The sequence below is a fragment of the Leeia speluncae genome (assembly GCF_020564625.1).
GTDB classification, from domain to species: Bacteria; Pseudomonadota; Gammaproteobacteria; order Burkholderiales; family Leeiaceae; genus Leeia; species Leeia speluncae.
Genome location: NZ_JAJBZT010000003.1, coordinates 1 through 57,671, shown reverse-complemented (window position 1 = coordinate 57,671; position 57,671 = coordinate 1). Strand labels below are relative to the sequence as shown.

At 45.3% G+C, this 57,671-nt stretch carries 47 protein-coding genes, 9 tRNA genes and 1 other RNA gene (1 of these 57 running past the window's edge); 37 read left to right on the top strand and 20 right to left on the bottom strand.

Features of this window, described 5'->3' with window-relative positions:
* Positions 1 to 853 carry the 3' portion of a TIGR00341 family protein gene (locus LIN78_RS06225; protein WP_227179620.1) on the top strand. Its footprint begins 527 nt before the window's first position, so 853 of the gene's 1,380 nt are visible here — the last part of the coding sequence; its start codon lies off the left edge, out of view; its stop codon occupies positions 851 to 853.
* 114 nt (positions 854 to 967) lie between these two features.
* On the opposite strand, the gene ssrA is transcribed toward LIN78_RS06225, so the two are convergent.
* The 3 genes from ssrA to LIN78_RS06210 form a co-directional block, all read right to left on the bottom strand.
* Positions 968 to 1,335: a transfer-messenger RNA gene (gene ssrA, locus LIN78_RS06220) on the bottom strand.
* Positions 1,336 to 1,392: 57 nt separating this feature from the next.
* Positions 1,393 to 2,748, bottom strand: coding sequence for a GGDEF domain-containing protein (locus tag LIN78_RS06215; protein ID WP_227179618.1), 1,356 nt, complete (start codon positions 2,746 to 2,748; stop codon positions 1,393 to 1,395).
* 65 nt (positions 2,749 to 2,813) lie between these two features.
* A complete protein-coding gene (locus LIN78_RS06210; RefSeq protein WP_227179616.1) occupies positions 2,814 to 3,149 on the bottom strand; it encodes a YegP family protein in 336 nt (111 codons plus the stop codon).
* A gap of 236 nt (positions 3,150 to 3,385) precedes the next feature.
* Between LIN78_RS06210 and LIN78_RS06205 the strand changes: the two genes are divergently transcribed.
* The gene (locus tag LIN78_RS06205; RefSeq protein ID WP_227179610.1) at positions 3,386 to 3,841 is read left to right on the top strand and encodes a hypothetical protein; all 456 of its coding nucleotides are present in this window, start codon (positions 3,386 to 3,388) and stop codon (positions 3,839 to 3,841) included.
* A 178-nt stretch (positions 3,842 to 4,019) separates the two neighbouring features.
* The gene (locus tag LIN78_RS06200) at positions 4,020 to 4,280 is read left to right on the top strand and encodes a hypothetical protein (RefSeq protein WP_227179607.1); all 261 of its coding nucleotides are present in this window, start codon (positions 4,020 to 4,022) and stop codon (positions 4,278 to 4,280) included.
* 71 nt (positions 4,281 to 4,351) lie between these two features.
* On the opposite strand, the gene LIN78_RS06195 is transcribed toward LIN78_RS06200, so the two are convergent.
* The 7 genes from LIN78_RS06195 to LIN78_RS06165 all read right to left on the bottom strand — a co-directional run bounded on the left by LIN78_RS06195 (position 4,352) and on the right by LIN78_RS06165 (position 10,356).
* Positions 4,352 to 5,068 carry an aspartate/glutamate racemase family protein gene (locus LIN78_RS06195; protein ID WP_227179605.1) on the bottom strand — a complete coding sequence of 239 codons (717 nt, stop codon included), beginning with the start codon at positions 5,066 to 5,068 and terminating at the stop codon, positions 4,352 to 4,354.
* A gap of 3 nt (positions 5,069 to 5,071) precedes the next feature.
* Positions 5,072 to 5,740 carry an HAD family hydrolase gene (locus LIN78_RS06190; RefSeq protein WP_227179603.1) on the bottom strand — a complete coding sequence of 223 codons (669 nt, stop codon included), beginning with the start codon at positions 5,738 to 5,740 and terminating at the stop codon, positions 5,072 to 5,074.
* A complete protein-coding gene (gene ubiG, locus LIN78_RS06185) occupies positions 5,740 to 6,468 on the bottom strand; it encodes a bifunctional 2-polyprenyl-6-hydroxyphenol methylase/3-demethylubiquinol 3-O-methyltransferase UbiG (RefSeq protein WP_227179601.1) in 729 nt (242 codons plus the stop codon). Before ubiG ends, LIN78_RS06190 begins: the two co-directional genes overlap by 1 nt.
* A 76-nt stretch (positions 6,469 to 6,544) precedes the next feature.
* Positions 6,545 to 7,864 carry a TRZ/ATZ family hydrolase gene (locus LIN78_RS06180; protein ID WP_227179599.1) on the bottom strand — a complete coding sequence of 440 codons (1,320 nt, stop codon included), beginning with the start codon at positions 7,862 to 7,864 and terminating at the stop codon, positions 6,545 to 6,547.
* Between the two features lie 199 nt (positions 7,865 to 8,063).
* A complete protein-coding gene (rraA, locus tag LIN78_RS06175) occupies positions 8,064 to 8,543 on the bottom strand; it encodes a ribonuclease E activity regulator RraA (RefSeq protein WP_227179597.1) in 480 nt (159 codons plus the stop codon).
* 48 nt (positions 8,544 to 8,591) lie between these two features.
* The gene (locus LIN78_RS06170; protein ID WP_227179595.1) at positions 8,592 to 9,311 is read right to left on the bottom strand and encodes a type 1 glutamine amidotransferase; all 720 of its coding nucleotides are present in this window, start codon (positions 9,309 to 9,311) and stop codon (positions 8,592 to 8,594) included.
* Between the two features lie 139 nt (positions 9,312 to 9,450).
* Positions 9,451 to 10,356, bottom strand: a complete 906-nt coding sequence (locus LIN78_RS06165; RefSeq protein ID WP_227179593.1) for a LysR family transcriptional regulator — start codon at positions 10,354 to 10,356, stop codon at positions 9,451 to 9,453.
* 128 nt (positions 10,357 to 10,484) lie between these two features.
* Between LIN78_RS06165 and LIN78_RS06160 the strand changes: the two genes are divergently transcribed.
* Positions 10,485 to 11,900 (top strand): aldehyde dehydrogenase family protein, encoded by a 1,416-nt coding sequence (locus tag LIN78_RS06160; RefSeq protein WP_227179591.1) that lies wholly within the window; start codon positions 10,485 to 10,487, stop codon positions 11,898 to 11,900.
* A gap of 81 nt (positions 11,901 to 11,981) precedes the next feature.
* Here LIN78_RS06160 and LIN78_RS06155 read toward each other — a convergent pair whose 3' ends face one another.
* Genes LIN78_RS06155 through LIN78_RS06145 form a run of 3 tightly spaced genes read right to left on the bottom strand, consistent with a single transcriptional unit; the run spans position 11,982 to position 15,831 of the window.
* A complete protein-coding gene (locus LIN78_RS06155; RefSeq protein ID WP_227179589.1) occupies positions 11,982 to 13,940 on the bottom strand; it encodes a transglutaminase TgpA family protein in 1,959 nt (652 codons plus the stop codon).
* A gap of 5 nt (positions 13,941 to 13,945) precedes the next feature.
* Positions 13,946 to 14,896, bottom strand: a complete 951-nt coding sequence (locus LIN78_RS06150) for a DUF58 domain-containing protein (protein WP_227179587.1) — start codon at positions 14,894 to 14,896, stop codon at positions 13,946 to 13,948.
* Positions 14,896 to 15,831, bottom strand: coding sequence for an AAA family ATPase (locus LIN78_RS06145; RefSeq protein ID WP_227179585.1), 936 nt, complete (start codon positions 15,829 to 15,831; stop codon positions 14,896 to 14,898). Before LIN78_RS06145 ends, LIN78_RS06150 begins: the two co-directional genes overlap by 1 nt.
* A gap of 71 nt (positions 15,832 to 15,902) precedes the next feature.
* Between LIN78_RS06145 and LIN78_RS06140 the strand changes: the two genes are divergently transcribed.
* Both LIN78_RS06140 and LIN78_RS06135 read left to right on the top strand, forming a co-directional pair.
* Positions 15,903 to 16,235, top strand: coding sequence for a hypothetical protein (locus LIN78_RS06140; RefSeq protein WP_227179583.1), 333 nt, complete (start codon positions 15,903 to 15,905; stop codon positions 16,233 to 16,235).
* A 154-nt stretch (positions 16,236 to 16,389) separates the two neighbouring features.
* A complete protein-coding gene (locus LIN78_RS06135; protein ID WP_227179581.1) occupies positions 16,390 to 16,728 on the top strand; it encodes a P-II family nitrogen regulator in 339 nt (112 codons plus the stop codon).
* A gap of 100 nt (positions 16,729 to 16,828) precedes the next feature.
* On the opposite strand, the gene LIN78_RS06130 is transcribed toward LIN78_RS06135, so the two are convergent.
* Complete coding sequence (locus tag LIN78_RS06130; protein ID WP_227179579.1) at positions 16,829 to 17,806, bottom strand: recombination-associated protein RdgC; 978 nt, start codon at positions 17,804 to 17,806, stop codon at positions 16,829 to 16,831.
* An 88-nt stretch (positions 17,807 to 17,894) separates the two neighbouring features.
* On the opposite strand from LIN78_RS06130, the gene uvrC reads away from it, so the two are divergent.
* The 11 genes from uvrC to LIN78_RS06075 all read left to right on the top strand — a co-directional run bounded on the left by uvrC (position 17,895) and on the right by LIN78_RS06075 (position 27,903).
* On the top strand, positions 17,895 to 19,733 hold the full coding sequence (gene uvrC / locus LIN78_RS06125) for an excinuclease ABC subunit UvrC (protein ID WP_227179577.1): 1,839 nt from the start codon (positions 17,895 to 17,897) through the stop codon (positions 19,731 to 19,733).
* 155 nt (positions 19,734 to 19,888) lie between these two features.
* Positions 19,889 to 20,473: a CDP-diacylglycerol--glycerol-3-phosphate 3-phosphatidyltransferase gene (gene pgsA, locus LIN78_RS06120; RefSeq protein WP_227179575.1), complete on the top strand. Its 585-nt coding sequence runs from the start codon at positions 19,889 to 19,891 to the stop codon at positions 20,471 to 20,473.
* 95 nt (positions 20,474 to 20,568) lie between these two features.
* Positions 20,569 to 20,644 (top strand) — tRNA-Gly (locus LIN78_RS06115).
* A 65-nt stretch (positions 20,645 to 20,709) separates the two neighbouring features.
* Positions 20,710 to 20,785, top strand: a tRNA-Gly gene (locus LIN78_RS06110).
* A gap of 85 nt (positions 20,786 to 20,870) precedes the next feature.
* Positions 20,871 to 20,944: transfer RNA gene (locus LIN78_RS06105), tRNA-Cys, on the top strand.
* Between the two features lie 148 nt (positions 20,945 to 21,092).
* Entirely contained in the window at positions 21,093 to 22,574 is a 1,482-nt protein-coding gene (locus LIN78_RS06100; protein ID WP_227179574.1) for a DNA-3-methyladenine glycosylase 2 family protein, read from the top strand.
* Positions 22,574 to 23,074 (top strand): methylated-DNA--[protein]-cysteine S-methyltransferase, encoded by a 501-nt coding sequence (locus tag LIN78_RS06095; protein WP_227179573.1) that lies wholly within the window; start codon positions 22,574 to 22,576, stop codon positions 23,072 to 23,074. The genes LIN78_RS06100 and LIN78_RS06095 overlap by 1 nt, the downstream gene beginning before the upstream one ends.
* 15 nt (positions 23,075 to 23,089) lie before the next feature.
* Positions 23,090 to 23,977, top strand: coding sequence for a DMT family transporter (locus tag LIN78_RS06090; RefSeq protein WP_227179571.1), 888 nt, complete (start codon positions 23,090 to 23,092; stop codon positions 23,975 to 23,977).
* Complete coding sequence (locus tag LIN78_RS06085) at positions 23,977 to 25,218, top strand: DUF3142 domain-containing protein (protein ID WP_227179568.1); 1,242 nt, start codon at positions 23,977 to 23,979, stop codon at positions 25,216 to 25,218. Before LIN78_RS06090 ends, LIN78_RS06085 begins: the two co-directional genes overlap by 1 nt.
* A complete protein-coding gene (locus LIN78_RS06080) occupies positions 25,205 to 27,418 on the top strand; it encodes a hypothetical protein (RefSeq protein ID WP_227179566.1) in 2,214 nt (737 codons plus the stop codon). The genes LIN78_RS06085 and LIN78_RS06080 overlap by 14 nt, the downstream gene beginning before the upstream one ends.
* Positions 27,415 to 27,903, top strand: a complete 489-nt coding sequence (locus tag LIN78_RS06075; protein WP_227179564.1) for a hypothetical protein — start codon at positions 27,415 to 27,417, stop codon at positions 27,901 to 27,903. The genes LIN78_RS06080 and LIN78_RS06075 overlap by 4 nt, the downstream gene beginning before the upstream one ends.
* Before the next feature lie 32 nt (positions 27,904 to 27,935).
* On the opposite strand, the gene LIN78_RS06070 is transcribed toward LIN78_RS06075, so the two are convergent.
* The gene (locus tag LIN78_RS06070; protein ID WP_227179562.1) at positions 27,936 to 28,412 is read right to left on the bottom strand and encodes an acyl-CoA thioesterase; all 477 of its coding nucleotides are present in this window, start codon (positions 28,410 to 28,412) and stop codon (positions 27,936 to 27,938) included.
* 301 nt (positions 28,413 to 28,713) lie between these two features.
* Here LIN78_RS06070 and LIN78_RS06065 point away from each other — a divergent pair, with 301 nt between their 5' ends.
* Entirely contained in the window at positions 28,714 to 29,808 is a 1,095-nt protein-coding gene (locus LIN78_RS06065; RefSeq protein WP_227179559.1) for an extracellular solute-binding protein, read from the top strand.
* A 56-nt stretch (positions 29,809 to 29,864) separates the two neighbouring features.
* On the opposite strand, the gene LIN78_RS06060 is transcribed toward LIN78_RS06065, so the two are convergent.
* The gene (locus LIN78_RS06060; protein ID WP_227179556.1) at positions 29,865 to 30,782 is read right to left on the bottom strand and encodes a LysR family transcriptional regulator; all 918 of its coding nucleotides are present in this window, start codon (positions 30,780 to 30,782) and stop codon (positions 29,865 to 29,867) included.
* 146 nt (positions 30,783 to 30,928) lie between these two features.
* Here LIN78_RS06060 and aguB point away from each other — a divergent pair, with 146 nt between their 5' ends.
* From aguB to LIN78_RS05990, 14 genes are all read left to right on the top strand, one after another.
* Positions 30,929 to 31,840, top strand: a complete 912-nt coding sequence (gene aguB, locus LIN78_RS06055; protein ID WP_227179554.1) for an N-carbamoylputrescine amidase — start codon at positions 30,929 to 30,931, stop codon at positions 31,838 to 31,840.
* Between the two features lie 150 nt (positions 31,841 to 31,990).
* Positions 31,991 to 33,472: a multicopper oxidase family protein gene (locus LIN78_RS06050; RefSeq protein WP_227179552.1), complete on the top strand. Its 1,482-nt coding sequence runs from the start codon at positions 31,991 to 31,993 to the stop codon at positions 33,470 to 33,472.
* 233 nt (positions 33,473 to 33,705) lie between these two features.
* Positions 33,706 to 35,016 carry a trigger factor gene (gene tig, locus LIN78_RS06045; protein ID WP_227179550.1) on the top strand — a complete coding sequence of 437 codons (1,311 nt, stop codon included), beginning with the start codon at positions 33,706 to 33,708 and terminating at the stop codon, positions 35,014 to 35,016.
* Positions 35,009 to 35,647: an ATP-dependent Clp endopeptidase proteolytic subunit ClpP gene (gene clpP / locus LIN78_RS06040; protein ID WP_284700246.1), complete on the top strand. Its 639-nt coding sequence runs from the start codon at positions 35,009 to 35,011 to the stop codon at positions 35,645 to 35,647. The genes tig and clpP overlap by 8 nt, the downstream gene beginning before the upstream one ends.
* A 135-nt stretch (positions 35,648 to 35,782) precedes the next feature.
* The gene (clpX, locus tag LIN78_RS06035) at positions 35,783 to 37,048 is read left to right on the top strand and encodes an ATP-dependent Clp protease ATP-binding subunit ClpX (RefSeq protein WP_227179548.1); all 1,266 of its coding nucleotides are present in this window, start codon (positions 35,783 to 35,785) and stop codon (positions 37,046 to 37,048) included.
* A gap of 308 nt (positions 37,049 to 37,356) precedes the next feature.
* On the top strand, positions 37,357 to 39,777 hold the full coding sequence (gene lon, locus LIN78_RS06030; protein ID WP_227179546.1) for an endopeptidase La: 2,421 nt from the start codon (positions 37,357 to 37,359) through the stop codon (positions 39,775 to 39,777).
* Positions 39,778 to 39,990: 213 nt separating this feature from the next.
* On the top strand, positions 39,991 to 40,263 hold the full coding sequence (locus LIN78_RS06025; RefSeq protein WP_227179544.1) for an HU family DNA-binding protein: 273 nt from the start codon (positions 39,991 to 39,993) through the stop codon (positions 40,261 to 40,263).
* A gap of 49 nt (positions 40,264 to 40,312) precedes the next feature.
* Positions 40,313 to 40,388, top strand: a tRNA-Val gene (locus tag LIN78_RS06020).
* A gap of 92 nt (positions 40,389 to 40,480) precedes the next feature.
* A tRNA-Asp gene (locus LIN78_RS06015) sits at positions 40,481 to 40,557 on the top strand.
* Positions 40,558 to 40,588: 31 nt separating this feature from the next.
* Positions 40,589 to 40,664 (top strand) — tRNA-Val (locus tag LIN78_RS06010).
* Between the two features lie 34 nt (positions 40,665 to 40,698).
* Positions 40,699 to 40,775 (top strand) — tRNA-Asp (locus LIN78_RS06005).
* 39 nt (positions 40,776 to 40,814) lie between these two features.
* Positions 40,815 to 40,891 (top strand) — tRNA-Asp (locus LIN78_RS06000).
* Positions 40,892 to 40,933: 42 nt separating this feature from the next.
* Positions 40,934 to 41,009 (top strand) — tRNA-Val (locus LIN78_RS05995).
* Between the two features lie 221 nt (positions 41,010 to 41,230).
* Positions 41,231 to 43,063 (top strand): SurA N-terminal domain-containing protein, encoded by a 1,833-nt coding sequence (locus tag LIN78_RS05990; RefSeq protein ID WP_227179542.1) that lies wholly within the window; start codon positions 41,231 to 41,233, stop codon positions 43,061 to 43,063.
* A 179-nt stretch (positions 43,064 to 43,242) separates the two neighbouring features.
* Here LIN78_RS05990 and LIN78_RS05985 read toward each other — a convergent pair whose 3' ends face one another.
* Complete coding sequence (locus LIN78_RS05985; protein ID WP_227179540.1) at positions 43,243 to 44,034, bottom strand: enoyl-ACP reductase FabI; 792 nt, start codon at positions 44,032 to 44,034, stop codon at positions 43,243 to 43,245.
* A 159-nt stretch (positions 44,035 to 44,193) separates the two neighbouring features.
* Entirely contained in the window at positions 44,194 to 47,076 is a 2,883-nt protein-coding gene (locus LIN78_RS05980) for a diguanylate cyclase domain-containing protein (protein ID WP_227179538.1), read from the bottom strand.
* A 243-nt stretch (positions 47,077 to 47,319) separates the two neighbouring features.
* On the opposite strand from LIN78_RS05980, the gene LIN78_RS05975 reads away from it, so the two are divergent.
* A complete protein-coding gene (locus tag LIN78_RS05975) occupies positions 47,320 to 50,754 on the top strand; it encodes a bifunctional diguanylate cyclase/phosphodiesterase (RefSeq protein ID WP_227179536.1) in 3,435 nt (1,144 codons plus the stop codon).
* 76 nt (positions 50,755 to 50,830) lie between these two features.
* Here LIN78_RS05975 and metG read toward each other — a convergent pair whose 3' ends face one another.
* Positions 50,831 to 52,906 carry a methionine--tRNA ligase gene (gene metG / locus LIN78_RS05970; RefSeq protein WP_227179534.1) on the bottom strand — a complete coding sequence of 692 codons (2,076 nt, stop codon included), beginning with the start codon at positions 52,904 to 52,906 and terminating at the stop codon, positions 50,831 to 50,833.
* 186 nt (positions 52,907 to 53,092) lie between these two features.
* Between metG and apbC the strand changes: the two genes are divergently transcribed.
* From apbC to fdhA, 3 genes are all read left to right on the top strand, one after another.
* Entirely contained in the window at positions 53,093 to 54,169 is a 1,077-nt protein-coding gene (gene apbC, locus LIN78_RS05965) for an iron-sulfur cluster carrier protein ApbC (RefSeq protein WP_227179531.1), read from the top strand.
* A gap of 53 nt (positions 54,170 to 54,222) precedes the next feature.
* A complete protein-coding gene (gene dcd / locus LIN78_RS05960; protein ID WP_227179529.1) occupies positions 54,223 to 54,795 on the top strand; it encodes a dCTP deaminase in 573 nt (190 codons plus the stop codon).
* Between the two features lie 294 nt (positions 54,796 to 55,089).
* Entirely contained in the window at positions 55,090 to 56,283 is a 1,194-nt protein-coding gene (gene fdhA / locus LIN78_RS05955; protein WP_227179527.1) for a formaldehyde dehydrogenase, glutathione-independent, read from the top strand.
* A 71-nt stretch (positions 56,284 to 56,354) separates the two neighbouring features.
* On the opposite strand, the gene LIN78_RS05950 is transcribed toward fdhA, so the two are convergent.
* Positions 56,355 to 57,104 carry a substrate-binding periplasmic protein gene (locus tag LIN78_RS05950; protein WP_227179524.1) on the bottom strand — a complete coding sequence of 250 codons (750 nt, stop codon included), beginning with the start codon at positions 57,102 to 57,104 and terminating at the stop codon, positions 56,355 to 56,357.
* 369 nt (positions 57,105 to 57,473) lie between these two features.
* Here LIN78_RS05950 and LIN78_RS05945 point away from each other — a divergent pair.
* A partial coding sequence (locus LIN78_RS05945; RefSeq protein ID WP_227179522.1) for an FAD-dependent oxidoreductase occupies positions 57,474 to 57,671 on the top strand: 198 nt, incomplete at its 3' end.

Sequence of the window (57,671 nt, the reverse complement as noted above, 5' to 3'; positions counted from 1 at the left end):
CGCCTTGATGCCGCCAGTCTGTACTGCGGGCTTTGGGCTGGCGACAGGGCAGTGGCGTTTTTTTGGTGGCGCTATGTATTTATATGCCATTAACTGTGTGTTTATTTCACTGGCAACCGTCGTAGGCATTCGCGCCTTGCGCCTTAAAAAGCACGGCTTCGCCAACCCCAAAGCCGAACATCAAGTGAAATTAGCACTGCTCACCATCGCACTTGTAACATCGGTGCCTAGTGGCTATTTGGCATTAGATTTAGTCAGACAAGAAGTATTTCGTGCTAAAGCGCAAAGCTTTATTAATCAAGAGTTTGTTTTTGCCAATGCACAAGTCGTCGATTCCAAAATCGATCCAGATAAACGAGAGATTGACCTCTCGTTACTTGGCGAGCCAATTCCTGCTGAAACGCTTAAAAATATCGAGGCGAAATTAGCAGCTGCCAGCTTAGAAGGTACCAAAATTATCCTTCACCAAGCCGGAGAAAATCGTGTTGATGTGACTGCGCTTAAATCGAGTTTACTGTCTGATTTACTAAAAGAAAGCCAAGAGACCATTAAGCTAAGAGATTCTCAAGTCGAAAAACTACGTGCGGAATTGGCTCTTAGGGATAGGTTACTAGGCCAAGCAACAGACGTAACGAAAGAGCTAAAGTTACTCTTTCCAGAAGTGCAACAAGTGATGTTTACGGAAGGGGTAATTGTCGATGCGAACGGGGATAAATCAAAAACGATCTTCTTGAAAGTGACCGCGGATAATAACTTGACCACCCCCGTCAAAACACGCGTATCAGACTGGTTAAAAGCCAGATTGAAGTCAGACGAAGTTATGATTCAATTTGAAAAATCTGAAAATAGCTGATCTAAAAAGCCGGTGGAAACTGTTTTTTTTCAATTCTAAAAGACGTAAAAAAAGCCAGAAACCTTGATTTTACTAGGTTTACTGGCTTTCTTTAGACTTCGTAAGAAGTGAAACTGGTGGAGGCGGCGGGAATTGAACCCGCGTCCGCAAGCCCTCTACAGCAAGTTCTACATGCTTAGCCAAATTTATTTGAGTTTAACCGCAGCTATGCCAACCGGCAGGCCTTGCTACAGCGAGTAACCTTAAGTTTAGTGTCAATATAAGTTACCCATACCAACACGATCTGACGTAAATGACGCTGCTGTGGGTTGCCCCACTCTGACCCGTCAGAGAATCAGTGCAACGGCCGAACGCAGGTTATTAAGCTGCTAGGGCGTAAGTTTCGTCGTTTGCGACTAATTTAGTTCAGCGTTTTACGGGGTTCTGAGATCCCGGCATGCCCTCGTCTGCTTTGCAACCCACGTCGAAACCAAGTCGCCCCCAGATGAAGAAATTACATTCTATCACGATTCTCTGTGGGGTGATACGTCAAGCAATGCTTAGCTGGCTACAACGCAACGGTTGCGTCCGGCTTCTTTCGCTTCATACAAGGCCGCATCCGCTCTGCTAATTAACCGTTGATAATCTGGGTGGCCATCATACTGTGCAAGTCCAACCGATACCGATAAATGTACTGGCAATGGGTCTGCTAGTGATATTGGCGTGTGGGCAATTTTATGTCTCAGTTTTTCGGCAATGGCCAAGGCCTGATGTGGTGTGATTTCAGTAAGTAATACTAAAAACTCTTCACCGCCATATCGGAAGACAAAGTCTCCGGCTCTTACTTGGCTAATCAAGGTAGTGGCTACGTGCTGGATGACCTTATCACCCATGTCATGTCCATGAAGGTCATTGATCTGTTTGAAGTGATCAATATCTATCATTAAGACTGCAAACTCATCTTTTCTTTTGCGATGCAGTTCGATTTCATGCCTTAAAATAGTCGAAAGAAAGCGTCGATTAAATAACTGGGTCATTGCATCTTTACCCACTTCTAAGCCAATGAAGCGGTCAAAGATGGTGGAAAGCAAATAAGTAATCTGCTCTATGTCGCTAACTAACTGCCGTATTGTTTGCGTTTGGTTTTGTGTATGCTCTTCATTCGAACCGATTAGTGATGGTAATGTCTCGTTATCAATTTTGGCGATGAGCAAATCGATCTTTTTCGATTCATTGGTTTGGTCAAATAACAGGCTTGCTTTGTGATGTAACCATAACCCAAAAGCAGATTCAGATAACTTGGTGACATGGTTTAAGGTTTGATTGGTGGTTAGTGCGCGGAAAAGTTTGTTTTCCCACTCCAGTAACGCACTTACTTGCCGCTCTTTCTCTAATGATAGATTTTGCCCTGCGGCGACAATCTTATACGCTTCATCAATCCGTGCATTTTTTGTATGAGATGCGATAAACGCATGGCTCATTTCTTCTAATGCAATATCTAGCAAGGTTTCTATCCGTAAGACCGCCGCTAGGATCAAAGAGGTTGACGCGTCTGTTTTGAGTAGTTCGTCGTGTATTTTGTGTTTAAGTAAGCGGAAACCTTGGGTTACGAGCCCGATTGGAATTTCTATGCGCGCATGCACCTCTCCAACATGGCGCTGAATGGCCAGCATTTTGTTGAGAGAGTCTTCATCTGCAACGGAAAAGACTTTTTCTAACCATACTTGCAAACCTGGTTTTAAATGTGCCTGAATCACTTCGGGGGATAAGAAGTGTGCGGCTTCCGTATTATCCAGCATGTGGTTATAGAATGAAGCAGCAAAATTCTCTTTGTGCTGTTCAATAATGGCTTTGGTTATCGTGATGGCTTCTTGGCAAAAAATAATTTCAGCACGATAAAAGGTGGGCGTTTGCATGTTTTATCTTTTGATGTAAAAACGCCTGCCAAGTCTGGCAGGCGTTGATGTTTGAATGAGTGGATTTACGCTTCAAGCTCTACCACATCAGCATCAGGGGCGTTTTTATTAACGGATGCAATGCCATTTTCCATTGCACTTGTTCCTGAATACATTTCACTTCGCCCAATTTCTTGTCCATTCCCTGCTTTTAATACAAAGTAGGGTTCACCATTTTTGGATTCGCGCGCTTCAAATTTGTCTAAATCTGCCGCGTTCTTTTTTACGGACTCGATGCCATTAAGGGCTGCTGCTTTGCTGTTATAAATTTCACTCGTCAGAATAACTTGTCCATTCCCCGCTTTCAGGTTGAACATAAAGCCATCATTTTTGGTGGGTTTGAGTTCGAATTTTCCAGCCATTTTACACTCCATGTAGTTAAGCCGATTAGATTCAGAAAAGCAGGGCATGTGTAGTGGTGAGTTTGTTGCCCATGAAAATGCCATACTATACCAAAGCACTAAGAATAGGGAATATGACCAAAAAGTTGATTGAAAAATGTCTCTAAATTGCGCATGATTAATTTATGCCAATTGTATAATTATTTTACAATCTATGCTATTTTGATTATGATATTGTACTTTTTTGGATGGTGGAAATGAAAAGGTTGATATTGGGTATCGTTACTTGCCTTGCTTTAATTGGGCAAGTACAGGCGCTGACAATCGATGCACGTGTGGGCAATCTGAATGATCCAAAAGTTTGTGCAAATATTCGACGCGCCGATGCAGAGGCTAGATTACATATTACAGATTCTGAAACCGTTTTTAATAATCTGTATGAACAACGCCCTAAAAAGAATAGGTTGCCAAAAGGCATTAGTCAGACTGGCAACACGCTAGTCATTACCGCCCCGAACCTACCCCCTTTAAAGTTTAAAGGGGCTTACTTTCCGCCGGGGAAAAATGGAGGGGAGTCAGATGAAGAGTATTACGTTTACGTACACGCGTTTGAAAAATACCATTTGATTGCAGTGGAGTATGCACATGATAGTTATGACTATGTCTTGGTTGACAAGACAACACTCAAGCTCTTCATGGTAGACAGGTCGTAACCAGTGCGCCTGATTCAGGCTCTGAGACGCTCCTGTTAAAACCTCAACGGAACATCCTGTTGAAAAAATTCTGATTGCTAGCTTGTTATTGTCTTGCGCGGCTAATGTTTTTGCTCTTTCTCCGCGAGATGGAAGCTATACATGTAGCGAGTGTAATGGCCTGCTAAAAGTGAAAAAGGTGAAGGAAAACACCTATAAAATTTGGTTGGGTGCGGGAATGGGAAGTTGCGGGGGAGATGTAAGCATCAACAATAAAACACTCACATTAGATACTTCAGGCACCGCCAAATATCCTTGGAAAAATGGAGCGAAACGTTGTGAAACGACAATCCAGTTTACAAACAAAGGGGCTGAGGTGAGTGATTCTTGTGCTGTAGAAGGCTCTACTTGTGATACAGATGGCTCGTACACCTTCGATCCATTTCTCTCTAGTCACTAAATAGCTATCGGCTCTTTTACTGTCCCTATCTACAGATTCGTTAAATTGCGGTGAGCATTGTTACTGCTAATTTAGCGAATCAGATGGGGTTTTTCTTCTGAAAGCATCCAAGAAAGCGCTGCGGTGGCGTGTAGCTTGGTGGTATCAAATAGCGGCAGAATCGAATCTTCGTTTTCTAGTAGTAAACCTAATTCGGTACATCCCAGAATAATCCCCTCTACACCCATTGCTGCTAACTGCTGCACAATCCGCTTGCAGCGTTGGCGTGATGTATCGCTAATCATACCCTGACAAAGTTCTTGGAAAATAATCCGATGTAGGTCTTCTCTGGCTGCTGTATCAGGTACTAGACATTCAATTTGATAGTGTTGGGCGAGGTGCTCTACATAGAATGGTTTTTCCATCGTAAAGCGTGTGCCCAGCAAACCGACTTTTTGAATGCCCGCTGTTTGTAGCGCTTTGGCGGTGGGGTCGACAATATGTAAAAAGGGAAGTGGGGTGGCGGCAATAATTTGCTCTGCCACTAAGTGCATGGTGTTGGTACAAAGAATAATGCCGTCTGCCCCAGCATTGGCTAGACCCGCGGCGGCATTGGCGAGCAATTGCCCTGCGCCTTGCCAATCTTCAGATTGCTGCAAACTAGCTACTTCCGCAAAGTCAACGCTATGAAGAATTAGTTTGGCGGAGTGGAGCCCGCCCAAACGGTCTCGTACACCCTCGTTTAGATAGCGGTAATAAGGTAAGGTAGATTCCCAACTCATGCCGCCTATCATACCGAGGGTTTTCATGACTTAGCCTTGTGGAATATGGGTGATTAACTGCGCTGGTTGATCAATCGTAATATCTGCACCCCATTCTGTTGGTGTGTCAGTACTCGAAATATAACCATAATTTGCTAATACCGTGAACATTCCTGCTGCTTTTCCGGCATCAATATCGCGTTGCGCGTCACCAACATACCAACAATCACTAGGGGCAACCCCCAACTCGGCAGCTGCATGATACATCGGCTTTGGGTCTGGTTTGGCTACGCCAACGGTATCGCCGCTAACAACCGTGCCTGGCTCGATTAGAAAGCCAAGCTTCGGAACAAGCCTATCAGTAAAGCGCATCGGTTTGTTAGTCACAATCCCCCAACGAATGCCTTGTGCTTCTAATTGTTGAATCAGGCTGTTCACCCCATCAAACAACACGGTACGGTCACAAAACATGTGCTCGTAATGGTTCAAAAAACGCTGGCGATAATCGTCAAATTGGGCATGTGCTTTATCAATCCCAAAGCCAAGTTCGATTAGCCCGCGTGCGCCGTGTGAGGCAATAGGGCGAATACGCTCATACGCTACACTTGGCATGCCTTCTTCTTGTAAAAGGGAGTTTAATGCGCCACCTAAATCTTGTGCGGTATCGGCTAGCGTTCCATCTAAATCAAACAATACTGCTGCTGGCTTTTTTAATGACATTAAGCAGGGTCCTTGCGGCAGGCAATCATGTAATTCACATCTGTATCGTTATTTAGCGAGTACTGCTGTGAAATGGGGTTAAATGTTAGTCCACTCATCTCGACTAGCTCTAAACCAACACCTCGTGTCATGCGCACGAGTTCAGATGGTTTGATAAATCGCCCATATTCATGAGTACCTTTCGGCAACATACCGAGTAGGTATTCCGCACCTAGTACCGCCATCAAGTAAGATTTTGGATTACGATTGAGCGTAGAGAAGAACACATAACCGCCTGGCTTTACTAGTGCAGCACAACTAGCGACGATGCTCGCTGGCTCTGGTACGTGTTCTAGCATTTCCATGCACACAACCACATCAAATGTTTCTGGATTTTCTTCGGCAAACTGTTCTGCGGGTACGCAACGGTAAGTGACTTTTTGGCCGCTTTCTAACAAATGTAGTTTTGCAACTTTGAGCGACTTTTCCGCCATATCTATGCCGGTTACGTCTGCGCCTTTTTCGGCCATGCCTTCACTCAGAATGCCACCGCCACAACCCACATCCAATACTTTTTGTCCGGTTAAGCCGGCGATTCTTTCAATAAAGTGAACGCGTAATGGGTTGATATCATGCAGTGGTTTAAATTCACTGTTTTTATCCCACCATTTATGGGCTAATTGGCTGAATTTATCGATTTCATGTGGATCGACGTTTAATTCTTTATTTTCTTGAGTGGCAGCGCTCATTTGAGATCCTTGAAGGCAGTCAACGATTGACGCCCATCTAACCAGTTGAACAACGGGAAAGATGGGCGTTAGTCGATTAAGCTTTTAGCTTGTCATGCCAGCTTTGTGCTTTGGCTAGCAATTCTTTTTCGTCTACGGTGGTTAGTTCGCGGTTGGCAACAACACGGTTACCATTCACCCATACGTTGGTCACGTGTTCTCTACCTGCTACATAAACTAGCTGTGAGGTTGGGTCAAAACATGGCTGGCATACTAGGTCAGAAAGATCTACTGCGGTGATGTCAGCTAATTTACCCACTTCAATCGAACCAATTTCATGATCACGACCAAGCGCTTTGGCTCCACAGATGGTTGCCATTTCTAGTGCTTTAGAGGCTGGCACCACTTCTGGGTTTTCTGTACCAACTTTTGCTAGTAGTGCTGCGGTGCGCATATCGGTAAACATATCGATACGGTTATTCGATGCCGCACCATCTGTACCAATACCCACGTTAATACCAAAGTCGTGCAGCGCAGGTACAGGGCAAATGCCTGAGGCTAGTTTCATGTTTGAAGATGGATTGTGGGCAATGTGCACTCCGTTTGCGGCTAACTGAGCCATCTCATCTTCAGTTAAATGCACCATGTGAACAGCAATTAAGCGCGGGTTTAATAAACCAAGACCTGCTAGACGTTCTAGTGGGCGCACACCATGCTCTTTCAAGCTGCCTTCGATCTCTGCACGTGTTTCATGAATGTGGCAGTGAATCTGCATGTCTAGTTCTTCCGCCAAAGACAACATGCGTTTAAAGGTATTGTCAGAAATGGTATATGGCGCATGCGGTGCCATGGTGAATTGTAGTAGCGGGTGATCACCAAACTTGTTGTAAGCTTCTAGGCCTTTTTTCAGGTAGTCATCTGCGTCTACAGCGTATTGTGTCGGGAATTCGATCACGTTCACACTCACTGCCGCACGAATCTGCGCATCAATCATTGCTTGCGCGGTTGGCGCAGGGAAGAAATACATGTCGTTCAGTGTGGTCACACCACCTTTTAACGATTCCGCTGCTGCCAATAAAGTACCGTCGTAAACAAATTGTTCACCAACGTGTTTTTTCTCTGCTGGCCAGATATGGTCATTTAGCCATGTCATTAGGGCTAAATCATCCGCAAAGCCACGCAGTAAGTTCATTGCTGAATGCGTGTGCAGATTGATTAACCCTGGCATCAGTGCGTGACCAGGTAATTGAATGTGCTCTTTCGCTTCGAACGCCTTTTGCGCATCAGCGGTAGGTAAAATCGCAACGATTTTTCCTTGGCTAATGGCAACGGAGTGATCGTTTAGCACATTATTGTGGTGGTCAACAGTAACCACCCAGCGGGCGGAAATCAGGGTATCAATCTGGTGGGGTAGCATAGCAATAGGTATCCGTTAAGTTGGGTTGACAGGCCCAGACTTTTCTAGTCATGAACTAGCGGAATTTTACCCTAGAAAACCATTGTCTGCTGCTGTGTTATCGCTTATTTCCCTTTTAAAAGAAATACTTTGCGATGAATCTAGCAAGACAAAGTGATAAATGTATTTTCAACCCGTTTAAAGCACGCAAACTGCGGGCTTACCACAGCGCCGATGGGGAAATAATCACACCATCTTCGTCGGCATAAACGTAATCATTCGGGTGAAATTTGACATCGGCAAAATGCAAAATCATGTTTCTGTCGCCAACGCCTTTTTTCACGCTTTTTAGCGGGTGCGTATTGAGTGCTCTCACACCAATAGGGAGCTTGCTAATGGCAACGCTATCTCGAATACAGCCGTACACAATGATGCCGGCCCAGTGATTATCAACAGCAAGTGCTGCAATTTGATCACCCACTAAAGCACAACGTAATGAGCCGCCTCCATCCACCACTAAGACTTTGCCTTCACCTGGTTCAGAAAGCGTGGTGCGAACCAAGGAGTTATCTTCAAATACTTTTAACGTGACAATCTGGCCGTAAAAACGAGGTTGGCCACCATAGCTTTTGAAGATTGGGCTGGCAACTTGAAGATTTTCGCTGTGTGCGTCACACAGGTCGGTGGTGAGAAAGGTCATTGCATTGTTCCTTGAGTAGGTTCATCGGATTCCTGTTGCAGGAATGACTTATGCACGAATAAGGCCTTGTATCCATCTACTGTAGATACGATGCGCTATTCGGTTACTCTCCGGTATGCTTTTTGCAAGTGATGCGAGTATCTCGTCGGCTGACTGAACACTAGCATGATGTTGGACGGACTCAATCTCGGCCCGTTCTTCTATAGACCAATGTTTTACCTTATCTTCTTTCACTTCGCAATGGAATTGCATGCCTAAGTGCTTGTTGTTTATCAAAAAAGCTTGGTTTTGCCAGTGTGCGCTACTTGCAATGAGGCGTGCGCCAGCGGGAAGTTGAAATCCTTCTCCGTGCCATTGAAACAATTTGGCTGGGTTCTCTCCGCCAAACCATTCACTCGCCTCTTTTTCATCATGTATTTGAATTTGGCACCAACCAATTTCTGGCATTGGTACTGGCGCAACCGTTGCACCTAACCCTTTGGCGATTAATTGCCCCCCTAAACAGTGCCCAATCATCGGAATATCTAATTCATAGGCTTCTTTAACGAGCTGCATCTCGGTGCTTAACCAAGGGTAAATAGCTTCGTCATTGACACTCATCGGCCCACCCAACATGCAATAGCCACTAAAGTTGGCGATAGTCGTTGGCAGTTCATCTCCCTGATCCATCCGGAAAAGCTGCCAAGGGATGTTTTCGCTATCTAGAAAATCAGTGAAATAATCGGGCGTGTCGTGATGAATCTGCTGAACAATCGCAACGGGTTTCATGTGGGCAGTGCTTTCGAGTGAATGCTATTTTTGCCAGCCAGTTTACTGAAAGGATGCTGAATAACAAGAAAGAACCTGCAATATCATCTTGCAGGTTCCGCAATAGATTTAATCGGATCGGGCACGTGAAGAGTGAGAGTTAAAGCTGTTGGTCTCTTAGATATTGCTGCACATGTTCTAAAAAGGCGCCCACTTTGGGTGAAAGCAGCTTTCTTTGCGGGTAGACCGCATAAAACGTATCTAGCTGATCATCCACAATATTTTGCCAGTCGGGTAATAGCTTCACTAAACCACCCGTTGCCACTTCATTTTGGATGAGCTTATTCGGCAGACGACAAATCCCCACCCCTGCTAGCGTGAGTTGTTTTAGGCTATTAATACAGTTACTTTGTAAGGTGCCCGTTGGGATCACTTTTTCCCGTTTACCATTTTTCTGGAACTGCCACACCATGTCTTTGTTGGTTCGGTTGTAAGGAATGCAGACATGGTTTTTTAGGTCATCCGGCGTCGTAGGGATGCCGTGGGCGGCCAAATAAGCAGGGCTTGCGCATAAACTACGGTCAAAGCTAAATAAGCGTCTGGCTACCACGCTTGAATCATGTGTATTACCTTGCCGAATGGCTAAATCAAAGCCAATATCAATGAGATTTAGGTAATCATCTGACAATTGCAGATCAATCTTTACACTTGGGTATTTCTTCAAAAAGGAAGGAATTGCCGGCACTAAGTAGAGTGTGGTGAGGACTAATGGGGCGGTTAATCGTAACGTCCCGCTAGGACGCTGGGTCAGTTGATTTAGCACGGCGCTGCCGCTGTCATGCGCTTCTAATAAGGCTTGCGCATGCGGTAGATAATGTCTACCCGCTTCGGTGAGCGACACATTTCGGGTAGAGCGTTGGAGTAGCCTTGCGCCCAATGCCGTCTCTAATTGCTGAATTTGTCGGGTGACTGTCGAGGGCGTCACGCCAAAGCGGGTGGCTGCAGAAGCAAAGGTGCTGTGCTCAGCAACATGCACAAATAATTCGATGGCTTGAAGCGTAATCATTATTGCACATTCGATAATAAATAATTGCCATATTAGGGCTTGGTTGCATTGATTGCAATGGTTATGATGCGTGGTATTGATCGCATCAGTGTCGGTAAATACCGGCGTGGAATCTCGGAGAGATGAACATGAAACGTTACGAAAAACTATTTATTAATGGCCAGTGGGTTGCTGCAGAAGGAACCGGTTGGACTACGCTGATTAACCCTGCTACAGAAGCACCCGTTGCTGAAGTGATCAATGCCAGCCAGGCGGATGTTGATAAAGCGGTGAAAGCCGCGCGGGCGGCCTTTTCTAGTTGGTCTCAAACGTCTTCTGCCGAGCGCGCAGAATACATTCGTAAATTGCAAAAAGCCTTAGAAGCGCGCAAAGAAGAGCTGGCCATTGCGATTTCCCAAACCATGGGTTGTCCAATTAAGTGGGCCAGAATCATTCAAGTGAACTGCGTTGCGGCCTTTGCTAAATTTGCTGACCGTGCTGCAGAAATGGATGTAGAAAAGCAGGTGAATAATTCGCTCGTGGTTAGAGAGCCGGTGGGGGTATGCGCGTTTATTACCCCTTGGAATTACCCGCTCTATCAACTAATTGGCAAGGTGGCACCAGCGTTAGCCGCTGGTTGTACCATGGTGCTAAAACCCGCATCGATTACTCCGCTGCAAGATTTGATTTTTGCTGAGTGCGTCGAAGAAATTGGTTTGCCAGCAGGTGTATTTAACCTGCTGACGGGTAAAGGGGGTGAACTAGGCGATGCGCTGGTTACTCATCCAGAAGTAGATATGGTTTCCTTTACCGGTTCTACAGGCACTGGCGCGCGTATTCAGCGTCTTGCAGCCGATTCAATTAAACGAGTTTGCCTAGAGCTTGGTGGTAAGTCTCCACTGATTATCACTGAAGATGCACCACTTGCAGAAGCCGTACGCAGCGGCGTGCGTGATGTGATGATTAACTCTGGTCAAACATGTATTTGCCAAACGCGTATGTTGGTGCCGCGTAGTCGCTACGAAGAGGCGGTGGTGTTGGCAAAACAATACGCAGAAGAAATGCCGGTTGGCGCAATTGATGATGAAAATACCGACATTGGCCCATTAAGCTCGTTAGCGCAGCGCGAAACCGTCTTGAAATATATCCGAGCCGGTTTAGAAGAAGGTGCAAAACTGGTGACTGGTGGTGTTGAGCGTCCAGAAGGTTTTGATAAAGGCGCTTATGTACGTCCTACCATTTTCAGAGATGTGCACAATAAAATGACTATCGCACAAGAGGAAATCTTTGGGCCAGTCATCGCGATGATCCCATATGACACCATCGAAGAAGCCATTGAAATCGCTAACGATAGCAAATACGGCCTTTCTTCTGGCGTTTGGGCTGCAAACAAAGAAGAAGGTCTAAAAATTGCGCGCCGTATTCGTGCTGGGCAATGTTATGTAAACGGTGGTGATTTTAACTACGATGCGCCATTGGGTGGCTACAAACAATCGGGCAATGGCCGTGAATGGGGCGATTTTGGTATTCATGAGTTCTATGAAATTAAATCGATCCAGCTATAAACGTTTCCCCCACTAACCCAACTAAGTTAGTGACTATGCCAGCAGATACTTCATCTGCTGGTTTTTTTATTTTAAGCCCGACTATTGGCGAGAACGTTTAGGCAGGGTACTTATCTGCGATTTCATTTGCAGACGCGCGTTTGTGTCTAGTGGCTGATTGCCATAGCGCACTCCCTGGTAAAGCGCTAAGAACCCCAATAATTCTTTCTTCGGTGTTGGCCACTCACGCAATACTCTGTGTATAAACGCGCCTTCACCTTCAGATGGTACACGTACAAATCCTCTACTTTTTAATCGCTTGCACAGTAAAGCAAATAGCTTCTGCTCTTCGCTTAAGTGCCGGCGCCTTGGCCATAGCAATACAATGACCGCGATCATGGCAAAGAAGCCGAGGGCAACGGCAATGAGTTGATACAAGGTTTTTCTATCGCCATCTAAGCCAAGTTTTTCAAGCATTTCTCTTTGCTTTTGTCTGTCGTAACTTAAAATCAAGCTATTCCATTCATTTAACAGAGAGTCGGCAAACCAGCCTAACTGTTTTCCCCATGTTGCTTCTGTTGCTGTGCGTCTACTATCGGTACGGCTATCGCCCAATTGAAGGACACTGGTTTCTACCCGTTCAGGGGCGATAGCTGCTGTCGGGTCGATACGTACCCAACCTTTATTTTCTAAATACACTTCTGCCCATGCATGTGCGTTGGCTTGGCGAACTAAATAGTAATTGCCTACTTGGTTATATTCTCCGCCTGCATAACCAACAACCACCCTAGCTGGTACACCGGCAGCTCGCATTAAAAAGACAAAAGCACTCGCATAGTGTTCGCAAAAGCCTTTTTTGCTGTCAAAGAGAAACTCATCCACGCCATTCTCACCCAGTAAACCGGGTTTGAGCGTATAGCTAAATGGCGCGCTGCCAAATAAGGTAAGCGCTGCCTGAACACGGTCTTCTGGCCTGGCAAATTTACTTGCCCAAGATTGCCCAAGTGCAGTTGCTTTGGGGTTGCCAAAAGGAAGTGCTAATCCTAATTGCTTAGAAAAATCATCTAGGGGGTGGAAGCTATTTTTTGTTCCGCTACTTGCTGAATAACGCGTTCTCCCTTCAGGAGGACGAATTAAGAGAAATTCATCATCCATATTCATAAAACCACGTTCTTTGGATTGGATGTTTGTCGCAGGGGAGAGGAGATACAGCCAGCGATTGCTTGCCGCTTCTAGTGTAATGGTGTAACTGACATTAGTGACAACCTCATCAGCCTTATTCCATTGATAACCCTTGCGCGATGTATTTCCTTTCCAACTCTTACCATCAAAATCCCACAGCACTAACCCTCGCCAATACATATCGGTTTTGTCAGGTGTTTGGCCAGTAAATGTCACTCGAAACGCTGGCTCGGCAGATTGAACAATTTCGCTCATCGAGCCAGGGTTCATGGTATCGCTAATGCCAGATTGGGCTTTAGGCGGTTCGTTAATTTGCCAAAGCGGGTGCTCAAATCGAGGAAATAAAAAGAATAGGATGGCAATTAACGGTAAACCAAAGAGAAATAGCTTCGTGAGATACCGTGAAGGTAGTTGTTGCTGCACGCCGGGATGTGCAATCACTAGCCAGTGGTATAGCGTTAGCCCTGTGGTGATCACCATTAATACCGTTAGCCAAATCGGTTGGTCATACAATACAGGTAGAAGTAAGGTGAAAAAATTCAACTGGCAGCAAATGATCGCATCGCGGCCGGTTCTTGTTTCTAGCCATTTCAAGCTAGCCACCAACATAAAGAACGCCACCGCAATGTCTTCTAGTGCAAATTGGCTGAGGGCAATTGCCGTTGCGCCGAGTGCTAAGGAGAGAAAAATCGCAACTCTCGTTTGCCCAACAGGCAACGCATTATGGTCTTTCTTCCACCTTATCCAACCGGTCAGAACAAGTACGCCCGGAATAGCTAATAAAAATAAGGGCAGATAAAAGACGAGCGGCAGCAGCGCAAGGCTTAGTTGTAAGCCAAGCTTTCCATAGGCGGGTTTGGTCACAGAGGCTTGATGCATTTCGGCTAGCCTCTCCACGCTGCTAAAGCGGTGAGGCACTGGTGTAAGTGTGCATCCCCTTTGTTTGGCATCAACTGAACACCAGGCAAGGACAAACCATATTGCAAACCTTGCGCTTCCGCGTCTATCACCCATGCACAGAGCCGAGATAGTCGAAGCTCGGTATCTTTTTCGCTCGCCGTTTGCCGCCAATCCAGCCATAAATTACTGGGGACTTGCGCTTCTCCATATCGGCTAACCAGTTCGTCTGATCTTGCGCTGTGTTTCCAGGCAATTTGCTTTAAGGTATCGCCTAGTTGGTAGGGGCGAATCAGCTCTGGTAGTTCATCGTCTGGCTTGGTTCTTTGCCCTGTCGTATCCTCTCCTTGATCAGGAGACGGAAGGGGCGGGTAGGCTTCTTCCGGTGCGGGATACACCGTAATCTGTTGGGCTAAATCTGCATAAGACCATACGTGGAATAACCGAAATGGAAACTCTCCTGCAATCTTAATTCGCTTGATTGGATGAATGCCGCGCTTTAAATGCCCAATTGGGACCAATAAAACCGTATCTTGCTCTGCATGGACTTCGTAATCTTCGCCTGTATGTTTTTGGTAACGAATAGAAATTCCAAATCGACTATTTTTACTCGTGTTACGCGCGGTGACAGATAGCACGGCGGGTTGATTGGCAAAGATCGCAGATTGAATAGCGTGCCCCACCTTTAGGTTTTGCACATTACGATACGCAAACCACATGCTCCCCAATGAAATACTGATAAGGGTAAAGGTGAGAATCAGACCAAGGTTTAAGTTAAAGTTTAGCGAAGCCAGCAGCATGGTTATCAACAACACAGAAAACCAGATCCCTAGCCATGTAGGTAAAATATATAGATGACGATGATCTAGCGTTACCCAGCCTTCTTGCGGATACCTTGGGCGTTGCAGCCATGTCCGGATGCGATGCTGAATCATCATTAAGGAATCGCGACCGATTTAACTAGATCTTGGCAAATGGCTGTCGCCGCATCAATGGTGCTATTGGGTAGTAAACGATGTCCTGCGACCGGTGCAAACACCATTTGAATATCTTCCGGGGTCACAAAAGATCGACCATCAATAAATGCCCATGCCTTGGCTGCTTGCAGTAGGGCTAAGCCACCTCTTGGGGAAAGGCCGTGAGTAAATCGGTTTGGCTCTCGCGTTGCGCTAACTAAAGCGATTACATAATCCGCCAATGCACTGCTGACTGTGACCGAATTCACTTGTGCCTGCAGTTGCAATACATCATGAGTAGCTAGTTTAGACAAATCCACCTTGTCTCTTCGTTGCCCTAAATACAATGCTTTTTCAGCGGCCGCATCTGGATAGCCAATTGATAAACGCATCATGAACCGATCTAGCTGCGATTCGGGTAGTGCGTGCGTGCCAATTTGGTTTTGCGGGTTTTGTGTGGCAATCACAAAAAATGGGTCGGGCAAAAGATGTGTCGCGCTATCATGAGTGACTTGCTGCTCTGCCATCGCTTCTAGCAGTGCACTTTGTGTTTTGGGACTCGCACGGTTGATTTCATCGGCTAATAGCACCTGAGAAAAGATCGGGCCACGATGAAACTCAAACTTGCCCGCATCACGCAGGTAAACCGATACCCCAATCAAATCGGCGGGTAGTAAATCACTCGTGAATTGTACCCGCTGATAGTTTAGTCCTAGCGAACTTGCCAAGGCATGGGCGAGGGTGGTTTTACCAACGCCAGGAACATCTTCAAGTAGCAAGTGTCCCTTAGCTAATAAGGACGTCAGCGCATATCGAATAACCAATTGCTTCCCTAACAGATGCTGTTCAACGGAGTGCAAAATAGACGCAACTTGCTCGGCTGGCTGTAATTGATTATTGTGGTTGGTGCTGGTCATATAATAGTTGCCATCAAATCGGGTTAAACGAGACGGTTTCACCCGTTCATAAAGTGTGATATGTCGATGCCATGAATGTAAACGAAGAACAGATCCCTGTAAACGGCACGGTAGTCGAGACGAATGATCCGATGCTTGCCGAGTTGGAAAAACGGCTTGCCGCTTCCATTTTATTAAAGCTTGTTATGGGAGCCATTATTTTTTGGCTATCTAGTGGGTTTGACCAATACGGCTGGGCACGGTTCAGCCAGTTATTTGCCTTTTTAGGTATTGCGCTAGCAAGTTGGGCGCTAATTTGGTTTGTCAGGCTCATGCTAGATAAGCGAAAAATGTCTAACTACGAAGCAATCGCTTGGTCAGATATCCCTGCATTTGCTGCGATGCGGCGAAAATGTGGGTGGTAGATGACAGATAAATGATCTATAGTAATATCAAGCTTACACAATAAAGTGGAAGCAAATTGGTACATATATTGCGTTTCCAAATCAGATCTAATGAAATGAATTCGCCGAATTCAGTTTTGATTTGAAAACGAAATAGCGAAGTTCGGAGAGAATTGTGAAAAAAGTCGAAGCGATTATCAAACCATTTAAACTAGATGAAGTGCGTGAAGCGCTTTCAAATGTAGGTATTACCGGCATGACCGTGACAGAAGTAAAAGGCTTCGGTCGTCAAAAAGGTCATACAGAACTTTACCGTGGTGCGGAGTATGTAGTCGATTTTCTGCCAAAAGTGAAACTAGAAATGGTGATTGCTGACGAAACAGTCGATGCAGCCATCGATGCCATTACCGCCGCTGCCAGAACAGGTAAAATTGGCGATGGTAAAATTTTCGTGACGCCAGTCGAGCAGATTATTCGTATCCGTACCGGCGAACAGAATGAAGATGCGGTGTAATCCGCAATAACGCACCGATTCGATCGGTGTAGATAGTCAAAAGCCCGCAATTGCGGGCTTTTGCTTTTCTTATTAATAGAAAATAGAGACTAACCAAGGGTTATTCCCAAGGCGCACTTTCTGCGGTGTTGCTCGATACTGCTGGAGCAGGGGAAGTGGCCGTTTCCGCCTCTTCCATTTCTTCTCCTAACCAGAGCATTAAATCGGCGAGCATTTTGCGTAAGGCATCAGCCTGAATCGTTAGCGTTGCTTCTACCATCGCACGACGATCATCCGTATCTGAATTTAGCAGTTCATCTTGAATCAGTTCCAGAAACTTCAGACGCTTAATTTGCCAGTCATCCGTCAGCATTAGGCTAATACGATCTTGCCATTGTAAGCCTAGCTTTACCGGCTGTTTACCCGTCGCCAAATGCGCAGCAACTTCCGGTTGCAATAAATCGTGACGAGCAAATCGAACCACGCTTTGCGTATCGCCATGGCCTTTTAGTTCGCAGTCACTATCTAATTGAAATAACTGAAGTTCTTGTTCTTCTGCAGGGATCAGCAACAAGTCTGCCATCTTGCTAGCAGGAGAGTGAGCGGCCTCAGGACGCTTCATCTTTAATGATTCAATCGCCGCAATCAACGCGCTAATCACTTGCTCGGCTTTATTCATATTGCCAGCATCTACCAAGACCCAACCCGAAACAGGGTCTAGCATCACGGCAATACGGTTAAAGCGGCTAAATGCTTGTGGCAGCAGGGTATCTTCGATTTGTTCTTTTAGCGTTTGCTTTTCTTTTTTACCTACTCGGCGAGCCTCTGTTGCCTGAATGTGATCCATTCTTTCTTGCAATTCTTGGTTAATCACACTAGAAGGTAAGATTTTTTCTTCGGTTTTGAGTACGCACCAAAGCGCACCACCCGCAGAAATAACGAGTTCATCGCAGCCAAAAGCATCAGACCATCCGGCTTGGCTTTTGTCAGATTTGCTACACGGCGCAAATCGTTGCGGGCTTAGTTTATCGGTCAATTCCTCTGCTGTTAGTGATAGAGGAGCGGTTAAGCGATAGAGTTGCAGATTTTTGAACCACATGATCTGTCTGTTCTTTCTTGTTTGTTTCAGCAGCAAAGGCCTGAAGTTTACTATAATCATCGCTTCCCTGCTTTGCCGATGATCGCAAATGACTGAAACTACCCCATTTGATATACCCGGATTTTTGAAAAACTTACCGTTATTACCGGGCGTCTATCGTATGTTAGACGAGACTGGCAATGTCCTTTATGTCGGTAAGGCAAAGGCATTAAAAAAACGGGTGAGCTCTTATTTTCAGAAAACCGATCATTCCCCACGCATTCAATTAATGATCTCGCAGATCAAGCAAATTGAAGTGACGGTGACGCGTAGTGAAGCAGAGGCGCTGCTACTAGAAAACAATCTAATCAAAAGCTTAAAGCCGAAGTACAACATTTTGTTTAGGGATGATAAGAGTTATCCCTACATTATGCTGACAGGGCACGAATTCCCAAGGGTTGCCTACTACCGTGGCGGCCTAGATCGTAAAAATCAATATTTTGGTCCTTACCCAAACGTCTGGGCGGTGAGAGATAGTGTGCATCTGCTGCAGAAAATCTTTCATTTGCGCACTTGTGAAGATACGGTGTTTCACAATCGCTCACGACCTTGTTTACTGTTTCAAATCAAACGTTGTTCTGCTCCTTGTGTCGATCATATTTCACCAGAGGCATATGCTGCGGATGTGCAATCAGCCAGACTATTGCTAGAAGGCAAGCAAAAGGATGTGATTGATCGCTTAACAGACGATATGCAAAAACATGCAGAAGCATTTGCCTATGAAAAAGCAGCCGTCGTCAGAGACCAAATTCGTCAATTGCAAACGGTGCAGGAAAAGCAGTTTATTTCTAGCAATGTTAGCCAAATGGATACAGATATCGTCGCGGTGGTGATTGCAGAAGGGACTGCTTGTGTAAACCTAGTGATGATCCGCGGTGGGCGACATTTAGGCGATAAAGCACTTTTTCCTGGGCACGTATCAGAAGAGACAACCGCCGCAGAGGTATTAGACGCCTTTCTGCAACAACACTATCAATCTATGTCGCCACCCGCCTTAATCGTGGTGAATCATGCGGTAGAAGATGATAGTTTAGAGGCGCTTCTATCTGAGCAAGCAGGGCGCAAAATCAAACTCAATAGCAACCCCAATGGTGAGCGAAGAGTGTGGCTGCAAATGGCAGAAAAAAATGCTCAGTTAGCATTAGCGCAACGGCTATTGTCTAAAGCATCACAAGATATGCGGCTGCAAGCATTGGCGGACGCCTTAGTTTTTGATGAAATGCCGGAACGAATTGAATGTTTCGACATCAGTCATACACAAGGCGAGGCAACTGTAGCTTCTTGTGTGGTTTACGACAAACGGAGTATTCAACCATCTGAATATCGGCGATTTAATATTTCTGGCATCACACCAGGGGATGATTACGCCGCAATGCGACAAGCATTAACTAGGCGCTATGGTAAATTGGTCGAACAAAAAGAGGCCGGTGAAGAAGTAAAATTGCCTGATCTGCTGCTAATTGATGGTGGACTTGGGCAAGTTAACATTGCGCTAGAAGTATTGGCGGAAGTGGGGTTGCCAGACCTGCCAATTGTCGGGGTGGCAAAAGGAGAAGATCGAAAGCCGGGGCTAGAGACCCTGATTATTCCCCAGCAAGATCGAAGTATTAACATGGCAAGCGATGCGCCTGCCTTACATCTGATTCAACAGATTCGTGACGAAGCCCACCGCTTTGCTATTACAGGGCACCGTGCCAAACGAGGGAAAGCAAGGGTACAATCTAGCTTGCAAGAAATTGAAGGAGTGGGCGCCAAACGTCGTCAGCGCTTGCTAACCCGTTTTAACGGAATGCAAGGTTTATTGGCCGCCAGTGAAGAAGATATTGCGGCGGTAGAGGGGATTGGCGCTTCATTGGCCGAACGGATTTATCGTCAACTGCATGAATAAACCGCATGTGGTGAGAAATGATTGATGTAAAAACCAACTGTAGTGGATGTACTCACTATTCGTTTGTGTTGGTACAAATGTATTTTAATAAAAAATGATTACTGGGCAGCAGGTAACATAGCCCACTCAATCTGCAACAAAGACTGGATTAGAGGATGTTCAACCTTCCCACATTATTAACGTGGTTAAGAATCGTATTAATTCCCTTGTTTATCGGGATTTATTACCTCCCTGAAAAATGGCTACCCATGCCAGACAAGAATCTCACTGCCACCGCTTTTTTTGTGTTGGCAGCTGTTACTGATTGGTTTGACGGTTATCTTGCCCGAAAACTGAATCAAACCTCTTCCTTTGGTGCATTTCTGGATCCCGTTGCCGATAAGCTAATGGTTGCCGCAGCGCTCGTGATGCTGGTGCAGTTAGGACGTGCGGATGCAATGTTTGCTGTCATTATCATTGGCCGCGAAATTACCATTTCTGCCCTGCGAGAATGGATGGCTGGGCTAGGGGCAAGAAAAAGCGTTGCCGTCTCTTATGTGGGTAAATTGAAAACCGCCGCCCAGATGATTGCTATTACTGCATTACTCTTTGACTGGCAATTTGCTTCAGGTACCGATACCAGAATGGTGGGACGTGGTTTATTGGTAATCGCCGTGATCCTTACTTTGTGGTCGATGGTTTACTACCTTCGTCAGGCATGGCCATTAATGGTTGGTCACGACGAGAAGAAAGAAAAATAAACTTTTTTATAAAAAGGTGTTGACACCGTCCGTAAAGTCTTTATAATTGCGGTCTCTTGTGAATGCAACGCAATACAGCAAAACAGCAAGACGAAGCGGGAGTAGCTCAGTTGGTAGAGCGCAACCTTGCCAAGGTTGAGGTCGCGAGTTCGAGACTCGTCTCCCGCTCCACTTAAAACTAAATAGTTTTCGGTGGTAAGTTAGGCAGATTTGTAGTAAATTCACAACACTCCAATGCGGGAGTAGCTCAGTTGGTAGAGCGCAACCTTGCCAAGGTTGAGGTCGCGAGTTCGAGACTCGTCTCCCGCTCCAGTTTTCTAAAACATCATTTCTTTGATGTTTCGCTTTACAGACTTAAGATTTCATAGAAGTAATTTACTGTTTTAAGTCTGTGTACGGCGGGGTAGCAAAATGGTTATGCAGCGGATTGCAAATCCGTCTATGCCGGTTCGATTCCGGCCTCCGCCTCCAAAAAAAATCTCTCAAAAACTTCCAAATTTTTCCAGCAATATAGTGTTTTCTATTTTTCTAAACTGAAAAATATCTATGTCCGTTTTCCGCGAGCTTCGACTTCTACTTTGCTGTAAGCTCAGGTTTCATTGTTGTAGCGGAGCAGACTGTGGAACATCAAGATTATTATCGTGCCTTACTCGCAAGAGATGCGCGCTTTGATGGCTCCTTTTATGTGGCTGTCACTTCTACAGGCATTTATTGCCGTCCTATCTGCCGAGTAAAAACACCAAAACCAGAAAATTGCGTCTTTTTTTCTAATGCTGCTGCTGCGGAATCAGCAGGGTATCGGCCTTGTTTACGCTGTCGACCAGAACTGGCCCCTAATAATTTAAGTTATTTAAGCCAAAATCGATTAATCCAAGTTGCGACATGCCTAATTGCTCAAGGCTACTTAGACCAATATGGCTGTGCAGGCTTGGCAAAGCGCTTAGGCGTGTCAGATAGGCATTTAAGGCGGTTGTTTGAACAAACTTTTGGGGTATCTCCAATAGCATATGCCCAATCGCAACGTTTATTACTGGCTAAACGTTTGTTAATGGATACGGCTTTACCGATGGCGCAAATTGCTTTGTGTGCTGGTTTTGGCAGTTTGAGGCGATTTAATGAGGTATTTGTCGATAAATATCGCTTAACACCTACCTCGCTTAGAAAAGACGCGCGGCAAATCACTGCGCAAGTAGATGCGCAACGTTTCGAATTAAGCTACCGAGCACCGTATCCTATTTCGCAAGTCATGGAATTTTGGCAGAAAAGGCAAATTGCCGGGCTGGAGTATGTTGACGAAACGGTATATGAAAGAACCTTGGCTATTCTTTGTCAAGGAAAGCCACTAATTGGATGGTATCGGTTAGAGATAAGTGAGAATAAGCAGAAGATTTTTGTTTATTTGTCCGAGTCGCTGTTACCTGCGGTGATGCAAGTCTTGCAATTGGTGAGACGACAATTCGACTTGGATGCGGACCCACATGCGATTAATGAAGTCTTAACCTTGTTAAATTGTTCTATCGAGACGATTCGTGTACCTGGTGCCGTTAGTGGCTATGAAGTGGCTATCCGGAGCATTATCGAACAAGTGATTAGCACCGAAGCAGCAAGAAGAATTATCGAAAAAATGGTGGCTAACTTTGGTGAACCAGTCTCTTTAACAGAAAAGCTGACACATTTATTTCCAACACCCTCTCGCTTAAGTGCGGTGTCAGAAGACGAGTGGCGGGCGCTGGGGTTATCGCGCACGAAGGCGAGGGCTATTTGGGCTCTATCGAATGCGGTAGTGGCCGGTGAGTTGGAGTTAGATAACGTTGTAGACGTTAATCTGGCGATAACAAACTTATTGGCTTTGCCGGGTATTGGTCCGTGGACGGCCGGTTATATTGCATTACGTGCATGGCAATCGCCAGATGTGTTTTTAGAAGATGATTACGTGATTAAAAAATTACTACCAGACACAACAACGGGAGAGCGTATCAAGTGGGCTGCGAATTTCAGACCATGGCGAAGCTATTTGGTATTTGCTATGTGGGCAATTTGGCAAGCAAACGCAGTTTCAGATCAGCCCATTTCATTGTTGATGGCTAAGGAGTCTGTGTAATGGAAACGCAATTAGTCATTCAGTCTCCGCTTGGTGAGATGCTGGTTTGTGAACGACAGGGCGCGATTGTGGGAATTTATTTTATCCCACAAAAATATGGTCGAACACCAGACCCAGCTAAGTTAGGTGTATCGCCATTGTTATTGGAAGCAAAGAAGTCGCTTACTGCTTATTTTCAAGGTACGTTATCAACCTTTGATTTGCCCTTAGCATTGGAAGGCACTGATTTTCAGAAAATAGTGTGGGCGCAATTATTAGCGATTCCATTTGGTGAAACATGGTCTTATCAGCAGCTAGCTGATCGCTGTGGAAAAAGTAGTGGGGTGCGTGCAGTGGCAAATGCGGTAGGAAAAAATCCAATTTCCTTAGTGGTGCCTTGTCACCGTGTGATTGGCAGTAATGGTGCGCTGACTGGCTATGCGGGTGGGGTAGATCGTAAGGCTGCACTGCTTGCTTTAGAAAACAATCGTCCATTTCAAATGGACTGGATGAATCCATAATCAAAAGTCGACAAAATGAAAATCAATGATGTACGTGATCTGTTAATTTTAGCTGCCTTATGGGGGGCTTCTTTTATCTTTATGCGCCAGGCCGTGCCGGAGTTTGGTCCATTAGCGCTGATTTTTATGCGTGTATTGGTGGCGACTTTATTTTTACTTCCTTTATTACTTTATAAAACCGGGACTAGCGAGCTTCGTGTCATCCGGCAGCGTTGGAAAAGTATTGGGGTGATGGCTATTTTTAATACCGCTCTTCCTTTTTGCCTACTTGCCTACGCCTTGCAATATGTGACGGGTGGATTTGGTTCTATGTTAAATGCGACCGCGCCACTATGGGGGGCGATTGTCGCTTGGGTTTGGTTGGGCGATCGTTTATCCGCTAGCCGAGTAATTGGTCTACTGGTCGGGTTTGTGGGGATTTTGGTGTTGGTTTGGCATAAATTACATTGGCAATCCGGTGGCGAGGCATTGGCGATTCCGGCAGCTTTAGCCGCAACGCTGTGTTATGGTATTGCTGCTAGCTATACCAAAAAGTTTCTGACCGGTGTGAACTCACTCACCTTGGCGGCGGGAAGCCAATTAGCATCTACTTTACTGATATTACCTGCGGCCTTTCTCAATTGGCCTTCGGTCGTGCCTGGCCATCAGGCATGGATTTCTGCTGTAGTACTTGGGATTGCGTGTACAGGAACTGCTTATATTATTTTCTTCCGACTATTACAAAACGTCGGACCAAGCAAAGCGATTGCGGTGACCTATTTAATTCCTGTTTTTGGCGTGCTATGGGGTGGTTTGTTCCTACAAGAAACGCCTACCTTTAACATGGTGCTAGGGTGCTTAATTATTTTGGCGGGTACCGCATTAAGCACTGGGTTTATTCGCCTTGGAAAGCGAGCTGCCTAGTGCTGCTGCAATGTTGGAAACGCGTTCGCGGATTGTGCGCGTTTTTGGGACTGCTATTGCTGCTAATTGGCTGTCAGCAACAAAATACCCAAGAACACGCAATCTTGCCTTCGGATGTCTATATTTGGCAGCACAAATGGACACCAGGATTGTTGGCATCTATTCAAAACGGAAAAGATAGTTTTCAGCATTGGCGGGTGTTGGTGTCAGAAATCTCTCCTTCAGGAGACTGGAAAGAGATACAAATCCATCCTATCTCCCTCAAGCAAACTCAGGTGCCAGCCATTGCTGTTTTTCGAATTGATGGTCGAATTGCAGAATTAGATACGGGGTTACTGATTGAACGTTTGCGCGCAAGGTTAGCCTCCTTGCGGCAAGATGGGGCGGTGTTTTCGGGGGTAGAGATTGATTATGATTGTGGTGTGAAGTCTCTAGCGGGTTATGCCACTTTCTTGCGCGCGTTAAAAACAAAACTACCCAAAAATACGACGCTTTCAATTACTGCGTTACCTGCTTGGTTGGATGCTAAAGACCTATATCCACTTACCCAAATTCCTGACGAAATGGTGTTACAAGTACATGCCGTGCAAGGGCCAAGTAGAGGACTATTTAATACGGAAGATGCCATTGCGTGGGCAAAAAAATTCGATCAGATCACCGCGGGTAATTTCCGCTTAGCATTGCCAAGTTACGGCTCTAAAATTATTTGGGATGAAGCGGGTAACTTAGCTGGCGTGGAGAGCGAAGCTACGCTATTAGCGAATGGCGCTTACTCACAAGAGTGGATGGCAAAGCCACAAGCCTTGCAGCAATTTTTATTCGATTTATCTAAACGAAACTGGCAACACTTAAAAGGGGTGGTTTGGTTTCGATTACCAACCGATCAAGATGCGCGTGCTTGGCGGTTAAGCACCCTTAAAGCAGTAGTCAAAGGCGAGCCTTTAACTGCCATGTTAGGTGCAACGTTAAAGCCAACCAAGCAGAATGATTTATTTGATGTGGTGCTATCTAACCAAGGCGGCGTCGATGCTGAATTACCTGAATCCATTACCCTACCAGCAAGTTGTTCGCAAGCAGATGGTTTAAATGGTTATCAGATGATCAATGGGGTAGATAATTTTATATTTAATCGTCATGATATGGGAGTGGTGGCCCCCGGTGCTTTGAAAGTGATTGGATGGGCTAGGTGTTCAATGCCGTCTTCTTCATCCTTAGGTTTCGAACTGCATGTTTCTCAGTAAAAAATGGTTCTCCATCACAATTTTAGTTTCTGCCATTACAGTCTGGGCATGCGGCCCAGATTTTCGTAGTTTACTTGCTAATCGGCAGGGCACATTAACAGCGCCGATTGGGAATAGTTTTAACGATGAAGTGAATCTAATGGTCAAAGATGTTGAGAAGCAACGTCTGCCCATCGCCAAATCTTTTGAGTATGTATACATCAAAGAAAAAATAGTGGGCGATAGTGAGACCATTCAGGCAGAGCAACAAGATCTAGCCGCCAGAGATAAAAAAATCATCATCCAAATGCGGATGGCGGCTAACGCAAAAGAAGCGGAAAGGATTGGTCAATCGTTACCGCTTGCTATTCGGTTATACACTGCTGGTGCAGTTGCCTATGCGCGTCCCGCCGCTACCGATCCGCATCACGATGAAGCGAAGCACTATTTCGAGTCTATCTTAGCGTTACCTGCCAAAGAGGCAATATCTCGAGCGGTATGGGCAACCTATATGTTAGGGAAGATTGCGCTCTTAAATGGTGATGAAAAAGGCGCATCCGCTCATTTTAGTAAGACGAGACAACTCGCAGAAGCCAATGGGCATGATCCGCTAGGGTTGGCTATTTCTAGTGTCGGAGAAGATGCCAAACTCTTTTTAAATGTGGGCAAATATACAGAGGCGATTCGTTTATATGCTCTGCAAGCCGCTTATGGCGATGCTTCTGGTCTCTCGTCATTAAAGCAAATCGCAAGTGATATTTTAAGCAATGAGCAATTGCTTTCGGAACAAATCAAGACCCCCGCCGTTCAGCGCTTACTAAGTATTTATGTTTTAAATTTAAGTGCAGATCGGCTGCGAGAAGAGCAATTGTTTAATGCTGAAAAGTTTGATTTCTCGGATTTAAAAGCCAAGGGGTCTCCATTACTTAACCTTATTTCCGCGGCTGAAAAAGCAGGCGTGCAGCATTTTGCCTATGCAGACAAGTTGGCCGCTGTTGCTTATAACGCTGGCCGGTTTGATACGGCCGTAAAACTCGCCCAAAAGAGTGATACAGCAACTGCCGCGTGGGTGAAAGCGAAGTTAGCACAAAGAAATGGTGATACCCGTAGTGCGGCAGCGTGGTACGCCAAAGCGATTCCTGCATTTCCAAGCGAGACGTCTGGCAACCGTTTTGGCAGTGCGATGCAGGCAAAGAGCGAAGAAGGGTTGCTAAATTTAACTCGTGGTGAATATACCAATGCGCTTGCGCAATTGTATAGAGTAGGAAAGGTTTACTGGTTAGATCTAGCCTATGTGGCAGAGCGTGTCGTGACGGTTGATGAGCTTAAATCATTTGTTGATCAGCATGTCTCTGTTCCTGCGTTACCTAAAACAAGCAAGGCCAGCGATGGCTCGATTTACGCAGAACCCGATGCGGAGACAGAATGGCCTGCAACGAATACGAATGCGCAATTACGCGATTTATTAGCACGACGATTAGTAAGGGAAGAGCGCTATGAAGAGTCGCTCCCTTATTTTCATCAAAAAGGCGATTATCGTTTTGCAGACCAAGAAATCACTGAACATGTAAAGGCCTATGCCGACGCACTTTCTGAGGCAAACTCAGCCTGGACCAGAGTTGGCCGCTCAGAAGCCTTATTCAAGGCGGCAGTCTTGGCGCGTCAGCATGGTATGGAAATGATGGGATATGAACTATTTCCAGATCAGTTTTCTTCAGGGGGCAATTTTTTCTGGATGCATAACAATGATCCTAAGCAAGATAAACCAAGTACAGCCACCGAGGTTGCACGATATATCCAAACAGCGCCCAAGCAATCGAATGCATATCACTATCGCTATCTCGCTGTCGATTTAGCTAAACAAGCCGCGAATGAGCTTCCTCAGCGTTCCCAAGCGTATGCGGCAGTGCTTTGCCGTGCGGCAAGCTGGATGGGCAAGGATGAGGTAATGGCGGCAGCGTTATACCGCACCTACCTAACGAACGGCGCTTATGTTAGTTGGGGTGCCCAATTTGGCTCGAATTGCCCTGAGCCTGAGTTTGAACGTGCAAATAAAATGATTCAAACCCAATATTGGATATCTACCAAACATTGGATTCGACATTACGCATGGTTGATCGCCCTAGCTGTGGTTGGTGTTACTTTATGTGCTATTTGGCTGGTTAAACGTAGAAAAGTAAAAACGACTAACAGCCGTAATTCAGTGAAAGATAATGCATGATCCGCATTCATCATCGTTTAATTGGGCTAATCGTTTTCTTTTCCTTACCTAGTGTTGTGCAAGCGGCGTGCCAATATATGAATGCACTTGAATTTGCCAAAGCTGCTTGGCAGCAAGGAGATGCGTTATTAGATAATGTGAAGTGGTTAAATTCAAATGCCTCAAAACCGCTGAATCAGCTGCTTGCAAAAGAACGCCAATGCGCAAAGTCAGAGGTTTGTGCCATTGATGCAAGTATCTGGACGGGTGGCCAAGATGGCGAGGCTTATTCCCCTATCTCGTATCAGCAGACAAACAAAGTTGGTAGTGCTGCGGTGAAGATTCGCTATCGTTTTGGTTTTGGCGTAGCAGATGCGCAAAAGACGAATAGGACCAGTATCGTGCATGCCGTGCAGCAAGCATCCGGTTGTTGGCAGTTGACCGATATTGTAGATAGAGACGGGAATTCGCTTGTGAGGCGGTTAGAAGGCTACTACGGGAAGTAATCGCCTTCTATTCAATTGCAGAAAGAAGGGGGTTAAACGCGCTGGCCCATTTCTTCTTCAATCCCCTTACGCAACTCCATTAGACGCTGGGCGTAAGCATGGTCAATTAGTTCGGACTCAGAGTGTGGCACCCATTCAGGCACTGGGGTAGGGTTGCCGTGGTCATTGGTTGCCACAAATACCATCACGCAATGCGTCGTTTTGCTAAATTCACCATCTTTTAAATCACCCGCTTGTACGTCTACTGCAATGTGCATACTGGTTCGGCCGGTATAAAGTACACGTGCAGAGACTTCAACCATACTGCCAAGTAATACCGGCTTATAAAAGCGAATACCACCTACGTAAACGGTGACGCAATAGCGGCCACTCCAACCAACGGCACAGGCGTAACCTGCTTGGTCAATCCATTTCATTACTGTCCCACCATGCACTTTACCGCCAAAATTGACATCGGTTGGCTGTGCTAAAAATCGAAGGGTAACTTCACGTGGGTTGGTTTTACTCATTGCTGGCCTCTATTCAGAATACTTTTTTGACGTTATGTAAAACATTCTTGCGCGTATCGCCATCGAAGTAAACCTTATCTAGCCGAATATTTCGCGGAAAAAAGGGAACCATCCTCAGAAAAAATTTCTGTTTTCCAAATATTCATCAAAAAAGAGTGTTTATTGCGTACAGAGCAAAGGTATTTTCCCTAATCTACGATTTCACCATCTTCCATCCTGTCGCAATATGGATCTCAATCAAGTGTGATGGCCACTTCAACCAAAGAAGTAGGCCGAAAGTGAAACGAAGGGGAGTCGTTAGATGCAAGCAAAAAAGTGGGTAAGTGGTTTCGTATTTGGGGCATTGGTCGCCAGTTGTGCCTTTGCCAATGAAGAACCCGTATTAAATGTCTATAACTGGGCAGACTACTTTGGCGCGACAACGCTGCAAAAGTTTGAAAAAGAAACAGGTATCAAAGTCCGTTACGACAAATACGACAGCAATGAAGCTCTGCAGGCAAAACTATTGTCTGGAAATAGTGGCTACGATCTCGTCTTTCCAAGCTCTCAATTCTTTGCACGCCAAGTCAAAGCAGGCGTTTTCTATAAGCTAGATAAAGCGAAACTGCCGAATCTTAAAAACCTAGATGCAGGCGTATTAGCTCAACTTTCTGCATTAGATGCGGGTAACCAATTTGGTATGCCTTATGCTCAAGGAACAAACGGCATCACCATTAATGTCGAAAAGGTAAACAAAGCACTCGGTGGGAAGCTGCCAGCAGACCCCTTAGCATTGGTCTTCGATCCTCAGTACGCTAGCAAACTATCAAGCTGTGGTATTTCGTTTTTTGATTCTGCCAGCGAAATGTACACCTTGGCATTTTCTTACATGGGAAAAGACCTTGCTACTGCCACGGATACAGATTTAAAAGCGGCAGAAGGCATGTTGAAAAAAATCCGCCCTTACGTGCGTAAATTTATTGGTATACCTACCCAGCAAATGGCCAGCGGAGAGTTTTGTGTCGCAATGGACTATTCGGGGGATGCCGGCCTAGCTGCTAGCCAAGCTAAAGCAGCAAAAAATGGGGTCAATATTGCCTACTTAACGCCAAAACAGCATACGCCATTCTGGATCGACATGATGGCTATCCCAAAAGACGCGAAACATCCAGAAAATGCCCAAAAGTTTATGAATTTTCTGATGAAGCCAGAAATTATCTCTGAACTAACCCATGATATTTTCTACGCCACGCCCAACACCAAAACAGCTCCATTCTTAACCACTGAATTACGAAATAACACCGCTATTTTTCCAACGCCAGAAATGAAAAAGCAATTTGTGCTAGTGAAACCACTTGCGCCAGAACAGCAACGCAAACTAATCGCGAGTTTTAACGTATTTAAAACGAGTAAATAGTTCGTTTTGAATTGTTCTAAGATAAAAAGGGAGCCTAGCTCCCTTTTTCTTATTTCTCAAACATGCCCACATCTAGCACTCAACGGTTTGAGTGATTGCAATAAGTACTGTCTCAACGTCCTGACTTTTTCTGATTGTCTTCGATGAGGCGGGGTGGCTAGGTAGAGCCCTTTGCCAAAAGGGGATAGTACTTTCCAGTCCGTTAAAATGGGGATTAATAACCCTTCATCAATCTCTTTCCACACGGCCCACAACGGCATGAGTACAACCCCTACATCATTAATCGCCGCATTAATTAATAACCCAGAGTTATCTGTCGATAACGCACCATGCGGTTGAATTAGGCGTTGTTCATTGCCTTGAAAAAAACTCCAACCAAGCTCAGAGTGCTCATGGTGATGAGCAAGGCTGGTGTGTTGTTTTAGCTCGTCTGGCGTGTTTGGTGTGCCATGACGTGCCAAATAGGCGGGGGATGCGCACACCACGTGATGGTTGGGCATCAAAGGGTGAAGAATCAAATCTGGCACTTCATGTTCGCCAACGCGAATCGCTAAATCGATGCCTTCCTGAATTAGATTTAAATAATTGTCAGTCAGCCGAATATCAATTTCTAGTGCGGGGTACTGATTCAAAAAAGCAGGTAACAATGGGGTTAAATATTTTTGCCCAAAAGTAAGCGGTGCCGTTAGTACAATTTTGCCACTAAGTTGATGATCAATCCCCTGAATATGCCGGATTGCATCATCGATTTCACCCAGCGCCGACCTGGCATGTTGCATCAAGTTTAGCCCAGCTTCGGTTGGGGTGAGTCGATGCGTGGTTCGGGTCAGTACAGCTGTCCCTAGATGCTTTTCAAGTGCATCTATTTGCCGGGTAATCGAAGAAACGGCAACATCAGCAGCCCTTGCTGCAGCAGAAAAGCTGCCATGTTCCATGACTTGTAAAAACGTTCTGATTGAGACGATCGGATCCATTATTGTGTTAGACGCAAAACGCCTTTTTACCCGCTGTAGTGTTGGTGTGAAAGCAAAATGATTAGCATGTGCTTCATTCGAATTGTCGAAATTTGCTAAGCATGAATCATGCTAAGAATGTACACAAAAAAGAAAGGGAGCGATATATGAATGCAGCAAAGATCACCGTCGCAGCGGTTCAAATGGCATCCGGAGATTGGGATATTCAGAAAAATATCGATAGGGCTGATCGCCTAATCCGTTCTGCGGCAGCGCAGGGGGCGCAAATTATTGTATGCCCAGAATTATTCATGATGCCTTATTTTTGTATAGATCAAAATGCCAATCATTTTGCGCATGCCCATCCCGCAGAAAACCACCCCGGGCTGATTCATTTTGCCGCACTCGCTAAAGAATTAAATGTCGTGATCCCTGTCGGTTTTTTTGAAAAAGCCGGTTATGCCTACTTTAATTCCATCGCGATTATTGATGCAGATGGCAGTAACTTAGGGGTATATCGAAAAACGCACATTCCGGATGGTCCTGGTTATACAGAAAAATTTTATTTCACACCGGGGGATACGGGCTTTAAGGTTTGGCAGACGAAGTACGCAAAGTTAGGCGTCGGAATTTGTTGGGACCAATGGTATCCAGAAACGGCTAGGTCAATGGCGCTAATGGGGGCGGAGATTTTGTGCTTTCCAACGATTATTGGCAGCGAACCACAAAATAATCACTTAGATTCTGCACCGCACTGGCAACGCACTATGCAAGGTCATGCAGCGGCGAACATGATGCCCTTAATTGCGGCGAATCGAATCGGGTCTGAAACGGGCCTTGGTAACGCCAATGGAACCCAAGCCCCTTTTACGAATAACTTTTATGGTAGTAGTTTTATCGCGGATCACACGGGGGAAAAAGTGGCAGAGGCAAATCGGACGGATGAGTCGATTCTCATTGCTAGGTTTGATTTAGACGAAATTGCAAAAACACGAGCTTCCTTTGGCTTTTTCCGAGACCGCCGACCACAGATGTACAAAACCGTTCTCACTAGTGATGGGCAACATCAGGTGAGTTAACTAAATTGCGACAAGAACGCTGACATAAGTCATCGCTTCACGCTATAGTGAATGATTGATCAAAGATGCGGCGAAATTTCTGCTCGAAACGGGAATTTCACCGCAAAATACAAGTCCTAGGTTAATCAGAATTTACAAGGTGCGAAGTACATGAAGCGTCGTCAGTTTTTGTCTTACCTTAGTGGGGCCGCAGCCATCAGTGCATTGCCATTCAACGCAATGGCAGAAGAGCCCGCGCATACGATGCACATGAACGCGGTGCCAGCCAAAGAGGTTGGCCCACTCGCGCCTGTTTCTGCGCTGCCTACGGGGAAGCAACTGATTCCTGTACATCCGCTTAAAAACGAATCAACAATTGCCGGTGTATTTAAGGGCACGCTCACTGCCGCACCGATTGATGTGTCGCTGATTGATGCGGGAAAAACGACCTTCTGGTCATACAATGGACAAGTGCCTGGCCCGTTGATTGAAGTCATGGCGGGCGATACGGTTGAAATTCTATTTAAGAACCATCTAACTCAAGCAACTACGGTTCATTGGCACGGGTTGCCTGTGCCGCCAGATCAAGATGGTAATCCGGATGATCTTGTTCTTCCCGGCGAAAACCGACTCTACAAGTTTACTTTGCCGAAAGACTCGGCAGGAACCTACTGGTACCACCCACATCCTCATGGCACAACGCCAGAGCAGGTCTATCGTGGCCTAGCCGGTGTCTTTATTGTCAAAGACCCAACAGACCCAATTCGATCTATTCCAGAACGACACCTAGTGGTGTCAGATCTCAAGCTCTTGGCAGATGGCAAAATTGCGCCAAATGATGCCAATGATGAAATGAATGGCAGGGAAGGCCAGTTTGTATTAATTAATGGATTGCATCAGCCGCTAATTCAAATGCAGGCTAAAACCGAACGTTGGCGAATCTGGAATGCCACGAGTGCGCGCTATCTCAATCTAAGTTGGGGCAATGCCAGTGTGACCCAAGTGGGCACGGATGGCGGCTTGCTAGAGCATCCTATCGTCGGCTTGACAGGGTTGCTGGTTTCGCCAGCAGAACGGGTGGAGTTATTGGTTTCTGCCGAAAACAATGTAGAGCTAGCTGCAGAAATTTATCAACGCGGGAAAATGGGTACGGTTGCGCCAGAAAAGCGCTTAACCTTGGCGCAAATTGAAGGAGTTGCCGAAGGCGCTGCGGTGATCATTCCACAAAAACTTCGCTCCATTCCTGTTCCTGCACCCGTGAAAGCAAAGAAAAAAGTCGTGTTTTCCGAACTCATGAGCATGGAAAATGGACAGCACTCAATGCAGTTTTTAATTAATGGCAAACAGTTTGATATGAATAATATCGATCTGATTAGCCGCTTGGGTGAAGTTGAGGAATGGGAAATTGTTAACCAAGCAGATATGGATCACCCATTTCATCTGCATGGTGTGCAGTTTATTGTGATGTCTAAAACCTATAAGGGGCAAACACAAGCCTCCCCATTTGTCGCTAGACGCGATATTGTGAATTTAAGATCCGGTGAGTCTGCTGTTATTCGTGTTGTTCAAGCGTTTAGAGGTCGCCGTATGTTCCATTGCCATATTTTAGAGCATGAAAATCTAGGCATGATGGGCACATTATTGGTTGTTTAATTGAGTTTCACCCTTATTTAATGGAATGTGATTGCGCATTCATCGTGTGACTACTTCCATTATTGATTCTCCCCCGCGTATAATGGGGAGCTTTTGCTATAACCGCAGTCGCTCGTTTGGCTGGTGATTTTCTTTGCAACAATCCCACCGACGGCCCCAAAGCATGATTACATGCGCTGCGAGCCGATCAGGCAAATTGTTGCAACTTGTTGAATTGTTGAGGAAATTTTAACATGTCAGTTAATGTAGAAACCGTGAGCACCCTAGAGCGCCGCGTAAAGATTTCTGTACCTTTTACCCAAATTAATGCAGAAGTCGATGTACGCCTGAAAAAAGTTGCGCGTACAGCTAAAGTGCAAGGTTTCCGTCCAGGTAAAGCCCCACTAAATATCGTTGCTCAACAATATGGTCTACAAGTACGTGAAGACGTATTGAACGAGACCGTTGGTAGCGCGTTTACCGATGTTGTTCGCGAACAAGAATTGAAAGTAGCTGGCTATCCACGTTTCGAGCCAGTTGAAGGCGAGCCATCAGCAGAATCTTTCGAATTCTCTGCAACTTTCGAAGTTTACCCAGAAATCAAACTGGGCGATCTAGCTGAAAAAGCAGTTGAGAAGCCAGTTGCTGAAGTGTCTGAAGAAGCCGTAGATAAAACTATCGATGTATTGCGTAAGCAACGCGTTAACTACGAAACAACAGACGCAGCTGCTGAAGATGGCGATCGCGTAGTGGTTGATTTCCTAGGTAAGATCGATGACGTAGCATTTGCAGGCGGTTCAGCAAACGATTTCGCATTCCAACTTGGTCAAGGCCAAATGTTGCCAGAATTCGAAAACGCAGCACGTGGCTTGAAAGCTGGCGAAAGCAAAGTGTTCGACTTGAGCTTCCCAGAAGACTACCATGGTAAAGACGTTGCTGGTAAAACAGCTCAGTTCGAAATCACTGTTAAATCAGTGGCTAAGGCTGTATTGCCAGAAGTTGACGCAGAGTTCGCTAAGACACTTGGCGTAGCTGACGGCGACGTAGAAAAAATGAAGGGCGAAATTCGTGAGAACGTTACTCGCGAAGTAACTCGTCGTTTGAAAACCAAAGTAAAAGAGAACGTATTGCAAGCATTGCTAGACGTTACTCCAATTGACTTGCCTACATCTTTGGTTTCTATGGAAGTTAATCGCTTGGTTGAACAAACCAAGAAAGATTTCCAATCTCGTGGTATGGACGTTAACAAAATGCCATTCCCACCAGAAATATTCACTAAAGAAGCAGAGCGTCGCGTTGCTTTGGGCCTGATCTTGTCTGACTTGGTAGATGCAGAGTCTCTACGCGCTACTCCAGAACAAGTTCGCTCAGTGATCGATGATTTTGCTGCTAGCTACGAGCAACCAGAAGACGTGGTGCGTTGGTACTATGCTGACCCATCTCGCCTAGAAGGACCAGAGTCTCTAGCGACAGAAGATAACGTAGTTGCTTGGGTGCTTTCACGTGCGAAAGTAGAAGAGAAAGCTTTGAGTTTTGACGAACTGATGGGTCAGAATAATGCCTAATGACAGCATGATCATTACCCCGCAAGGGCCTGAAGCTCTCGGATATATTCCGATGGTGATTGAACAGAGCGGTCGTGGAGAACGCTCTTACGATATTTATTCACGACTGTTGCGTGAACGTGTCGTGTTTCTTGTGGGGCCGGTCAATGATGTAACGGCTAACTTAGTCGTTGCTCAGCTGTTGTTCCTGGAGTCTGAGAACCCAGACAAAGATATTTCTCTGTATATCAACTCTCCAGGCGGTTCGGTAACTGCTGGTATGTCAATCTATGACACCATGCAGTTCATCAAACCAGATGTATCTACACTATGTATTGGTATGGCTGCTAGCATGGGTGCATTCTTGCTTGCTGCTGGTGCGAAAGGTAAGCGTTTCTCGCTTCCAAATTCACGCATCATGATTCACCAACCATTGTTGGGTGGGTTACAAGGTCAGGCATCTGACATTGAAATTCATGCACGTGAGTTGATGAAAACAAAAGCACGGATGAATGAAATTTTGGCTCACCATACAGGTCAAAGTGTAGAGTCGCTAGAACGTGATACAGATCGCGATAACTTCATGAGCGCGCCAGAAGCAAAAGACTATGGCCTGATTGATGATGTGCTCGTGAATCGCCAGACTGCTTAACAGATAAAGTCAAGCAGCATATTGGCAATTACGTTTTAGAAGCGCACAATGTAGGTATGTGGTCAGAACCGCCGTCGGCTATTGCACACGGCGGTTCTGTCTTGATAGGAATAGCGCTTTATTTGAGGTTTAGGCATGAGCAAAAGCGGCGACGAAAAGTTGCTTTATTGTTCTTTTTGCGGCAAAAGCCAGCATGAAGTAACCAAGCTAATTGCAGGTCCACAAGTATTCATTTGTAATGAATGTATTGATCTCTGCAATGACATCATTCGTGAAGAAATTCAAAATCAGGCAAAAAATCAGGCGAACGAAAATCGCTTGCCAACGCCGTCTGAGATTCGAAATGAGCTTGATCAGTATGTAATTGGTCAGGATCATGCCAAAAAGGCGCTGTCTGTAGCGGTATATAACCACTACAAGCGTTTGGCCAATCCATCTAAAAAAGACGATGTAGAACTAGCAAAAAGTAATATTTTGCTAGTGGGTCCTACTGGTTCTGGTAAGACATTACTAGCGCAGTCGCTAGCTCGTATGTTGAATGTGCCATTTGTTATGGCAGATGCAACTACACTGACAGAAGCGGGTTACGTGGGTGAAGACGTTGAAAACATCATCCAAAAGCTGCTACAGAAGTGTGATTACGACGTAGAGAAGGCGCAGCGCGGTATCGTTTATATCGATGAAATCGATAAGATTTCCCGTAAGTCTGACAACCCATCTATCACACGTGATGTGTCTGGTGAGGGTGTTCAGCAAGCGCTATTGAAGCTAATTGAAGGTACTGTCGCCTCTGTGCCTCCGCAAGGTGGACGTAAGCACCCTAGCCAAGAGTTTATTCAGATTGACACGACAAATATCTTGTTCATTTGTGGTGGGGCATTTGATGGCTTGGATAAGGTGATTCGTGACCGTACAGAAAAAGGCGGTATCGGTTTCTCTGCTCAAGTAAGAAGCAAAGATGATGGAAAGTCGCTGACATCTCTGTTTAAAGAAACTGAGCCAGAAGACTTGATCAAATTTGGTATTATTCCTGAGTTGATTGGTCGTCTGCCGGTTGTTGCAACCTTGACCGAGCTAGATGAAACTGCTTTAGTGACGATACTAACTGAGCCTCGTAACGCATTAGTGAAGCAATATCAGAAGCTATTTAGCTTAGAAGAAGTTGAGCTAGAAGTAAGAGATACCGCATTGCATGCAGTGGCCAGAAAAGCTATTAAGCGTAAGACTGGTGCGCGTGGGCTACGCTCTATTCTTGAGCAAGCGCTCTTAGATACCATGTATGAATTACCATCTCTCGACAACGTCGTAAAAGTCGTTGTGGATGAGAGTGTCATCAATGATGGTGGAAAGCCGCTGATGGTTTATGGTGAAGGTGCCGCAAAGGTATCAGAGGCCAGTTAAGCTGTTTTCGAGACTTTCAGTCTAAAATAAAAAAGCCGATTGCAAAATCGGCTTTTTTATTGGTGATCGCACAGGGCTATTCACGTATCCTCAAACACGTAAAAATCAAAAAATTGGTTTGAAACACTTTGATATCTAGCCTGTTCGGTGTAGATTGGAAGTGCGCACAACAAATTGTGCCGATTATTGGTTAGTGGTTTTTTCGTTTTGTAATGGGCAAATAAACGAAATATAACTTTCCCTCTTGAATTTTGGGGTTTTGTAGCCATCTGCTATCTCAAAGCCACCGCCAATATGTGAGTATTGCAATGACAGAACAAGTATTGACTCAAGAGGAAGCAACAGCGCTTCCATTGTTACCACTAAGAGATGTAGTGGTATTTCCTCATATGGTAATTCCGCTATTTGTCGGAAGAGCTAAATCAATTAAAGCGCTTGAATATGCCATGGAAAATGGCAAGACCATTTTATTGGTCGCGCAAAAACACCCAGATAAAGACGAGCCAGTTGCCGAAGACTTATATGAAGTCGGTGCTACGGCTAATATTCTACAAATGCTGAAGTTGCCTGATGGCACGGTTAAAGTGTTGGTAGAAGGTAGTGATCGTGCTGATATCTCTGCGGTAAGTGATGACGAAGGCTTCTTTACTGCGGTAGCAACGCCAGTAGATACCACCTCACCAGAAACGCCAGAGCTAGAAGCAATGCGCCGCGCAATGTTGGCCCAATGCGATCAGTACGTGAAGTTGAATAAAAAGATTCCACCAGAAGTACTAACTTCTCTTTCTGGTATTGAAAGCGCTGGTCGCCTAGCTGATACCGTGGCAGCACACTTGCCATTGAAGCTAGAGCAAAAACAAGAAGTTCTGGAAATGTTCCCTGTGGTTGATCGTCTGGAGCATTTGCTAGGTCTGATGGAGTCAGAAATTGAAATTCTTCAGGTAGAAAAGCGTATCCGTGGTCGTGTAAAACGCCAGATGGAAAAGAGTCAGCGTGAGTACTACTTAAATGAGCAAGTAAAAGCCATCCAGAAAGAGTTGGGTGAGGGAGATGAAAGCGCAGATTTAGAAGAGTTAGCGAAGAAAATTCAAGCCGCTCATATGCCAAAAGAGGCACGTGAGAAAGCCGAGTCGGAGCTGAAGAAATTGCGTTTAATGTCTCCGATGTCTGCTGAGGCATCCGTGATTCGCAATTACATCGAAACGTTGGTGAATCTTCCTTGGAAGAAAAAAACCAAAATCAGCAAAGATTTGGCCGCTGCTGAAACCTTGCTTGATAAAGAGCACTTTGGTTTAGAAAAAGTTAAAGAACGTATTTTGGAGTATCTAGCTGTTCAACAACGTGTAGATAAGCTAAAAGCCCCAATCCTATGTTTGGTTGGCCCTCCTGGTGTGGGTAAAACCTCTTTAGGACAAAGTATTGCGAAGGCAACTAACCGCAAGTTTGTTCGTATGAGCTTGGGTGGCGTGCGTGACGAAGCTGAAATTCGTGGTCACCGTAGAACTTATATTGGCTCTATGCCAGGTAAGATTCTACAGAACATGACAAAAGTCACTGTTAAGAACCCTCTTTTCTTGCTAGATGAAGTAGATAAATTAGGCCAAGACTTTAGGGGCGATCCTTCTAGCGCATTGTTAGAAGTGTTAGACCCAGAGCAAAACGGTACGTTTGTCGATCATTACGCAGAGGTTGAGTACGATCTTTCTGATGTTATGTTTGTTGCGACCGCTAACTCATTGAATATTCCTGGTCCGTTACTAGACCGTATGGAAGTGATTCGTGTAGCGGGTTATACCGAAGACGAAAAGGTAAGCATTGCACTTAACTATTTGGTGCCAAAACAGCTCGAGGCAAATGGCCTGTCTGCAGAAGAGTGCCAAATTGCAGAGAGCGCAGTAAGAGATATTGTTCGCTACTATACGCGTGAAGCTGGTGTGCGATCATTAGAGCGTGAAATTAGTAAAGTTGCCCGTAAAGTGGTGAAGGCGCGTCTTTTGAAACCGAAAGATGGCAAAGTACAAGTAACCGCGAAAAACCTGGATAAGTACCTTGGTGTTCGTCGTTACAGCTATGGCATTGCAGAGCAAACTAACCAAGTAGGTCAGGTAACAGGCTTGGCTTGGACGGAAGTGGGTGGTGAATTATTAACCATCGAAAGCGCGGTGATGCCAGGTAAAGGTAATATGATCCAAACGGGTCAATTGGGCGATGTGATGCAAGAATCGATTCAAGCGGCGCGTACCGTGGTACGTAGTCGTTCGAAGCGATTGGGTATTGATGCCGAGTTTTATCAAAAGCAAGATATCCACATTCACTTGCCTGAAGGAGCAACACCGAAAGATGGCCCATCTGCTGGTATTGCCATTACGACCGCATTGGTTAGTTCTTTAACTGGTATCCCGGTTAGATGTGATGTGGCGATGACAGGTGAAATCACATTACGTGGTGAAGTATTGGCGATTGGTGGTTTGAAAGAAAAACTGCTAGCAGCGCATCGTGGAGGAATTAAAGATGTATTGATTCCTCACGAGAACGTGAAAGATTTGGCTGACATTCCTGACAATATTAAACAGAAGCTAACGATTCATCCGGTTAAATGGATTGATCAGGTGCTTGAGTTAGCGTTAGAGCGTCAACCAGAACCATTGCCAGAACCAGAACCAACGGCGGTTGCTGAATTAGTGGCAAAACCGGAAGAAGAAACAGTTCCAAAAGTTACTAAACATTAATTAGTAATGACGAATAAAAACACCAGATGATTGTTCAATTACACTGTCATCTGGTGTTTTTTTGCAAATGAATGTCATGTATTGTGTGAAATCTACAGAATATTTGCTGAAAGCCCCGTGTTTGCTTGCTTTCCCGCTTGACATAACAATTTGCTGCTTGCTATAAATCGAGTGCTGTTAACGTCTTTAAACCCAAACTGAAAGGGGACGGAAGTGAATAAATCCGAACTGATCGATCAAATCGCAGAACAGGCAGAAATTTCCAAAGCAGCGGCTGGCCGCGCACTAGATGCAACGCTAGGTGCTGTAAAAGATGCGTTGGCTAAAGGTGATATGGTGACTTTGGTTGGTTTTGGCACCTTCTACGTTGGTGAGCGCGCTGCTCGTAGTGGCCGTAACCCACGTACAGGCAAGCCAATTGATATCAAAGCTGCAAAATCTCCTAAATTCAGGGCTGGTAAAACTCTGAAAGATGCGGTAAACTAATCTTCTTTGCTGATTGCGGTCCAAAATCATTGGGCAAGCAATCTGCAATGGGTGTTTAGCTCAGTTGGTAGAGCATCTCCCTTACAAGGAGGGGGTCGGGGGTTCGAATCCCTCAACACCCACCAGCTAAAAAATAAATTAGCTGGCGACGAAAAAAATGCTAGACAAGCAGTTTTATAGTCGGTAAAATGCGCGCTCTTCTGATGTTGCGAAGTATGGAGCGGTAGTTCAGTTGGTTAGAATACCGGCCTGTCACGCCGGGGGTCGCGGGTTCGAGTCCCGTCCGCTCCGCCAACAACGCAATGTCAAAATAAATTAAGTAATTGGGTGTTTAGCTCAGTTGGTAGAGCATCTCCCTTACAAGGAGGGGGTCGGGGGTTCGAATCCCTCAACACCCACCAGTTACTTAATAGCGTGTTTTAGCGCACCCGATTTGGAGCGGTAGTTCAGTTGGTTAGAATACCGGCCTGTCACGCCGGGGGTCGCGGGTTCGAGTCCCGTCCGCTCCGCCAAATCGTTTAGTCTGATTGACGTCAGATGTTGTTCTATCCGGAGCGGTAGTTCAGTTGGTTAGAATACCGGCCTGTCACGCCGGGGGTCGCGGGTTCGAGTCCCGTCCGCTCCGCCAGCTTTTCCTGTCTAGGTTATCCTGACAACTTCTTTTTTGATTGGGTGTTTAGCTCAGTTGGTAGAGCATCTCCCTTACAAGGAGGGGGTCGGGGGTTCGAATCCCTCAACACCCACCAATCAAAAATCTCTATTCTCCCAAGCCTCTCAAATTTAGTCGCTTCTAGGTTTGCTCTAGGTCACTTGTTTTTTTCATTGCTCCAAGCTGCTTTGTTGAACTTGTCATTTTTCGCTATGTCTTTGTGTCTATGGCGAATGTCATGACTAGTCAGTATGTGGCTTAGTCTGCTATCCTCTTAAATTAATTTTTTGCTGACTCTTTGAGATCTAGGGCGTTTGAATGTTTGATTTTGTCCAAAAAAACCAAGTATTGATTAAAGTACTGTTAGGCGGCATTGCGCTGACTTTTGTTGGCTTTGGTGTAAGTTCCTATAACAGCGTATCTGATACGACGGTAGCCACTGTAGACGGCGCTAAAATCGATTTGCAAGAACTAGAGAAATCTCTGAATAGTCAGAATGCCAGTGCTGAAGAAAAAAATACGGCATTACAACGTTTGATTATCCAGAAGATGTTAGATAAGCAAGCAGGCAGTTTGTATTTAACTGCAACGGATAGTGCTTTAAGAAATAACATTGCGCAAATGCAGGTGTTTCAACGCAATGGTAAGTTTGATGAAAAAACTTACCAAGAGTTGCTCGCGAACAATAATTTAACCGCCGAAGCATTTGAAGATAGCACCAGAAAACAATTGGCTGTTTCAAACTTACTAGGCCCAATTGCTACTTCTACCATTATTAGCAAAACGCAGCTTGATAGCATCGTGAATTTAATGAGTGAACAGCGTGATGTATCTGTTGTGCCATTTCAGCCTAGCGCCTATCTAGCCAAGGCTTCAGTCAGCGACGCGGAAATTAAAGCGTACTACGACAAGCAAAAATCACAGTTTAATGTGCCAGAGCGTGTGAAAGTTGATTACGTGCTGTTTTCTCCTGAAACATTGGCTGCGGGCATTCAGGTAAAGCCTGAAGAGGTAAATGCGATTTATGAAAAGACAAAATCTAAATATGAAGAGCGTCAAGTAAGACATATTTTAGTTGCTGTTCCTCAAGGGGCAAAACCAGCAGATGTGGCAGCAGCTAAAGCAAAGGCTGAAAAACTGTTGGCTGAAGTAAAGGCGAAGCCAGATTCATTTGCTGACGTGGCGAAACGTGCATCGGATGACACAGGTAGTGCGCAGCAAGGTGGCGATTTAGGTTTAATTACTTCAGATAAAATGGTTAAGCCATTTTCTGATGCGGCTTATGCACTAAATAAAGGTCAGATTAGTGGTGTTGTAAAATCTGAGTTCGGATTCCACATCATCCAGGTGACCGACATCAAGGTTGGTGACCCTGTGGCTGCTAAAGCTGCTATTGAATCTGATTTGAAGCTAAAAGAAGCAAGTGCGAAGTTAAACCGTGATAGCGAAACCTTCAAGAACTTAGTGAATGAAGAGGCTAAATCTTTGCAGCCTGCAGCAACTAAGTTTGCGATTGCGATTGCACATAGTGATTGGCTAGATAAGTCAAAAGCAGTTGATGAAGTCCTAAACAAGGCGGAAGTACGTGATGCGGTGTTTCAAGCGGACGTGATCTCAAAAGGCTACAACACAGAAGTCGTTGAGCTTGGACAGGGGCGTTTGTTAGCTGCGCGTGTTACCGCACATGAGAAAGCTCGTTTGAAGCCGTTGCAAGAAGCTTCTGCGCAAATTAAAGAGATTTTATTGAAGCAAAAAGCGTTGGCATTGGCTAAGCAAGACGCGAATGCACAATTGGCTTCTCTCAAAGCGGCTAAGCCTGCTCAATTAACGTGGTCTGCTGTTCAATCGATTAACCGAATGGATGGTAAGGGGTTAGATGATAAGGCGCTGAAAGCGGTGTTTGGAACGCCGTTGGTTGCTGGAAAATCTTCATTTGTGGTGACGGATCTGCCGGATGGTGGTGTTGCGCTATTGAAGGTGGATAAATCTACCTCTCCACTGGCATTAACTGCAGAACAAAAAGCCGCGCTAAAACAGAAAATGACCGAAATGCTAGCTGAGGGCGAGGTTGTTTCTTATCAGAAGTGGTTACAAGCTGAGATGCCTGTGAAGGTTTATCCTAAGCTTCTAGGAGCTGCTGCGCAGCAGTAATGTATTATCTTTATGGGATGATGAGTCCTGTTGAATAAAAGAACGCCCGCTGGGCGTTTTTTTATTCATTCTTGCGCATGAAAATGTGACGTTTGGCAGGGTGGGTAAAGCATGAGAATGATGCCCATAAAAAAACCGGACAAAAATGTCCGGTTTTTTTATGGGGCGGGTAGCTTCGATTAGCTAGCTGCCTCGTCTAATACGCCTGCGGTAATATTAAAGCCCGCATCCACGTAGGTGACTTCACCAGTAATGCCACTAGCTAGGTCACTCATCATGAATGCTACTACGTTACCAACTTCTTCGATGGAAACGTTACGCTTCAATGGTGCGCGAGATTCTGCGATTTTTAGTAGTGAGCGGAAGTTACCGATACCACTTGCTGCTAGGGTACGAATTGGACCTGCGGAAATTGCATTTACACGGTGGCCTTGTGCACCTAGGCTAGTTGCCATGTAACGTACGTTTGCTTCAAGGCTAGCTTTTGCAAGACCCATCACGTTGTAGTTTGGCATGACGCGTTCGGCACCCAAGTAAGACAATGTTACTAGTGCAGAGTTTTCATTTAGCATGCTGCGAGTGGCTTTTGCCATTGCTGCAAAACTGTATGAACTGATGTCATGCGCAACGCGGAAATTTTCACGGCTAACGGCATCTAGATAATCGCCAGCAAGTGCTTCGCGTGGTGCAAATGCAATTGCGTGAACAAAACCATCAAATGTTGGCCAGTGTTTTGCTAACTCTGAAGCCATGCTGCTAATTTCTTCATCGCTAGATACATCACAGCGAATCAGAATTTCACTACCGAATTCTTTGGCCATTTCAGCCACACGACCTTTAAGGTCTTCATTCATGTAGGTGAAGGCCAGTTCAGCGCCTTGTTTGTGCATGGCTTGAGCTACACCGTATGCAATGGAGCGATTAGATAGCAGGCCAGTAATCAGGATTCGTTTGTTAGACAAAAAACCCATAAATTCCTCACAATGAATGTCATTTTGGTCGTGCATTATAACATTTTCGAAGAAATTAGTTGGTAGTTGCTTATCTTTTTATGACGGTTACCCAAGGTGGTTGTTGGGTATTCGTATTAATACATCAAATCTAATCTGGCATGGCATCTATGCAATCGATTATTTAGAGTTTTTTGTAATGTCGTGAATCAATAAATCAACGGTGTCGGCCATTCTGCCTAATTCAGAAGTGGCTTGATCAAGAATGCCAGGCATATTTTGCGGTGCGGTTTGAATGGCAGCGACGGCCTCGCTGACTAGACGACGGAAATGCTGGTGCTCTTTTTCTAATTTATTAAATTCTGGTAGATGTGCCCAGCGCTGCCCTTTGCCGTGCATCCAATCGCCTAATCGGCAACAATCGAGTGTATTTCCTTTTTGATAAGGAAATGTTGCTCCATCTAGCATCAGTTTATGCAGTTTCTGCAGCCAGCGACGGTGCTCCGGGATCGCGGTTGCTAAGGCGCTATCATCAATCGGCCAAGCAAGGTGAAGTGTGGGCACGTTGAGTTCAATGTTGGGCTCTTCGCTAGGCTGTAATGGAAGAGCAGATAGGGTTGGGTAAATCGCATACCCTTGCCCTTGGGTAATATCTAAACGAAGTAGCACAACAATTTGCTCGATTAATTCGAGTTGCTTGGCAATGATCGGGACATTTCGCTTTTGGCATGCCAGATGCAATGTTTGTACATGCAGAAGTGCTTGATCATTTTCAAGCATGTCATGTAGCAAGTAAGAAGATAGTTTGACGGCGTCTGCCAATGCTAAGTAAGGGTAATCGGTGACCTCTGTTTTTGCACCTAAACCATCAATGATGACCTTATAGCCTAAGCCTCTTACTTCTCGAATAATGGGTTTTAATTCATCCATATTAGCGAGGAGTTCTGACTCTTTAATTTCTAGCGAAATAAAAGAGGATGGTACACGAGGGTGCGTTTCGCTAAGTTGTCTTAATTTTTGGATAAATGTTTTGCCCTGCCAATGCCGCAATGAAATATTGAGGCTAATCGGTTTGGCAATGTTGTATTGGAAGGTTTGATCAAGCGCTTCGTAGGCTTGTTCAAGTACGCGATTACCAATGGCGATTAAGAGGTTGTCATTTTCTAGACGCTCTAGAAACGTTGCCGGAAGCCAGATGTTTCGGTTGTCTTTCACCCAGCGAAGTAGGCCTTCGTACCCCAAAATTTTGCCACTGCTTAAATCTACCCACGGTTGCCAATGCAGCGTAAATGCATCGTCTTCCAGTGCACGGCGAATCTCGTTCCTGAATTGGTGATGTTGATGAATTTGCTCATCTTGTGCCGGATTGAAGTAATGCACAGTGTGGCGGCCTGCATCTTTTGCCTGATACATCGCATGATCTGCATGGCGCAGTAGCGTGTCGGCATCTTGACCGTCGACTGGGTAGTGCGCCACACCAATACTTGCGCCAACATGAATGTCTGGGTAGCCATCAATGCGGAAGGTTTTATGCAAGGTGTGAAGTACTCGATGCAGAATGCGATCGGTTTCCTCTGGGGTGTTGATTTGGGTCATCACGATCACAAACTCATCCCCGCCTAGGCGAGCAACGGTATCGTGATTTCTAACACAATCTTGCAGGCGTTTTGCGACTTCAATTAATAATAGATCTCCGGTTTTATGGCCATATTTATCGTTAACTGGTTTAAAGCCATCTAAATCGAGATAGCAAACAGCGATTAGTCCATGTCCTCTGGCATTGTGCGCCAAGGCTTGGCGCATACGATCGCCCAGTAATATACGGTTCGGTAATTGGGTGAGTGCATCATAGTAGGCAAGATGTTCGATGGTCGCTTGCTGGTGTTTGCGATCCGTAATATCAGAGAGTAAGCCAATATAGTGGCTTACTTTTCCTTGGTCGTCTTTGACTGCCGTAATGGTTAATTCTTCAGCGTAGATTTGACCATTCTTACGACGATTCCATAACTCTCCAAACCAGTGGCCTGTTGCATGAATACTTTCCCACATTTGTTGATAAAAATGTGGTTCCTGATGACCTGATTTGAGCATTCGCGGGTTTTGACCGACGAGTTCTTGCCTGTCGTAACCGGTCATGATGCAAAATGCTTGGTTTACATCCAGAATTTTGCCGTCTGTACTCGTGATTAAAATGCCCTCGCTCGCTTCAGAAAATACGCTGGCAGCAAGTTTTAATTTTTCAGCCGCTTGCTCTTGGTTCTCGATGTTTTCGATAAGGATGAGCAATCCACTGACGGTGTCGGACTCTTCTTTTAGTGTCGAGAAGTGAACCTCAGCTCTGAACGCAGGGAGTCCTTCAGGTCGGACCCAACCTTTTGTTGCCTGTAGCGCATGCGCTTCAATTTTTGCAAACAATGTTGGCCATGCTAAAGGGGTAGATGCTGGCAGAGATAATTCACGCTGAATATTAGCAATGATTTCTTCACCAAATAAGGTGGTCGCTAGTGGTTTACCTGTCGCTTGAACAGGGTGCAATCCTAAAATATTTTCTGCTGGCTTATTCAGTAAGCGTAATACCCCTGTCGGGTCTACTACTAACATGGCGCGCTTATGCGTGCCATTGAGTACGGCGTGCAGCAGGTGGTAGTGCTTTTCTAATGTTTGCTGAATCAGCTGTTCACGTTGTTGAATGGTGAAAAACTCAGATACATCGTGAATGACGCTACACAGTGGCGCATCTGGACCATGCATCAATGGGGTCGAAATGACTTCAACTTGTCGTACGCTGTGGTCTGCTAAGCGGTGCTCAAAACGAAAAGTGTTCTTATTGTATGCTGCGGCTAACCGCATTTCTTGTAAGACTTCTTCACGCGTTAAAGTATTGAAATCAAAGATCGTGCGCTGACAGATTTCTGAAATAGAGAATCCGTAAAAATGTGCGGCAGCCTGATTGGCTTCTACAATTTCGCCCGTCTTTGGCAAGATGATTAGCATAGGCAATGCCGATGCTTGAAACATCTGCTCAAATGGTACTTGGGCGAGTGAGAATGCTGTATTTTTCACGGGGTTTGGCTATTTAAATTTGGTCTTGTTTTTGCGTTCTTTAAGTCTAATTCAAAAAATAATATCTGCATTGCTTTATATCAGTTTTGGAAAAGTAAATTTTTGTATTTATTGATGAATATGATTGTTCGATTGATGTGACTCAATAATATTTTTGTTTTTTTCTAGCACAATCCGGCGGTGTCTGAAACGCTTATCTATGCCAATTGCAATATTTGGCTGTAAATCGCTTATTGAAATGAAATGTCGGATTTAAAAATATCTCATCATAGACAGCATTTATCTTATGCGCTGGTTGCTCTGCTGTTTGCAGGGGTAACCGCGTTGGTATTTTTTGGATTATTGGCAATGCGTCAAAGAGAAGAGTCTCTTGCGTTTACCAACCAAAAAAATATGGTGAGGGCATTAGAGGAGCACTTGTCTGCTACGCTAATTAAGTCTGATGTGATTTTGCAGCAAGCCGTTTTAGAAATTTCTCCACAATTGGCTTCGAATCTGGAACGTTCAATTGTCGATAAACGTTTATCTGAACTTCTTAAGCTATTACCTGAGTCGCAAAGTTTGCGTGTGATTGGGGTAACAGGTCATCTGATCTATGATGCGGAGGGGAAGCACTCTTCTATTTCTATTTCTGATCGTAGTTATTTTATCCGCCAAAAAAGTGATCCCAATGCTGGGTTAATTATTTCTAAACCAATTTTTGCTCGTTTTACTAAAAATTGGGTAATTACACTCAGCAGGAGAATGAATGACCAAAAAGGAAACTTTATTGGCCTTGTTCAGGTGGCGCTGCCCGCCGAGTTGTTCTCCTCATATTACAAAACCTTTGATAGTGGGACAGATGCAATTGGTTTGTATGACATGGATGCGCTCATGGTTGCTAGGCATCCGATGCCATTTAACCAAATGGGAAAACCGTTGTATCAATCTCCGATTGGGGATGCCATTCTGACGCGTAAACCAGAAGGACAGTTGACTTTCATCTCAACAGTCGATGGTGAAAAACGCTTGTACTCCTATAAAAAGGTAGCGAATTTTCCGTTTTACATTGTGATCGGGCAAAGTGTTCGCCACGTATTTAATGGTTGGTATATTTATGCGGCGGGGGCTGTGGCGGGGCTTATCTTATTAGGCATTATCCTGATGCGGTTGGTCATGGAGTGGCGCCGCTCTTATTTACATGCTTTAGAAATCGCTGAAAATTTATTGCATGTTTCTAATACAAAAGATTCCCACATCCAAGCACTTTTAGATGGCATGCCCGATTTGGCGTGGATTTCTGACTTAGATGGACGCTACTTAGTGGTAAACCAAGCATTTGCAAGTTTTGTTGGGATGAGTAAACAATCCATCCAAGGCAAGCTAGCGAAAGCGTTGTTGCCGTCACCAGTGGTGGCGATGTTAGAAATGTATGACAAAAGTGCGATTTACCAAGGCAAACATTACCGCACCGAGTTGTTATTGAAAGATAACGCGGGTGAGATGCGCTCATTCCAATATGTGCGAGTGCCAGTGGCGGATGCCAATGGGGCGCTAATTGGGACCGCGGGGATTGCGCACGACATTACGGCAATTAAGCAAGTTGAGTATCAAGTTAGAGAGCAGCAAAAGGTACTTCAGCAGTTTATTGATAATAGTCCTGACATTATTTGCATGCTAGATATGACTGGGCGCTTTATATTTGCAAACCAAGCTTGTGAACGCTTACTTGGTGCTGGTTTGGTTGGTCGTTCTTGGTCTGATTTAGCTATTCAAGAGCCAATCCTGATGCAATGGGAGGCGTTGCAGCCAACGATTGCGGCTCGGCAGAACTATCGGACCGAATTGCAAGTCACTGTAAAAAATGAAGCAAAAACCTACCTGATGATGGCATTTCCAGTGTTATCTCCAGATGGTGAGGTCATTGCGGTAGGTTGTATTGCGACAGATATTTCAGAGCGTATCGAGTTTGAGCAACGACTAAAGTTGCTCGCTAGTGTGTTTGAAAATGCACATGATGCAATTGTGATTACTGATGCCAATACACGCATCTTGGAAGTAAACCCTGCCTTTACGTTGATTACAGGCTATGACAAAGCAGATGTCATTGGCAAGAGCCCTCGAATATTACAATCTGGCAGACATGATGAGCATTTCTATAAAGAAATGTGGTCTTCGCTGAGTTCGACCGGTTTTTGGAATGGAGAGGTGTGGAATAGAAGGAAATCAGGGGAGGTATACCCTGAAGTGTTAACGATTACTAGTGTGGCAGAAGCGTGTAACGATAATAATCCGAAGCATTACATCGCTGTATTCTCTGATATTTCTGTCTTGAAAGAGCAGCAAAAACGGCTAGAGCATTTAGCGAATTTTGATGCTCTGACTCAGCTGCCTAACCGAGTGATGTTAGCCTCTAGGCTTGAGTCTGCCATGATGCAATCTATTAGTCGTGGCAAAATGCTGGCCGTCTGTTTCTTAGATTTGGATGGATTTAAGCCGGTTAACGATACCTTTGGTCATGATACGGGGGATCGTTTACTCATTGAGATGGCAAACCGTTTCCGTGCTGAATTAAGAGACCAAGACACAGTTGCTAGGTTGGGGGGCGATGAGTTTGTGTTATTGCTAACTGACCTCGCCGCATTAACGGATTGTGAGCATACATTAGACCGCATTCTAGAATCGATTGCCCGGCCGGTTTGGTTGCAAGGCCGACCACTCTCAGTTTCCGCGAGTATCGGTGTGGCGCTTTTCCCTCATGATGATGTGGATGGTGATACGCTGCTTCGTCATGCAGATTTGGCTATGTATCAATCGAAGCAGGCTGGGCGAAACCGTTATACCTTCTTTGACTCTGTGCTAGATCGTAAAGAGCGTACAAAGCGTACTCGCTTAGAGCGTATTCAGTCTGGGTTGGCGCAAGGGGAGTTTATACTCTATTACCAGCCAAAAATTGATATGCGCACACATGAAGTGGTTGGTTTAGAGGCGTTGATTCGTTGGAACCACCCAGAGTGGGGCATGCTGTTGCCAGGTCGATTCTTGCCGGATGTCGAAGGTACAGAATTGGCGATTCCACTTGGCGAATGGGTGATTGAGACTGTCTTGAAGCAACAGGAACTCTGGTTGTCTCATGATATGGAATTGCCGGTTAGTATTAATATTTCGGGGGAACACTTACAGCAAGCAGAGTTTTTAGAGCGCTTAACGAAAGTGATGAACCGTCATTCGACCGTGCCAGGACGTTTGATTGAGTTTGAAATTTTGGAAACCACGGCATTGAATGACATTAGCCGTGTGTCAGATATTATGACGGCGTGTCAAAAAGCCCTGAAAGTGCGATTTGCCTTGGATGATTTTGGCACAGGTTATTCTTCGCTGACCTACTTTAAACGATTACCTGCTGAAACATTGAAGATTGATCAATCGTTTGTGCGAGATATGCTGCAAGACCCTGAGGACCTTGCGATTGTGCAGGGGCTTATTGGACTCACAACCGCTTTCCAGCGGAATGTGGTTGCAGAAGGGGTAGAGACTTTAGAGCATGCCGCAGCATTGTTGGAGATGGGATGCTTCTTAGGTCAAGGTTATGGATTCTCAAAACCAATGCCGGCAGACAAAGTGGAGAAATGGGTGGCTGAATATCATCAGGATAATCGCCAACCGAGGGTCAGCTCTATTCCTCAATTAATGTCTTGAATTCAAACGTGACGATCTACCCAATAAAAAAGCTAGGAAGAATCCTAGCTTTTTTATTGGCTGGGTAAAACCGAGATTAGCGAATACGCATCCCTGGTTTTGCGCCTTCATGTGGTTCCATCAAGAACACGCCGCTGTCATCATCTGTACCACTTGCTGCCAATACCATGCCTTCTGATAGACCAAACTTCATCTTGCGTGGGGCAAGGTTCGCAATCATCACGGTGTGTTTGCCAACCAGTGTTGCAGGATCGTACCAAGCTTTAATACCTGAGAAGACAGTGCGGTGACGACCTTCGCCAACATCTAACGTTAGCTTCAGTAGTTTGGCCGCGCCTTCTACGTGCTCTGCATTCACAATTAATGCAACGCGAAGATCGACTTTCGCAAAGTCATCGATGGTCACTGTATCTGCAATTGGTTCGATGCTAGGCGCTGCTGGTGCAGCAGCTGGCGCTTCCATCCCTTGTTTGTTTTCTTCAATCATATTATCAATCTGTTTTTTGTCGATACGGGTCATCAAGTGCTGATAAGCCTGAATTTCATGGCCTAACAACAATTGCTGACTATCTTGCCACTGTAGTTCTGCCACATTTAAGAAAGCGGCCACTTTTTCAGATAGCGCTGGCAAGACTGGTTTTAAGTAAATGGCGAGTAAGCGGAACAAGTTAATCGCGGTGGTACACACTTTGTGTAGTTCGGCGTCAGCACCTTCTTGTTTGGCTAAGTCCCAAGGCTTTTTCTCGTCAACGTATTGGTTGGCTAAATCTGCCAATGCCATGATGTCGCGCATCGCTTTCGCGTAATCGCGTAGCTCATAGTGACTAGCGATTTCATCGGCTGCAGCTTGAAGCTTGGTTAATAGTTCTGGCTGGTCTGCTTCTAAGGCTAGCTTGCCATCAAAGCGTTTTTTCACAAAGCCAGCAGAGCGGCTAGCAATGTTAATGAACTTACCTACTAGATCGCTATTCACGCGAGCAATAAAGTCATCCAAGCTCAGATCGATATCTTCAATCTTGTTGTTTAGCTTTGCCGCAAAGTAGTAGCGTAGGTATTCTGGGTTGAGATGCTTTAAGTACACGCTGGCATTAATGAAGGTGCCGCGAGACTTCGACATCTTTTGCCCGTCAACCGTCACAAAACCGTGCGCAAATACGCCGGTTGGAGAGCGGTAGCCACTAAAATGCAAGGTGGCAGGCCAGAATAGTGCGTGGAAATACAGAATGTCTTTACCGATGAAGTGATACAACTCGGCATCAGAGTCTTTTCCAAAATAGCTATCAAAATCTAGGCCAGATCGTTGGCAAAGGTTCATAAATGAAGCCATGTAGCCAATTGGTGCATCTAGCCAAACATAGAAGAATTTTTCACCATTGGTGCCAGGAATTGGGAAGCCAAAATAAGGGGCATCACGGCTGATATCCCAATCTGCCAAGCCACCTTCAATCCACTCGTTCATTTTGTTGAGGGATTCAGTTTGTAGGTGTGGCTGCACGCGGCCATCAGGTAGTTTGGTTTCTCCGCTTGTCCAAGATTTTAGATAATCGGCACATTCTCCTAGCTTAAAGAAGAAATGCTCAGATTCACGAATCACTGGTGTCGCACCAGACACGGCCGAGTAAGGGTTCTTTAGTTCGGTTGGGCTGTAAGTAGCGCCGCAAGCCTCACAAGAATCACCATATTGATCTTTTGCGCTACATTTCGGGCACTCGCCTTTCACGAAGCGATCAGGCAAGAACATGTTCTTTTCTGGATCATACAATTGGCTAATGGTGCGAACAGCAATTTTGCCATTGGCTTTTAGCGCATTGTAGATACCTTCAGATAGATTCTTGTTTTCTGGCGAGTTGGTGGTGTAGTAGTTGTCGTAGCCAATCAGGAAGCCACGGAAGTCCGCCACGTGCTCTTCTTGCATACGTGCAACGAGTTCATCTGGCGTAATGCCTTCTTTTTCAGCACGCAGCATCACTGGTGTGCCGTGGGTATCATCGGCACAAACGTAGAAACAGTCGTGACCACGCATTTTCTGGAAGCGGACCCAAACGTCTGTCTGGATATGTTCCAGGATGTGGCCTAGGTGAATCGGACCATTCGCATATGGTAGTGCGCTGGTCACCAGAATTTTTCGCTTGGTAAACGGAGCAGAAGTCATGTCTGTTTGCACTCAGAATTAGGTTAAATCATTAGATAATCGGGTATTTTAAACTATGTCAGCATCCTCTTGTCGTTTTCTGTCGAGCAGTTACCCTTTTTTGGTTTAAAATCTCTTTTTTGAACCGAATTTTTAGCAAGAGTGATTGTCTCTATAGACTCACTGTTGAGTAATCGAGAATCCGTAATGGCGAGCGTACAAGACGTATTAAAAGATATTGTTGACCCACACACTGGAAAAGATCTGGTTTCGGGTAAATGTGTAAAACGAGTGACCGAGTCGGCGGGTAAGGCGGAGGTGGACATTGTGCTACCTTATCCTGCGAATCGTTTTATTCCACAGTTTACAGATGAGATTAAAGCGAAGCTAAAAGCAGAGGCGGGTGTAGACGCAACGATTATGATGCGTAGCGAAGTGGTTGCTCATGCGGCGCAACGTGGTGTGCCACATATTCCAGGCGTGAAAAACGTGATTGCAGTCGCGAGTGGCAAAGGTGGCGTAGGTAAATCTACTACCGCAGCTAACTTGGCCTTGGCCTTAGTAGCGGAAGGTGCGCGCGTTGGGATGTTGGATGCGGATATTTACGGTCCATCTCAGCCAACTTTGCTTGGCGTTGAAGGCAAACAGCCAGAGTCACCTGATGGCAAATCAATGCAGCCAATTATTGGACACGGTATTCAAACCATGTCGATTGGTTTCTTGATTGATCCAGAACAGCCAATGGTTTGGCGTGGTCCGATGGTGACACAGGCGTTGCTGCAACTGATTAATGAAACTCGCTGGGATAACCTGGACTACCTAGTGATTGATTTACCACCGGGTACAGGTGATATTCAGTTGACGCTAGCACAAAAAGTGCCGGTTACCGGTGCGGTGATTGTTACCACGCCGCAAGACATTGCATTGATTGATGCGCGTAAAGGTTTGAAGATGTTTGAAAAGGTCAACGTACCGATTCTAGGTATCGTTGAAAATATGAGCGTACATATTTGTTCGAATTGCGGTCATGCAGAGCCAATTTTTGGTGAGGGTGGCGGCGTGAAGATGGCGGAAGACTACCATATTGATGTATTAGGTAAATTGCCACTTGATTTATCTATTCGATTAAACGCAGATGAAGGTAAGCCAAGTGTAGTGGCTGAACCAGATGGAAAAGTCGCGGCGATTTATCAAGAAATTGCACGTAAAGTAGCGGTTAAAGTCGGCCAAATGCAGCAAGACTTCAGCAGCAAGTTCCCGAAAATTGTGATTCAGAATAGCTAAACATTTACTGTGTTAAGTCTGACTTCATTAAATAAGAATGTGGAGTAGTTGGCATGTCGATTAAGTCTGATAAGTGGATTCGCAAAATGGCGACTGAACACGGCATGATTGAGCCGTTCGAGCCTGGCCAAGTGAAAGAAGTAAATGGTAACCGGATTGTTTCTTACGGAACGTCTAGTTATGGTTACGATATTCGTTGTGCAAACGAATTCAAGATTTTTACCAATATCAACAGCACCATCGTTGATCCGAAAGATTTTGATCACAATAACTTTGTCGATTTTGTCGGCGACGTGTGTATTATCCCGCCTAACTCTTTTGCCTTGGCAAGAACAGTAGAGTATTTCCGCATTCCACGTGAAGTGTTGACGATCTGTTTGGGCAAGTCTACCTACGCGCGTTGCGGCATTATTGTTAACGTGACCCCATTTGAACCTGAGTGGGAAGGGTATGTGACGCTAGAGTTTTCGAATACCACACCGCTGCCAGCAAAAATTTACGCAAACGAAGGTTGTGCGCAGGTCTTGTTCTTTGAGGCAGATTCTGACGATATTTGTGAAACCTCGTACCGTGACCGTGGTGGTAAGTACCAAGGGCAGGTCGGAGTGACGTTGCCGAAGACTTAAATGGGGGCGCTGAGTCGCCAAAGATTGTAAAAAGTTAAAAAAATGGATACGTAGATCGTATCCATTTTTTTCATGTAAACGCAAATATATCTGATATTTCATTGGGTTAGTGACCAAAGCTGTCGTATACAGAATAAGACTTTCTTTCTATTTCATGACCTTGTCGTTCACGATCAATTCAAGGTCGCCTTTCGCGTCAAACCCTTTTCAACTTACTGACATGATGTACAAGCTCTCATGAGTGATGAGGGTGATTTGCCGACATTCCAACCAATAATAGAAGGAGGAGATTTCATGTCAGGTAATCGTGGCGTTGTTTATGTAGGTCCTGGTAAGGTCGAAGTACAAAATATTCCTTTTCCTGAATTAGTGAATCCACAAGGTCGTAAAATTGGCCATGGTGTGATTCTAAAAGTGTTGTCTACCAATATTTGTGGCTCTGATCAGCACATGGTTCGTGGTCGTACCACCGCGCCAGCTGGTTTGGTATTGGGTCATGAAATTACTGGTGAAGTGGTTGAAGTAGGTGCTGATGTAGAAACCATGAAGGTTGGTGATCTGGTTTCTGTACCATTTAACGTTGCGTGTGGTCGTTGCCGTACTTGTATCGAGCAAAATACCGGTGTATGTCTGAGCGTGAACCCTTCACGTGCCGGCGGTGCTTATGGTTATGTGGACATGGGTGGCTGGATTGGTGGGCAGGCTGAGTATGTCATGGTGCCTTATGCTGACTTTAACCTGTTGAAGTTCCCAGATCGTGATCAAGCTCTAGCTAAGATCAAAGATTTGACTTGCTTGTCAGATATTCTGCCAACTGGTTACCACGGTGCCGTCATGGCAGGTGTTGGTCCTGGTAAAACGGTTTATGTCGCTGGTGCTGGCCCTGTGGGTATGGCTGCAGCTGCTTCTGCTCGTCTACTAGGCGCAGCAGTGGTAATTGTTGGCGATATGAACGAAGCACGCTTGGCCCATGCTCGCGCAGTTGGTTTTGAGACCGTAGATTTGTCTCAAGATGCTACACTGGGTGAACAAATTGCCGCTATCCTTGGTACGCCAGAAGTGGATTGTGCCGTGGATGCAGTGGGTTTTGAAGCGCGTGGTCATGGCCATTCAGGTTCTCAACACGAAGCGCCAGCTACCGTATTGAACTCACTCATGGAAGTGACGAAAGTTGCCGGTAAGATTGGTATCCCTGGTCTTTACGTGACGGATGATCCGGGTGCGGTGGATGAGGCTGCTAAACGTGGTAGCTTGTCTGTACGCTTTGGTCTAGGTTGGGCAAAAGCACACAGCTTCCATACTGGCCAAACCCCTGTGATGCGTTACAACCACCAGTTGATGCAAGCGATTCTGTGGAATCGTATCAACATTGCTGACGTGGTAAACGTTGAGCTAATTTCTTTGGACGATGCACCAAAAGGTTATGCGCAGTTTGATGCAGGTGTGGCGAAGAAATACGTGATCGATCCGCACAATCAATTACGTTGATTGATTAAAGCAGTTTGATCTAAAAGCCTCGTTAGTGAATCTGACGGGGCTTTTTTACTTTATTGATGGTGTTAGTTGGTTGGCGTTGCTGCTTGCCACTTTTGCATGATTTGGCTGTAGGTGCCATTTCGCTTGATTAGTGCAAAACCTTGGTCAAACATATCTTTGGCAAAACGACCTTTTAGGTGAGTCGCTGAAAAAGTGACGTAGATGGGGACTTCTAGCGCTAATCCAACCGGTTTGATTTTGCCGGCTAGTTCTTCTTTGTGCATATTGATTAGGTAGGTAGCAACTTGGTCGTAGGCTAAGACGTAATCCACCCGTCCAATGGCTAACTTTCGAAGGCTATGAAGATCGCTGTTGGAATAGTCTTTCAACATGCTTGTACTTTGTTCAACTGCATCGCCATAGGTGTAGCCATTTGTCAGACCAATTTTTCTGCCAATTAGATCGGATAGGCCGATGTTTTGCGCAGAGAACCGTCCTGTTTTTGCATAGATGGCGATTCGTGCAATATAGAGCGGCTCATCAGAAAAAAGGTATTTTGGCAGGGTGGCAGAATCTTTACTGGTATCAAAGCAGACGGGCTCTTTGCCTGCTTCGAGTAATTTCATGCACCGCGCGTAAGGTAGTGTGATCATGTTGATTGGCGTACCTACTGCATTATAAGCCGCTTTAACCAGATCAACAGATAAGCCAGATGGCTTGCCTTTAATCTCGGCTGAATAAGGGAACCAATCATCTTCTGCAATTACTCTTAAATTCTCGGCCGAAGAGAGGCCAGAAAGGAGTAGAGCAACACAGACAAACAAGTATTTCAAAACCAACTCACAACAAAAAGAACGTCAGATCGCTTTGGGAGGACTGACGAAAATTAATTAAGTAGTTAATTTTACGCTTTTGTGACAATTCGCCCTAGTGACTTTACAAATAGGCTATTGGTATGTTGTCTTCTTGCTAACCGTACTGATTAGTTGGCTAATTAGATGAAAGAGCGGGTGAAGGCCAAAGAAAGTAGCTTAAAAACGCCGTTTTTTCTCAGTCTTGTCGAAATTCTGCAAATCATTGTCCGTTCATGTCAATCAGAGGTGCCGCCGAATTTGAAGAATAGCACCATCGGGAAAGCGGGTATAAAAATCAAATTTTTTACTGCTTTTCTTCACCGTATTCTTATTAGATCGGGATGAACCATGTCCAAAAATCGCTACTCCCTGTGGAGCCTGTTCAAGCAAGGGCTCAAGCATAACAAAGGCTGGGAACCTGCCTGGACCAGCCCGCAGCTAAAACCATCCTATGATGTGATTATCATTGGTGGTGGCGGCCACGGCTTGGCAACGGCCTACTACTTGGCCAAGAACCACGGCGTTAAAAATATCGCTGTGCTAGAG

Bases quoted from the DNA above. Each gene is read 5' to 3' on its own strand.
- LIN78_RS06215 (WP_227179618.1), bottom strand. From the start codon at position 2,748: ATGCAAACGCCCACCTTTTATCGTGCTGAAATTATTTTTTGCCAAGAA.
- LIN78_RS06210 (WP_227179616.1), bottom strand. From the start codon at position 3,149: ATGGCTGGAAAATTCGAACTCAAACCCACCAAAAATGATGGCTTTATG.
- LIN78_RS06205 (WP_227179610.1), top strand. From the start codon at position 3,386: ATGAAAAGGTTGATATTGGGTATCGTTACTTGCCTTGCTTTAATTGGG.
- LIN78_RS06195 (WP_227179605.1), bottom strand. From the start codon at position 5,068: ATGAAAACCCTCGGTATGATAGGCGGCATGAGTTGGGAATCTACCTTA.
- LIN78_RS06190 (WP_227179603.1), bottom strand. From the start codon at position 5,740: ATGTCATTAAAAAAGCCAGCAGCAGTATTGTTTGATTTAGATGGAACG.
- ubiG (WP_227179601.1), bottom strand. From the start codon at position 6,468: ATGAGCGCTGCCACTCAAGAAAATAAAGAATTAAACGTCGATCCACAT.
- LIN78_RS06180 (WP_227179599.1), bottom strand. From the start codon at position 7,864: ATGCTACCCCACCAGATTGATACCCTGATTTCCGCCCGCTGGGTGGTT.
- rraA (WP_227179597.1), bottom strand. From the start codon at position 8,543: ATGACCTTTCTCACCACCGACCTGTGTGACGCACACAGCGAAAATCTT.
- LIN78_RS06170 (WP_227179595.1), bottom strand. From the start codon at position 9,311: ATGAAACCCGTTGCGATTGTTCAGCAGATTCATCACGACACGCCCGAT.
- LIN78_RS06165 (WP_227179593.1), bottom strand. From the start codon at position 10,356: ATGATTACGCTTCAAGCCATCGAATTATTTGTGCATGTTGCTGAGCAC.
- LIN78_RS06160 (WP_227179591.1), top strand. From the start codon at position 10,485: ATGAAACGTTACGAAAAACTATTTATTAATGGCCAGTGGGTTGCTGCA.
- LIN78_RS06155 (WP_227179589.1), bottom strand. From the start codon at position 13,940: ATGCATCAAGCCTCTGTGACCAAACCCGCCTATGGAAAGCTTGGCTTA.
- LIN78_RS06150 (WP_227179587.1), bottom strand. From the start codon at position 14,896: ATGATGATTCAGCATCGCATCCGGACATGGCTGCAACGCCCAAGGTAT.
- LIN78_RS06145 (WP_227179585.1), bottom strand. From the start codon at position 15,831: ATGACCAGCACCAACCACAATAATCAATTACAGCCAGCCGAGCAAGTT.
- LIN78_RS06140 (WP_227179583.1), top strand. From the start codon at position 15,903: ATGAATGTAAACGAAGAACAGATCCCTGTAAACGGCACGGTAGTCGAG.
- LIN78_RS06130 (WP_227179579.1), bottom strand. From the start codon at position 17,806: ATGTGGTTCAAAAATCTGCAACTCTATCGCTTAACCGCTCCTCTATCA.
- uvrC (WP_227179577.1), top strand. From the start codon at position 17,895: ATGACTGAAACTACCCCATTTGATATACCCGGATTTTTGAAAAACTTA.
- pgsA (WP_227179575.1), top strand. From the start codon at position 19,889: ATGTTCAACCTTCCCACATTATTAACGTGGTTAAGAATCGTATTAATT.
- LIN78_RS06095 (WP_227179573.1), top strand. From the start codon at position 22,574: ATGGAAACGCAATTAGTCATTCAGTCTCCGCTTGGTGAGATGCTGGTT.
- LIN78_RS06090 (WP_227179571.1), top strand. From the start codon at position 23,090: ATGAAAATCAATGATGTACGTGATCTGTTAATTTTAGCTGCCTTATGG.
- LIN78_RS06080 (WP_227179566.1), top strand. From the start codon at position 25,205: ATGTTTCTCAGTAAAAAATGGTTCTCCATCACAATTTTAGTTTCTGCC.
- LIN78_RS06075 (WP_227179564.1), top strand. From the start codon at position 27,415: ATGATCCGCATTCATCATCGTTTAATTGGGCTAATCGTTTTCTTTTCC.
- LIN78_RS06070 (WP_227179562.1), bottom strand. From the start codon at position 28,412: ATGAGTAAAACCAACCCACGTGAAGTTACCCTTCGATTTTTAGCACAG.
- LIN78_RS06065 (WP_227179559.1), top strand. From the start codon at position 28,714: ATGCAAGCAAAAAAGTGGGTAAGTGGTTTCGTATTTGGGGCATTGGTC.
- LIN78_RS06060 (WP_227179556.1), bottom strand. From the start codon at position 30,782: ATGGATCCGATCGTCTCAATCAGAACGTTTTTACAAGTCATGGAACAT.
- aguB (WP_227179554.1), top strand. From the start codon at position 30,929: ATGAATGCAGCAAAGATCACCGTCGCAGCGGTTCAAATGGCATCCGGA.
- LIN78_RS06050 (WP_227179552.1), top strand. From the start codon at position 31,991: ATGAAGCGTCGTCAGTTTTTGTCTTACCTTAGTGGGGCCGCAGCCATC.
- tig (WP_227179550.1), top strand. From the start codon at position 33,706: ATGTCAGTTAATGTAGAAACCGTGAGCACCCTAGAGCGCCGCGTAAAG.
- clpP (WP_284700246.1), top strand. From the start codon at position 35,009: ATGCCTAATGACAGCATGATCATTACCCCGCAAGGGCCTGAAGCTCTC.
- clpX (WP_227179548.1), top strand. From the start codon at position 35,783: ATGAGCAAAAGCGGCGACGAAAAGTTGCTTTATTGTTCTTTTTGCGGC.
- lon (WP_227179546.1), top strand. From the start codon at position 37,357: ATGACAGAACAAGTATTGACTCAAGAGGAAGCAACAGCGCTTCCATTG.
- LIN78_RS05990 (WP_227179542.1), top strand. From the start codon at position 41,231: ATGTTTGATTTTGTCCAAAAAAACCAAGTATTGATTAAAGTACTGTTA.
- LIN78_RS05985 (WP_227179540.1), bottom strand. From the start codon at position 44,034: ATGGGTTTTTTGTCTAACAAACGAATCCTGATTACTGGCCTGCTATCT.
- LIN78_RS05975 (WP_227179536.1), top strand. From the start codon at position 47,320: ATGTCGGATTTAAAAATATCTCATCATAGACAGCATTTATCTTATGCG.
- metG (WP_227179534.1), bottom strand. From the start codon at position 52,906: ATGACTTCTGCTCCGTTTACCAAGCGAAAAATTCTGGTGACCAGCGCA.
- apbC (WP_227179531.1), top strand. From the start codon at position 53,093: ATGGCGAGCGTACAAGACGTATTAAAAGATATTGTTGACCCACACACT.
- dcd (WP_227179529.1), top strand. From the start codon at position 54,223: ATGTCGATTAAGTCTGATAAGTGGATTCGCAAAATGGCGACTGAACAC.
- fdhA (WP_227179527.1), top strand. From the start codon at position 55,090: ATGTCAGGTAATCGTGGCGTTGTTTATGTAGGTCCTGGTAAGGTCGAA.